The organism is Streptomyces sp. NPDC046203 (assembly GCF_040646255.1).
Taxonomy (GTDB): Bacteria; Actinomycetota; Actinomycetes; order Streptomycetales; family Streptomycetaceae; genus Streptomyces.
Genome location: NZ_JBEYZX010000036.1, coordinates 1 through 57671, shown reverse-complemented (window position 1 = coordinate 57671; position 57671 = coordinate 1). Strand labels below are relative to the sequence as shown.

General features: G+C 72.2%; 40 protein-coding genes (1 of these 40 running past the window's edge). 16 read left to right on the top strand and 24 right to left on the bottom strand.

Going from position 1 to position 57671, the window contains the following annotated elements:
• Positions 1-544, bottom strand: partial view of a GNAT family N-acetyltransferase gene (locus ABZ990_RS23200; protein ID WP_361234663.1) — the 5' portion only. The gene continues 260 nt to the left of window position 1, outside the view; 544 of the gene's 804 nt are visible here — the first part of the coding sequence; it begins with the start codon at positions 542-544; its stop codon lies off the left edge, out of view.
• 824 nt (positions 545-1368) lie between these two features.
• Between ABZ990_RS23200 and kdpF the strand changes: the two genes are divergently transcribed.
• The 4 genes from kdpF to ABZ990_RS23180 all read left to right on the top strand — a co-directional run bounded on the left by kdpF (position 1369) and on the right by ABZ990_RS23180 (position 6121).
• Positions 1369-1458 (top strand): K(+)-transporting ATPase subunit F, encoded by a 90-nt coding sequence (gene kdpF / locus ABZ990_RS23195; protein WP_361234660.1) that lies wholly within the window; start codon positions 1369-1371, stop codon positions 1456-1458.
• A gap of 8 nt (positions 1459-1466) precedes the next feature.
• Positions 1467-3131 carry a potassium-transporting ATPase subunit KdpA gene (gene kdpA / locus ABZ990_RS23190; protein ID WP_361234657.1) on the top strand — a complete coding sequence of 555 codons (1665 nt, stop codon included), beginning with the start codon at positions 1467-1469 and terminating at the stop codon, positions 3129-3131.
• A 209-nt stretch (positions 3132-3340) separates the two neighbouring features.
• Positions 3341-5443, top strand: a complete 2103-nt coding sequence (gene kdpB, locus ABZ990_RS23185) for a potassium-transporting ATPase subunit KdpB (protein ID WP_361234654.1) — start codon at positions 3341-3343, stop codon at positions 5441-5443.
• Positions 5444-5449: 6 nt separating this feature from the next.
• Entirely contained in the window at positions 5450-6121 is a 672-nt protein-coding gene (locus ABZ990_RS23180) for a potassium-transporting ATPase subunit C (RefSeq protein ID WP_361234652.1), read from the top strand.
• Between the two features lie 173 nt (positions 6122-6294).
• On the opposite strand, the gene ABZ990_RS23175 is transcribed toward ABZ990_RS23180, so the two are convergent.
• Positions 6295-7056, bottom strand: coding sequence for a methyltransferase domain-containing protein (locus tag ABZ990_RS23175; RefSeq protein ID WP_361234649.1), 762 nt, complete (start codon positions 7054-7056; stop codon positions 6295-6297).
• 151 nt (positions 7057-7207) lie between these two features.
• Positions 7208-8056: a serine protease gene (locus ABZ990_RS23170; RefSeq protein WP_361234646.1), complete on the bottom strand. Its 849-nt coding sequence runs from the start codon at positions 8054-8056 to the stop codon at positions 7208-7210.
• Between the two features lie 498 nt (positions 8057-8554).
• Between ABZ990_RS23170 and ABZ990_RS23165 the strand changes: the two genes are divergently transcribed.
• The 6 genes from ABZ990_RS23165 to ABZ990_RS23140 all read left to right on the top strand — a co-directional run bounded on the left by ABZ990_RS23165 (position 8555) and on the right by ABZ990_RS23140 (position 16622).
• Positions 8555-10777, top strand: a complete 2223-nt coding sequence (locus ABZ990_RS23165) for a tetratricopeptide repeat protein (protein WP_361234644.1) — start codon at positions 8555-8557, stop codon at positions 10775-10777.
• A gap of 60 nt (positions 10778-10837) precedes the next feature.
• Positions 10838-11449: a hypothetical protein gene (locus ABZ990_RS23160; protein ID WP_361234642.1), complete on the top strand. Its 612-nt coding sequence runs from the start codon at positions 10838-10840 to the stop codon at positions 11447-11449.
• 207 nt (positions 11450-11656) lie between these two features.
• Positions 11657-13219, top strand: a complete 1563-nt coding sequence (locus ABZ990_RS23155) for an NAD(P)/FAD-dependent oxidoreductase (RefSeq protein ID WP_361234639.1) — start codon at positions 11657-11659, stop codon at positions 13217-13219.
• Positions 13220-13387: 168 nt separating this feature from the next.
• On the top strand, positions 13388-14419 hold the full coding sequence (gene tdh, locus ABZ990_RS23150) for an L-threonine 3-dehydrogenase (RefSeq protein ID WP_361234694.1): 1032 nt from the start codon (positions 13388-13390) through the stop codon (positions 14417-14419).
• 23 nt (positions 14420-14442) lie between these two features.
• On the top strand, positions 14443-15636 hold the full coding sequence (locus tag ABZ990_RS23145; protein WP_361234637.1) for a glycine C-acetyltransferase: 1194 nt from the start codon (positions 14443-14445) through the stop codon (positions 15634-15636).
• A 65-nt stretch (positions 15637-15701) separates the two neighbouring features.
• Positions 15702-16622 (top strand): LysR family transcriptional regulator, encoded by a 921-nt coding sequence (locus ABZ990_RS23140; protein ID WP_361234634.1) that lies wholly within the window; start codon positions 15702-15704, stop codon positions 16620-16622.
• 81 nt (positions 16623-16703) lie between these two features.
• On the opposite strand, the gene ABZ990_RS23135 is transcribed toward ABZ990_RS23140, so the two are convergent.
• The 4 genes from ABZ990_RS23135 to ABZ990_RS23120 all read right to left on the bottom strand — a co-directional run bounded on the left by ABZ990_RS23135 (position 16704) and on the right by ABZ990_RS23120 (position 21717).
• On the bottom strand, positions 16704-17768 hold the full coding sequence (locus tag ABZ990_RS23135) for a 2,3-butanediol dehydrogenase (protein WP_361234632.1): 1065 nt from the start codon (positions 17766-17768) through the stop codon (positions 16704-16706).
• Between the two features lie 136 nt (positions 17769-17904).
• Positions 17905-19146: an MFS transporter gene (locus tag ABZ990_RS23130; protein ID WP_361234629.1), complete on the bottom strand. Its 1242-nt coding sequence runs from the start codon at positions 19144-19146 to the stop codon at positions 17905-17907.
• A 404-nt stretch (positions 19147-19550) separates the two neighbouring features.
• Positions 19551-19763 (bottom strand): hypothetical protein, encoded by a 213-nt coding sequence (locus ABZ990_RS23125; RefSeq protein ID WP_361234626.1) that lies wholly within the window; start codon positions 19761-19763, stop codon positions 19551-19553.
• A 97-nt stretch (positions 19764-19860) separates the two neighbouring features.
• On the bottom strand, positions 19861-21717 hold the full coding sequence (locus ABZ990_RS23120) for a serine hydrolase (RefSeq protein WP_361234623.1): 1857 nt from the start codon (positions 21715-21717) through the stop codon (positions 19861-19863).
• Positions 21718-21884: 167 nt separating this feature from the next.
• On the opposite strand from ABZ990_RS23120, the gene ABZ990_RS23115 reads away from it, so the two are divergent.
• The 3 genes from ABZ990_RS23115 to ABZ990_RS23105 all read left to right on the top strand — a co-directional run bounded on the left by ABZ990_RS23115 (position 21885) and on the right by ABZ990_RS23105 (position 26143).
• Positions 21885-22994, top strand: a complete 1110-nt coding sequence (locus ABZ990_RS23115; protein ID WP_361234620.1) for a nitronate monooxygenase family protein — start codon at positions 21885-21887, stop codon at positions 22992-22994.
• A complete protein-coding gene (locus ABZ990_RS23110; protein ID WP_361234617.1) occupies positions 22991-24661 on the top strand; it encodes an acyl-CoA synthetase in 1671 nt (556 codons plus the stop codon). The genes ABZ990_RS23115 and ABZ990_RS23110 overlap by 4 nt, the downstream gene beginning before the upstream one ends.
• Positions 24662-25042: 381 nt before the next feature.
• Positions 25043-26143 carry an ionic transporter y4hA gene (locus tag ABZ990_RS23105; RefSeq protein WP_361234615.1) on the top strand — a complete coding sequence of 367 codons (1101 nt, stop codon included), beginning with the start codon at positions 25043-25045 and terminating at the stop codon, positions 26141-26143.
• A gap of 170 nt (positions 26144-26313) precedes the next feature.
• On the opposite strand, the gene ABZ990_RS23100 is transcribed toward ABZ990_RS23105, so the two are convergent.
• Positions 26314-28773 (bottom strand): penicillin acylase family protein, encoded by a 2460-nt coding sequence (locus tag ABZ990_RS23100; RefSeq protein WP_361234613.1) that lies wholly within the window; start codon positions 28771-28773, stop codon positions 26314-26316.
• A 175-nt stretch (positions 28774-28948) separates the two neighbouring features.
• On the opposite strand from ABZ990_RS23100, the gene ABZ990_RS23095 reads away from it, so the two are divergent.
• Positions 28949-30460: a fatty acyl-CoA synthetase gene (locus ABZ990_RS23095; RefSeq protein WP_361234612.1), complete on the top strand. Its 1512-nt coding sequence runs from the start codon at positions 28949-28951 to the stop codon at positions 30458-30460.
• Positions 30461-30664: 204 nt separating this feature from the next.
• Here the strand turns inward: ABZ990_RS23095 and ABZ990_RS23090 are convergent, their stop codons facing one another.
• The 10 genes from ABZ990_RS23090 to eccD all read right to left on the bottom strand — a co-directional run bounded on the left by ABZ990_RS23090 (position 30665) and on the right by eccD (position 44130).
• The gene (locus tag ABZ990_RS23090) at positions 30665-31111 is read right to left on the bottom strand and encodes a MarR family transcriptional regulator (RefSeq protein ID WP_361234610.1); all 447 of its coding nucleotides are present in this window, start codon (positions 31109-31111) and stop codon (positions 30665-30667) included.
• A gap of 79 nt (positions 31112-31190) precedes the next feature.
• Positions 31191-36101 carry a hypothetical protein gene (locus tag ABZ990_RS23085; protein WP_361234608.1) on the bottom strand — a complete coding sequence of 1637 codons (4911 nt, stop codon included), beginning with the start codon at positions 36099-36101 and terminating at the stop codon, positions 31191-31193.
• A gap of 6 nt (positions 36102-36107) precedes the next feature.
• Complete coding sequence (locus tag ABZ990_RS23080; RefSeq protein WP_361234605.1) at positions 36108-36449, bottom strand: hypothetical protein; 342 nt, start codon at positions 36447-36449, stop codon at positions 36108-36110.
• Between the two features lie 8 nt (positions 36450-36457).
• Positions 36458-36982: a YbaB/EbfC family nucleoid-associated protein gene (locus tag ABZ990_RS23075; protein WP_361234602.1), complete on the bottom strand. Its 525-nt coding sequence runs from the start codon at positions 36980-36982 to the stop codon at positions 36458-36460.
• Positions 36979-39702 (bottom strand): AAWKG family protein, encoded by a 2724-nt coding sequence (locus ABZ990_RS23070; RefSeq protein WP_361234599.1) that lies wholly within the window; start codon positions 39700-39702, stop codon positions 36979-36981. Before ABZ990_RS23070 ends, ABZ990_RS23075 begins: the two co-directional genes overlap by 4 nt.
• Positions 39703-39759: 57 nt before the next feature.
• Complete coding sequence (locus ABZ990_RS23065) at positions 39760-40215, bottom strand: type VII secretion system-associated protein (RefSeq protein WP_361234596.1); 456 nt, start codon at positions 40213-40215, stop codon at positions 39760-39762.
• 136 nt (positions 40216-40351) lie between these two features.
• Entirely contained in the window at positions 40352-40675 is a 324-nt protein-coding gene (locus ABZ990_RS23060; RefSeq protein WP_361234593.1) for a WXG100 family type VII secretion target, read from the bottom strand.
• A 65-nt stretch (positions 40676-40740) separates the two neighbouring features.
• Positions 40741-41082: a hypothetical protein gene (locus ABZ990_RS23055; RefSeq protein WP_361234590.1), complete on the bottom strand. Its 342-nt coding sequence runs from the start codon at positions 41080-41082 to the stop codon at positions 40741-40743.
• A gap of 100 nt (positions 41083-41182) precedes the next feature.
• On the bottom strand, positions 41183-42685 hold the full coding sequence (gene eccB / locus ABZ990_RS23050; protein ID WP_361234587.1) for a type VII secretion protein EccB: 1503 nt from the start codon (positions 42683-42685) through the stop codon (positions 41183-41185).
• 44 nt (positions 42686-42729) lie between these two features.
• A complete protein-coding gene (gene eccD, locus ABZ990_RS23045; protein WP_361234584.1) occupies positions 42730-44130 on the bottom strand; it encodes a type VII secretion integral membrane protein EccD in 1401 nt (466 codons plus the stop codon).
• Positions 44131-44433: 303 nt separating this feature from the next.
• Between eccD and eccCa the strand changes: the two genes are divergently transcribed.
• Positions 44434-48399, top strand: coding sequence for a type VII secretion protein EccCa (gene eccCa, locus ABZ990_RS23040; RefSeq protein ID WP_361234692.1), 3966 nt, complete (start codon positions 44434-44436; stop codon positions 48397-48399).
• Positions 48400-48475: 76 nt separating this feature from the next.
• Here eccCa and ABZ990_RS23035 read toward each other — a convergent pair whose 3' ends face one another.
• From ABZ990_RS23035 to ABZ990_RS23010, 6 genes are all read right to left on the bottom strand, one after another.
• Positions 48476-49783 carry a S8 family serine peptidase gene (locus ABZ990_RS23035; protein WP_361234581.1) on the bottom strand — a complete coding sequence of 436 codons (1308 nt, stop codon included), beginning with the start codon at positions 49781-49783 and terminating at the stop codon, positions 48476-48478.
• Positions 49780-53091, bottom strand: coding sequence for a right-handed parallel beta-helix repeat-containing protein (locus ABZ990_RS23030; RefSeq protein WP_361234578.1), 3312 nt, complete (start codon positions 53089-53091; stop codon positions 49780-49782). The genes ABZ990_RS23035 and ABZ990_RS23030 overlap by 4 nt, the downstream gene beginning before the upstream one ends.
• Positions 53092-53576: 485 nt before the next feature.
• Positions 53577-53939 (bottom strand): hypothetical protein, encoded by a 363-nt coding sequence (locus ABZ990_RS23025; RefSeq protein ID WP_361234575.1) that lies wholly within the window; start codon positions 53937-53939, stop codon positions 53577-53579.
• 142 nt (positions 53940-54081) lie between these two features.
• Positions 54082-54528 carry a hypothetical protein gene (locus tag ABZ990_RS23020; RefSeq protein WP_361234573.1) on the bottom strand — a complete coding sequence of 149 codons (447 nt, stop codon included), beginning with the start codon at positions 54526-54528 and terminating at the stop codon, positions 54082-54084.
• 440 nt (positions 54529-54968) lie between these two features.
• Positions 54969-55700 carry a DUF4232 domain-containing protein gene (locus ABZ990_RS23015; protein ID WP_361234570.1) on the bottom strand — a complete coding sequence of 244 codons (732 nt, stop codon included), beginning with the start codon at positions 55698-55700 and terminating at the stop codon, positions 54969-54971.
• A 212-nt stretch (positions 55701-55912) separates the two neighbouring features.
• On the bottom strand, positions 55913-56542 hold the full coding sequence (locus ABZ990_RS23010; RefSeq protein WP_361234567.1) for an HAD family phosphatase: 630 nt from the start codon (positions 56540-56542) through the stop codon (positions 55913-55915).
• A gap of 339 nt (positions 56543-56881) precedes the next feature.
• Here ABZ990_RS23010 and ABZ990_RS23005 point away from each other — a divergent pair, with 339 nt between their 5' ends.
• Positions 56882-57448, top strand: a complete 567-nt coding sequence (locus ABZ990_RS23005) for a CGNR zinc finger domain-containing protein (RefSeq protein ID WP_361234564.1) — start codon at positions 56882-56884, stop codon at positions 57446-57448.
• The last annotated feature ends 223 nt before the right edge of the window (positions 57449-57671 follow it).

Below are 57671 nucleotides of genomic sequence, written 5' to 3'. Positions count from 1 at the left end.
CCTCGTAGCGGCTGCCGAGGAAGCGGGTGCAGGCCAGGGCGAGGATCCGGCCCCGGCGGAAGGCGGCCCAGGCCAGGCCGGATTCGGCGAGGGCGGCGGGCCCGCCCCAGGTGTCGTGGAGCCAGGCCGCCGCCGGATCCAGGCCGGCGAGCGCGGGAGCGTCCCGGGGCGCGAGGCGGCGCACGGTCACCCCGGTGGGGACGCGCGGCGCGACGGGCTCGGCCCGGTGGACGTAGAGCATGCGTTCCCAGGGGTGGAGGTGGCCGAAGGCCGCGCCGAGGACCGGCAGGAAGCGGTCCGGCGCCTCGACGTAGTGCCCGGCGAACGGGGCCAACAGCTCCGGGGAGACGGCACCGGGGTCCCCGGTGAGCAGGGCGTATCCGCCACAGGTCACGGCCACGACGCGGGGTTCTCGCGCCCGGTCGGTCCACCACCGGCCGTGGCCGGTGGCGAGGACGTGCTCGGCGAGCGCGCCGGATCCCGGGGTGCCGGAGAGGAACACCCGGGCGGGCGCGGGAGGTTGGTGGGACGCGTGGGGGATCACGGGTACTCCTGGTGCGGCGGGGACGAGGAGGTACGGGGCGGGACGCGGAGCCGGGCGCGGTGCTGAGGGCGGTGCCGGGGGCGGGGCGAACGCGAGGTCGAACGCGGGGCGGCGCCGGCCGGCGGTTCGGCCGGTGGGCGCGGAGGAAGGCAGGGGAAGCGCGGGTACACGGGTACGGAGCAGGGGCACCGGACGGCGGGTCGCGACGCCCCGGCGGTCAGGGCACGGGGAATCCGGTCGGCCGGGCATACGGACGGGACGTCCGTCGACGCGGTCCGCCGGATGAGGGCCGTGTGCTGTGTGCGCCTCCATGGAAACCGAGCGCGCGGGACTCCCGCAAGACCGCCGGAAGGCCGCCCTTCTCTTCACGGCGCCACCTCGACGCCGTACACCAACGTCCTCGGGACGCCTTCGAGACGGCTTCGGGACACCCGGGACGCCGTGCGGTGTCCCGACATGGACGCGAAGCCGTCGCCAAGCCGCCCACATGCGCCGCCCGGGCACCCTCGCCCCGCCCGCTCGTCCACCTGCCCGTGACATCGGCGCGCACGCCGATGTCACCCTGGCCGAAACGCCCCCCGCCGTCTCCCTACGGCGTCCGCGCCCGAACCCGTAGAGGACGCGTCAAGACCGGACCCCCAGGCGTCAGAGGGGCGTCAACGGCAGCGGCGGCGTGGCTGATATGAGGTTCGCTCCTCGTGTCCGAGTATTCGATTCCCTTCCTCATTTCTCCGGGAGCTCACGATGGCCGACGTGGCCTTCGTCCTCGCCACGGTCGCGATCTTCGCGCTGGTGGCGTTCATCGCCAAGGGGGTGGCCAAGCTGTGACTGCCGAGAACATCGTCGGTCTCGTCGTGGCCGTCGCCCTGCTGGGCTATCTGATCCTCGCCCTCGTCAAGCCCGAGAGGTTCTGAGCCCCGAGATGAGTCCCGTCCTCGCTGGAGTCCTCCAGCTTCTGGCGCTGGTCGTCGCGCTCGGTCTGTCGTACCGGCCGCTCGGCGACCACATGGCGCGCGTCTACTCCTCGGAGAAGCACTACCGTCCCGAGAAGTGGATCTACAAGGCGATCGGCGCCAACCCGGACACGGAGATGCGCTGGCCGGCCTATCTGCGCGGAGTGCTCGCCTTCTCCGCCGTCAGTGTCCTCTTCCTCTATCTGCTTCAGCGGGTCCAGGGTTCGCTGCCCGGCTCGCTCGGCTTCGTGTCGATCGACCCGGACCAGGCCTTCAACACGGCCGCGTCGTTCGTCGCGAACACCAACTGGCAGTCGTACTACGGCGAGCAGGCCATGGGCCACGTGGTGCAGACCGGCGGCCTCGCGGTGCAGAACTTCGTCTCGGCGGCCGTCGGCATGGCCGTGGCGGTCGCCCTCGTCCGAGGCTTCGCCCGGTCCCGCTCCGGTGAACTGGGCAACTTCTGGGCCGACCTGGTCCGCGGCACCGTCCGCATCCTCCTGCCGATCGCGGTCGTCGGCGCGGTGGTCCTGGTGGCCTGCGGCGTCATCCAGAACTTCGCCGGCATCCACGAGGTCGGCCAGTTCGGCGGCACCCCGCAGCAGTGGAACGGCGGCGCGGTGGCCTCGCAGGAGGTCATCAAGGAGCTGGGCACCAACGGCGGCGGCTACTTCAACGCCAACTCCTCCCACCCCTTCGAGAACCCCAACGGGCTGTCGAACCTCTTCGAGATCTACCTGATACTGGTGATTCCCTTCGCGATGACGCGGACCTTCGGCCGGATGGTCGGGTCGGTCAAGCAGGGGTACGCGATCCTCGGCACGATGGCCGTCATCTGGATCGGCTTCACCGCGCTGATGATGTGGACCGAGTTCGCCCACCGCGGCCCGGCGTTCGAGCTGGCCGGCGGGGCCATGGAGGGCAAGGAGACCCGCTTCGGGATCGCCGGCTCGTCGTTGTTCGCCGTGGCCACCACACTGACCTCGACCGGCGCGGTCAACTCCTTCCACTCCTCGTACACCGGCTTCGGCGGCGGCATCGCGATGCTCGGCATGCAGCTCGGCGAGATCGCGCCCGGCGGTGTCGGCTCCGGCCTCTACGGCATGCTGATCATGGCGGTCGTCGCGGTCTTCCTCGCGGGTCTGATGGTCGGCCGTACGCCCGAGTACCTGGGGAAGAAGATCGGCACCCGCGAGATCAAGTTCGCGGCCTGCTACATCCTGATCACCCCGGCGCTGGTGCTCTGCTTCACGGCGCTCGCGATCGCGCTGCCGACGCCCCCGCACTCGATGCTCAACACGGGCGCCCACGGCTTCTCCGAGATCCTTTACGCCTACACCTCCGGCGCCAACAACAACGGATCCGCCTTCGCCGGTCTGAACGCCGACACCCAGTGGTTCAACTCGACGATCGGCATCGCGATGCTGCTCGGCCGCTTCCTGCCCATGGTGTTCGTCCTCGCCCTCGCCGGCTCGCTCGCCGAACAGACACCCGTACCGGCGACCGCCGGAACACTGCGGACCGAGAAGCCGCTGTTCGCGGGCCTGCTGGGCGGCACGATCCTGATCGTCACCGGTCTCACCTACTTCCCGGCCCTCGCTCTCGGACCGCTCGCCGAAGGGCTCGCGGCATGACACACGGCATACGGAAACCCGGCACACCGGAATCCGGCATACGGGAATCCGGCGCACCGGAACCCGGCCTGCGAAGCCACGCCCCCCAGGCCCACGCCCCCCGGACCGGCGACGCGCGGAACCACCCCGCCCGGACCCACGACCCACAGCACCCCGCCCCACACCACCCCGCCCCACACCACCCCGACGTAAAGGATCACGAGGACGCCATGTCCGCCACGCGACCGACCACCGCGCCCCACGGGGACCCCTCCGGCGGGCGGCATGCCCACGGACGGGTGGGCGGCGGTCTGTTCGACCCGAAGCAGCTGGTCACGTCCTTCCCCGACGCGCTGCGCAAGCTCGACCCGCGGGTGATGGTCAAGACGCCGGTGATGTTCGTGGTCCTGGTCGGGTCGGTCGTCACCACGGCCCTCGCGATCCAAAGCCCCTCGGACTGGTTCGGCTGGGCGATCGCCGGCTGGCTGTGGCTGACGACGGTCTTCGCCAATCTCGCCGAGGCCGTAGCCGAGGGCCGCGGCAAGGCGCAGGCCGACACCCTGCGCAAGGCCAAGACCGACACGGTCGCGCGCCGGCTGGCCGGCGGCGCCGAGGAACCGGTCCCCGGCACCGATCTGCGCGTCGGCGACCTCGTGGTCTGCGAGGCCGGCGACATCATCCCCGGCGACGGCGATGTCGTCGAGGGGGTCGCGAGCGTGGACGAGTCCGCGATCACCGGCGAGTCCGCCCCGGTCATCCGGGAGTCCGGCGGCGACCGGTGCGCGGTCACGGGCGGGACGAAGGTGCTGTCCGACCGGATCGTCGTGAAGATCACGACGAAGCCCGGCGAGACCTTCATCGACCGCATGATCAACCTGGTCGAGGGCGCGGCCCGGCAGAAGACGCCGAACGAGATCGCGCTCAACATCCTGCTGGCCTCGCTGACGATCGTCTTCCTACTGGCCGTCGTCACCCTGAAGCCCTTCGCGATCTACGCCGGGGCCGACAAGCAGACCTCCCTCATCGTCCTCACCGCGCTTCTCGTCTGCCTCATCCCGACGACGATCGGCGCCCTGCTCTCCGCGATCGGCATCGCGGGCATGGACCGGCTCGTGCAGCGCAATGTGCTCGCCATGTCCGGCCGCGCGGTCGAGGCGGCGGGCGACGTGTCGACACTGCTGCTCGACAAGACCGGCACCATCACCCTGGGCAACCGGCAGGCCGCCGAGTTCGTGCCGGTCAAGGGCGTGACGGAGGCCGAGGTCGCGGACGCCGCGCAGCTCTCCTCGCTGGCCGACGAGACCCCCGAGGGCCGCTCGATCGTCGTCCTCGCGAAGGAGAAGTACGGGCTGCGCGAACGCCACCAGGGCGAACTCGCCCAGGCGGAGTGGATCGCCTTCACCGCCCAGACCCGGATGTCGGGCGTGGACGTCGAAGGCCGGCAGACCCGCAAGGGCGCGGCCGGTTCGGTCCTCGCCTGGGTCCGCGAGCAGGGCGGCGAGGTCGCCGCCGACGCCGACACGCTGGCGGACCGGATCTCCGAGGCCGGCGGCACCCCGCTGCTCGTCGCGGTGAAGGACGACGCCGGCGCGCGGGTCCTGGGCGTCGTCCATCTGAAGGACGTCGTCAAGGAGGGCATGCGGGAACGGTTCGACGAACTGCGCCGCATGGGCATCAAGACCGTCATGATCACGGGCGACAACCCGCTGACCGCCCGCGCCATCGCCGAGGAGGCGGGAGTCGACGACTTCCTCGCCGAGGCCACCCCCGAGGACAAGATGGCCCTCATCAAGCGGGAGCAGGCAGGCGGCAAACTGGTCGCGATGACCGGCGACGGCACCAACGACGCCCCGGCCCTCGCCCAGGCCGATGTCGGCGTGGCGATGAACACGGGCACGTCGGCCGCCAAGGAGGCCGGCAACATGGTCGACCTCGACTCGAACCCGACGAAGCTCATCGAGATCGTCGAGATCGGCAAGCAGCTCCTCATCACCCGGGGCGCGCTGACCACCTTCTCCATCGCCAACGACGTGGCGAAGTACTTCGCCATCATCCCGGCCATGTTCGCGGTGGCGTATCCCTCGCTCGACAAGCTGAACATCATGGCCCTGTCGTCGCCGCGGTCAGCGATCCTCTCGGCGGTCGTCTTCAACGCGCTGATCATCATCGCCCTGGTCCCGCTTGCCCTCAAGGGCGTGCGCTACCGCCCGTCCAGCGCGGACTCGATGCTCCGGCGCAACCTCGGGATCTACGGACTCGGCGGCCTCGTCGCCCCGTTCGTGGGCATCAAGATCATCGACCTGCTCCTCTCCCTCATCCCCGGAATCGGCTGATCCACGATGAACTACTCGGTAGGAAACACGGGCCGTGTGCTCTGGGCCGGCCTGCGGGCCCTGATCGTCCTGACGGTGGTGTGCGGGGTGCTCTACCCGCTCGCCGTGACCGGGATCGCCCAGCTCGCCTTCCCCGCCAAGGCCAACGGATCGACGATCGAGGACGCGAGCGGAAAGGTCGTCGGCTCCTCGCTCATCGGGCAGCGCTACGACCTGCCACTCAAGGACGGCCAGGAGACGGCCGCCCCGGATCTGCGCTGGTTCCAGCCGCGCCCGTCCCGTGGTCTCGGCACCAACACCGTCAACACCCGATACGCACTCCTGCTCTCCGGCGCCACCAACCGCGCCGGCGACAGCTCCGAGCTGATCACCTGGGTCACCGAGGCCAAGGCGGCCGTCGTCAAGGACAACTCCGTCCCCGGCCACCCGGTGAAACCGTCCGAGGTGCCGGCCGACGCGGTGACCTCCTCCGGCTCGGGCCTGGACCCGAACATCTCCCCGGCGTACGCCGGGCTCCAGGTCCGCCGGGTCGCCGAGAGGAACCACCTCACCGTCGAGCAGGTGGAGAAACTGGTCGCCGAGCACACCGGCGGCCGGATCCTCGGCTTCATCGGAGAGCCCCGGGTCAACGTCCTCGAACTGAACACCGCACTCAGAGACTTGACCGCCAAGGGCTGAAACGCGAGCCGGAGCAGGGGCCGAGGCCCGATCACGGCGCAGAGGGAGCCGGCGGCTCCGGGATTCCTCCCGGGCCCGCCGGCTTCCGGCGTACCGGAACGTACCGGAGTGGAGCGGGCGGCGCGGGCCGTCGCGTGCCGGTCCGGCGGGGGAGCGCCCAGAGGGCGTACGGCTCACGGCCGGGTGGCCACCAGCAGATCGGCGACGTAGGTCTCCTCCACGGTCCCGTCGGGGAACAGCGCGCGCAGCCGCGCCCCCTCCTCGCGGAGGAACGCGCGCCGGACGTCCTCGGGCAGGACGAGAAAGGCCGAGCGGGTGCCGATGTTCGCGAGGTGCGTGCCGAGGGGGACCGTCCGGCTCCAGCGCATCTGATGGCGGGTGACGGGCAGGCCCGAGAGGCCCGCCCGGCGGACGGCGTCACGGTCCCCGTAGCGCACCCGGGACTGCGGTTCCACCCCGCAGACCTCGGCGATCCGCCGGTGCTGGGCGAGGATCCAGGGCACGTCGAAGGCGGTGGTGTTCCACCAGATCGCGAGCGCGCCGGCCGGCCGCAGCACCCGGAGGGCCTCCGGGACCGAACGGGCCGGATCGGTCCAGTGCCAGGACTGGCCGTAGGTGACCAGATCGTGCGAGGCGTCGGCGAGCGGGAGGGCGTTGCCGTCCCCCAGGACGACGGGCACCCCGGGGAGCAGGGCGCGCAGCCGGGCCGCCATGGCGGGGCCCGGCTCGACGCCGACGACCCGGGCCCCGCGGTCGCGCAGCAGCCGGGTGGCGATCCCGGTGCCCGCGCCGACGTCCGCGACGCGCGCACCGTTCAGGGGCCGCCCCGCGCACTCCTCGACGCGGTCGAGGAGTGCGGGCGGATACGAGGGCCGGGCGGCCGCGTAGCGATCGGCGGCCGTGTCGAACGCGCGGGCGCGAAGCGGGGAGGACACCTCCCCATCATCGGCGCCCGGCCCGCCGCCCCCGCGGGCGACCCGCGGGGCCGGCGGGCCGGCGGGCCGGATCCGGGCTTGTGTACGGCCGCTCCTACCGACCCGACCCGACCCGACCCGACCCGACACGGCCCGGCCTGGCCCGACCCGACTACGGCTTCGGCAGGGTGCAGCCGGCCCGGTTCAGATCGAACACGTTCCCGGGCCCGACGCACGGGATGATCTGGTACGTCTGCTGGGCGTAGTTGATGCCCTGGCGGACCGTCACGGCGCCGTTCGCGTCGACCTCGCACGGGTTGTTCATGGTGCAGGTGCCGCCGCTCTCGTTGCCCGTGTTGTTGACGGCGACGACCTTGCCGGTGGTCGTGTCGATCACCGGCGAGCCGGAGGTGCCGCCGATGGTGTTGCAGGACGAGGTGTAGCGGACCGAGTCCTTCCAGGTCCAGGCATCCTCCTTGAGGCGGTACGCGAACCCGTCGACGTTGCAGCTGTACGTCCGCTTCCAGTACCCGGAGACCACGGTGATCGCCGAACCCTGCGTCGGGCGCACGTCGTTGAGGGTGAGGGCGCCGATGCCGTACTGGCTCTGGATCTGGTCGTACGTCTTGGTCAGCTGGTAGACCGAGATGTCGGTGTCGGTCATCGTGGCGTACGCGATCTTGCTCGCCTGGAGCGTGGCCACCTTGGTGCCCGCCCCGTTGAGCAGGGAGAAGGTACGGGTCGACGCCCGGTCCTTGACGACCTGGCCGGCCGCCGGCATGCCGGTCTCCAGGCAGTGCCCGTTGGAGAGGACGAGCGCGGGGTCGGTCGACAGCGAGGACGGCATCCGGACGACGGAGCCGGAACAGTTGCTGAGCGCGACCGTTCCCGCGAAGTCGACGGCGGCGGGTGCGACGGCCTTGACCGGCGCGGTGTTCGCGGGCGAGGAAGCCATGGCCGGGGCCGTCGTCGCGCCTGCCAGGGCGAGCGCGATCAGCGTGCCGGCGAGAGGCTTGTTCATGTGGGGGTTCCCCTCTGGTGACGGTGCGTTCGAAGCGGTGCGAGTTGTCATGTGCATTCTTGGAACCCCGGGCCCGGCTGACAAGAGGGCGTACCGCGCCACATCCCGACCACCGCCTCCACGCCGTCCCCGCGCCTCCGCGCTCCGGCGCCGACGGCGCTCGGCCCCGCGCGCGGAGCGTCCGGCGGCGTACTGCGACTTTCGCGTACGCCCTCGGCCCCCGTGCGCCCCCACAGGGCCCCGCGTCGCCGCCCCGCACCGCCGCCGACCGGCGGCCTGGCACCCCGACCATGGCTCGCGCCCTCTTCCCGAACCGGCGGCCGGTCGTCGAAGACGCCGCTCCGGCGGCGGTTTCCGCGCACCGTACCGGACGCGCGGGGACCGGCCCGGACCGGACACCCCGCCCGTGTCGTACAGTCTGCGGACCGGTGCCGCCATACTGGGACGGGCCGGGGAGGGGCGGCACGGCGACGGGGTACTCGGGGGCGACAGCACGCGATGGCGGACACGGACACCAGGCTGATCCAGGGCCGGTACCGGCTCCAGGAAGTGATCGGCCGCGGCGGCATGGGCGAGGTGTGGCGGGCCACCGACGAGTCGCTGGAGCGGCGCGTCGCCGTCAAGTGCCTGCGACCGCTCGGCCGGCAGCGCGACCCCGACCATCTCGCCGTCCTGCGCGAGCGCTTCCGGCGCGAGGCCCGGGTCGCCGCCGCGCTCCAGCACCGGGGCATCACCGTCGTCCACGACTTCGGCGAGTCCGACGGGGTCCTCTTCCTCGTCATGGAACTCCTCGACGGGCGCAATCTGAGCCAGCTGCTCACCGACAACGACAAGCGGCCGCTGCCGGTCGCCGAGGTCCTCGACATCGCCGAACAGGTCGCCGAGGCCCTCGCCTACACCCACCGTCAGGGCGTCGTGCACCGCGACCTCAAGCCCGCCAACATCATGCGGCTCACCGACGGCACCGTGAAGATCTGCGACTTCGGCATCGCGCGGCTCGGCGCGGACATGGACTTCACCTCCCGTCTCACCGGCACCGGCATCGCCATGGGCACCCCGCACTACATGTCGCCGGAACAGATCGGCGGGGGCGGCGCCGTCGACCACCGCAGCGATCTGTACTCCCTCGGCTGTGTGCTCTACGAAGTGGCCACCGGACGGCCGCCGTTCGACATGGAGGACACCTGGGCGATCCTCATCGGACACCGCGACACCGCCCCCGCGCCGCTGCGCGGCCACCGCCCCGAACTGCCCGGCTATCTGGACCTGGCCGTCCTCGACCTGCTCGCCAAGGCACCCGGGGAGCGCCCGGCCGACGCGGCCGAACTGGGCCGGCGGCTGGTCTCCGGCCGCACCGGCACGGACCCCGCCCTCCGGCCGGCGCCGCCGGCCGTGCTGCCCGCCTGGGCCCGCACGCTGGCCGCCGGCCGCCCGGCGGCCTCCAGCCCCGCCGGCCGCCCCGCCCCGGCGCACGACCACGCCGCCGCACTCACCACCGTCTGGACCGGGACCGCCGCTTCGCACCCGCCCGCGCCTTCCGAGACCGGGCAGCCCCCCGTTTCTCCGGCCACCGAGATCGCCCCCGCCCCCGTATCCCCGGTCGGCGAGATCGCTCCCGCCCCCGTCTCCCCGGCCAACGAGATCGCCGCCGTCCTCGCCGGCCGGCACCGGGCCGGGCTCGGGCTCGGCCGGCTCGGCCGCTGGACGGAGGCCGCCGATCTGCTCCGCACGGTGGTGCGCGACCGGGTGCACGTGCTCGGCGCCGACCACCCCGACACCCTGGCCAGCGGTTACGAACTGGGCTTCGCGCTCGGCCGGCTCGGCCGTGCCACCGACGCCCTGGACCGGTTCGCGGCGGTCGCCGAGGGCCGCGCCCGCACCCTGGGCGCCGACCACCCCGACACCCTGGCGGCCCGTCAGGAGACCGCGTACGTCCTCGGCGGACTCGGCCGCCACGCCGAGGCGCACGAGGTGTACGAGACGGTCCTCGCCGCCCGGACCCGCACCATGGGCGCCGAGCACCCCGACACCCTGCGCTGCCGCCACAACCTGGCGTTCACCCTCGGCCGGATCGGCCGGGTCACGGAGGCGTACGCGACGGCCCGCGAGGTCGCCCACGTCCGCGCCCGGCTGCTCGGTGCCGAGCATCCCGACACGCTGGCGACCCGGCACGAGATCGGCCACGCGCTCGGCCGCCTCGGCCGCTGGTCGGACGCGCTCGCCCAACACCGCGAGGTCGCCGAGGCCCGGCGCGCCGTCCTCGGCGCGGACCATCCCGACACCCTCGCCACGCGCTACGAGACGGGCATCTGCCTGGGCCGCCTCGGGCGCGCCGAGGAGGCCACCGTGCTCTACCGCGACCTGGTCGGCGCCCGGACCCGGGCGAACGGCCCCGACCACCCGGAGACCCTGCGGGCCCGGCACGGCCTGGGCGTCAACCTCGGCCGCCTCGGCGACTGGGACGACGCCCTGGCCGAGGCCCGTACGGTCCGCTCCGCCCGCGCCCGCGTCCTCGGCGCCGACCACCCGGACACCCTCGCCAGCCACCGCGAGGCCGGGATCGCACTCGGCCATCTGGACCGCTGGGCGGAGGCCCTGGCCGAGTACCGCCACATCACCGCGGTCCGTACCCGGCTGCTCGGCGCCGGCCACCCGGCGACCCGCGCCGCCCTGGCCGACGAGACCCACTGCCGGCGGCGGCTGGGCGCCACCTCCGCGTAAGGCACCCCACCTGCGTAAATCTGTTCGATCGAGGCGTCGGGCCCAGGTAGACAGGGGCCGGTGGGCGCCCAGGAGCGTGAGCGCAAGGTGTACCGGCCGCTGCGGCGGGCCGGTCTCAAGGTGATTCCGGACGCCGTGCCGGCCGGCACGATCCCCTTCGTCCTCGGATACGGCGCCGAGGACGTGGCCGGCGGGTTCTCCTACCCGTACGACACCCCGAAACTCGTCGAGCGGCTGAACGAGAGCTGGTACGACCTCGCCGTCTCGGCGGGTCTGTTCGACGACCGGCGGGAGTCCCTCCTCCAACTGCCCCAGGGCGTCCGGTCGCACCAGGCGATTGTGCGCGATGGTGGCGACGGAGACCGCGGGGCGCCCGAGGCATGGACCCGGGTTCGGCTGCTCGACCGCTGGGACATCATGGGCCGGGGCGCGCAGTCGGCGTTCCTCGGCATCCACGCCGGGCACCCGGGCTTCGGCATGCCGGCCCTCGACGGCAGCGTGTACATCAGGTGCTCGACCGGTGAGCGGGGTGTCGACGTGCTGGAAGTGCGTCGCCCGGACCGCTCGGAGAGCGTCCTGCGGTTTCTGGAACGGATCGTGGCGCAGGACGAACCCTTCGGCCGGCACCGCGAGTTCAAGAAACGGATCGCCGCCTGGCTGCGGGAGCGCTGACGGCGTGCCGTCGTCCGGCCGGCCCGCGCCTCCGCGCCGTAACGTGCCGAGACACGGCGGGCCCCCCGGGTGGCCCCGGCTTACGGCGGCAGGGGTACGGGCGGGCGGCCCCGCCCGCCCGCCATCACCCCCTCGGAGCAGGGGCTTTCGCCGATCCCGTCGTGTCGGATCCCTGGTGGAAGCGCCCGGGAGGTGCTAGCAAGGGGCATGATCGATTCGCACAGCTCCTACGACGCAGTCATCGTCGGCGGTGGACACAACGGCCTGGTCGCCGCCGCCTACCTCGCCCGCGCCGGGCGCCGGGTCGTCGTTCTCGAACGACTCGGCACCACCGGTGGCGCCGCCGTCTCGACACAGCCCTTCGCCGGGGTCGACGTGCGGCTGTCCCGCTACTCGTACCTCGTCTCCCTGCTCCCCGACAAGATCGTGCGCGATCTCGGGCTGCGCTTCGCGGTGCAGAAACGTTCCGTCTCCTCGTACACCCCGTACCGCGACTCCGGTCTGCTCGTCGGCGGCGACCAGGAGCGCACCCGCGCCTCCTTCGCCGCGCTCACCGGATCCGACCGCGAGTACGCGGCATGGCAGGAGTTCTACGGCCGTACCGCGCGCGCCGCCCGGCGGATCTTCCCGACCCTCACCGAACCGCTGCCGAGCCGGGCCGCCCTGCGTGCCCGCCTCGACGACGAACCGACCTGGGACATGCTCTTCGAGCAGCCGATCGGCGCCGCCGTCGAACGGCACTTCGCCGACGACCTGGTGCGCGGCGTCGTCCTGACCGACGCCCTCATCGGCACCTTCGCCGACGCGCACGACCCCTCCCTGATCCAGAACCGCTGCTTCCTCTACCACGTCATCGGCGGCGGCACCGGCGACTGGGACGTCCCCGTCGGCGGCATGGGCGCGCTCACCACCGCCCTCGCCGACGCCGCCCGTGCCGCCGGCGCGACCCTGCTGACCGGCCACGAGGTCACCCGGATCGCCACCGACGGCAGCCGCGCCGAGATCGCGTACCGCACCGCCGACGGCGACGGCGTCATCGACGCGGAGCACGTCCTCGTCAATGCCTCGCCGCAGGCCCTCGCCGAACTCCTCGGCGACCCGGCCCCCGCCACCCCCGCCGAGGGCGCCCAGCTCAAGGTCAACATGGTGCTGAGCCGGCTGCCGAGGCTCCGCGACCGGGCCGTCGACCCGCGCGAGGCGTTCTCCGGCACCTTCCACATCGCCGAGGGATACGGCCAGTTGGCCACCGCGTACGCCGAGGCCGCCGCCGGCCGGCTGCCCACCGCCCCGCCGGCCGAGATCTACTGCCACAGCCTGACCGATCCGACGATCCTCGGCCCCGAGGCCACCGCCCGGGGCTACCAGACCCTCACCCTCTTCGGGCTGCACGCGCCCGCCCGGCTCTTCGCCGCCGACCCGGACGGCGCCCGCGAGGACCTCCTGAAGGCCACCCTCGCCCAGCTCGACGCCGTCCTCGACGAGCCGATCACCGACTGCCTCGCCCGCGACGCCGACGGCCGGCCCTGTATCGAGGCGAAGAGCCCCGTCGACCTCGAGAACGAACTGCGGCTGCCCGGCGGGCACATCTTCCACCGCGACCTCTCCTTCCCCTACGGCGACGAGGAGGCCACCGGCGCCGCCCGCTGGGGCGTCGGCACCCGCCACCCCAACGTCCTGCTCTGCGGCGCCGGTGCCGTACGCGGCGGCGGAGTGAGCGGCGTGCCCGGTCACAACGCGGCCATGGCGGTACTCGAAGGGCTCGCGGATTGACGCCCGACCCCGCCCCGCCAGCGGTGTGAAGCTGATCTGCGAGGGCGCTTAAGAAATCCTCGATGGACCACGGCCCCGACATACGAAAGATTTCGTCCGGGGAATCCGGCGCTTCAGGCTGCCTGGAACCTCCGCACCACAGGAATTCGTACGTCGGGAGCCGTGACATTGAAGGCGCTGGTCAAGCAGAAGTCGGAACCGGGACTCTGGCTCGCGGACGTCCCCGAGCCGGAGACCGGACCCGGTGACGTACTGATCAAGGTCAAGCGGACCGGAATCTGCGGCACCGATCTGCACATCCGTTCCTGGGACGGCTGGGCGCAAAAGACCATCTCGACCCCGCTCGTCCTCGGCCACGAGTTCGTCGGCGAGGTCGTCGAGACCGGCCGCGACGTCTCCGACGACATCAAGGTCGGCGACCTGGTCAGCGGCGAGGGCCACCTGGTCTGCGGCAAGTGCCGCAACTGCCTGGCGGGCCGCCGGCACCTGTGCCGCGCCACCGTCGGCCTCGGTGTCGGCCGCGACGGCGCCTTCGCCGAGTACGTGGTGCTGCCCGCCTCCAACGTGTGGGTGCACCGGGTCCCGGTCGACCTCGACGTCGCCGCGATCTTCGACCCGTTCGGCAACGCGGTGCACACCGCGCTGTCCTTCCCGCTCGTCGGCGAGGACGTCCTGGTCACCGGCGCCGGCCCGATCGGCATCATGGCGGCGGCCGTCGCCAAGCACGCCGGCGCGCGCAACGTCATGATCACCGACGTCAGCGAGGAGCGCCTCGCGCTCGCCCGCAAGACGGGTGTCTCGCTCGCGCTCAACGTCGCCGAGCAGACCATCGCCGACGGCCAGCGCACCCTCGGTCTCAAGGAGGGCTTCGACGTCGGCCTGGAGATGTCCGGCAACCCGCGCGCGATGCGCGACATGGTCGCCAACATGACCCACGGCGGCAAGATCGCCATGCTCGGCCTGCCCAGCGAGGACTTCGCCGTCGACTGGTCCCGGATCGTCACCTCGATGATCACCGTCAAGGGCATCTACGGCCGCGAGATGTTCGAGACCTGGTACGCCATGTCGGTCCTCCTGGAGGGCGGTCTCGACCTCGCCCCGGTCATCACCGGGCGCTACGACTACCGCGACTTCGAAGCGGCCTTCGACGACGCCGCGTCCGGCCAGGGCGGCAAAATCATCCTCGACTGGACCGTCTGACCACCCCTCCAGGAGCTTCAGCCATGTTCGATTCCGTACGCGACGACATCCGCACCACCCTCGACGAGATCCGCCAGGCCGGGCTGCACAAGCCCGAGCGGGTCATCGGCACCCCGCAGTCCGCGACCGTCGAGGTCACGGCCGGCGGCCGCCCCGGCGAGGTGCTCAACTTCTGCGCCAACAACTACCTCGGCCTCGCCGACCACCCCGAGGTCGTCGCCGCCGCCCACACCGCGCTGGACCGCTGGGGCTACGGCATGGCCTCGGTCCGCTTCATCTGCGGCACCCAGGAGGTGCACAAGGAGCTGGAGGCACGGCTCTCGGCCTTCCTCGGCCAGGAGGACACGATCCTCTACTCCTCCTGCTTCGACGCCAACGGCGGTGTCTTCGAGACCCTGCTCGGCGCCGAGGACGCGGTGATCTCCGACGCCCTCAACCACGCCTCCATCATCGACGGCATCCGGCTGTCCAAGGCCCGCCGCTTCCGCTACGCCAACCGCGACATGGCCGACCTGGAGCAGCAGCTCAAGGAGGCCACCGAGGGCGGCGCCCGGCGCAAGCTCATCGTCACCGACGGCGTGTTCTCCATGGACGGCTACGTCGCGCCGCTCGACGAGATCTGCGACCTGGCCGAGCGCTACGACGCCATGGTGATGGTCGACGACTCGCACGCCGTCGGCTTCGTCGGCCCCGGCGGACGCGGCACGCCCGAGCTGCACGGCGTCATGGACCGGGTCGACATCATCACCGGCACTCTCGGCAAGGCCCTCGGCGGCGCCTCCGGCGGTTACGTGGCCGCCCGCGCCGAGATCGTCGCCCTGCTGCGCCAGCGCTCCCGCCCGTACCTGTTCTCCAACACCCTCGCCCCGGTGATCGCCTCCGCCTCCCTCAAGGTCCTCGACCTGCTGGAGTCGGCCGGCGACCTGCGCGAGCGGCTGAACGCCAACACCGCGCTGTTCCGCAGCCGGATGACCGAGGAGGGCTTCGACATCCTCCCCGGCGACCACGCGATCGCCCCCGTCATGATCGGCGACGCCTCCGAGGCCGGCCGGATGGCCGAGCTGCTCCTGGAGCGCGGGGTGTACGTGATCGGCTTCTCGTACCCCGTCGTCCCGCAGGGCAAGGCCCGCATCCGGGTCCAGCTCTCCGCCGCGCACTCGGCCGAGGACGTGAACCGGGCCGTGGACGCCTTCGTCGCCGCGCGGGCCGCTCTGTAGGGCCGGTGTCACGACCCCGGTGTCCGCGCGGCGAGGCGAAGCCCGCCGTGAGGGACACTGGGGACATGATCGAAGCGCGGCGGCTGCACATTCTCCGGGCGGTGGCCGACCACCGCACCGTCACGGCGGCTGCCGCCGCGCTCTATCTCACCCCCTCGGCCGTCTCCCAGCAGCTCGCGGCGCTGGAACAGGAGACCGGCCACCGGCTCGTCGACCGCAACGCGCGCGGCACCCGGCTGACCCCGGCCGGCGAGATCCTGCTGAGCCACGCCAACGCCGTCCTGGCCCAGCTGGAGCGCGCCGAGGCCGAGCTGGCCGCGTACGGCTCGGGCGAGGCCGGGACGGTCACGGTGGCCGCGTTCGCCACCGGCATCGGCCTGGTCGTCGCCCCCGCCATCGGCGCCCTCGCGCGAAAGGCGCCCGGCATCCGGGTCCGGGTGCGCGACGCCGAGGGGGACGAGAGCCTGCTCATGGTCCTCGACCGGCAGGTGGACGTCGCCGTGGCCGTCGAGTACCGGGGCGCGCCCGGCGAGGACGACGCGCGCCTTACCCGTATGCCGCTGTACGCCGAGCCGTTCGACGCCGTACTGCCCCGGCACCACCGGCTCGCCGACGACGAGCGGACGGCGCTCGCCGATCTCGCCAAGGACCCGTGGATCGGCCAGTCCACTGGCAATCCCTGCCATGACGTGACGGTGCTGGCCTGCGAATACGCTGGATTCGAGCCCTCTCTGGAGCACATCTCGGACGACTTCCGGGCCGTCGTCGCCCTCGCCGCGGCCGGCGCGGGGGTCGCCCTCGTGCCGCGCTCGGCCCTGCGCGGCACCGACCTTGCGGATGTGGTGGTCCGGCCGGTCGACGGGGTCGCGCCCACCCGTCGTGTCTTCGCCGCCGTCCGGCGCGGCGCGGAGCAGCACCCGCTGATCCGCCCGGTGCTCGACGCCCTGCGCGAGGCCGCCGGGCCGGGTCCGGTGGACGAGCCGTAGGGCCCAGCCCGCCGCCGGAGACGGAAAAAGTGCCTCCCGGGTGCGGAAGGCACTTTTCGATGGTGGGTGAGGAGGGGCCGGTCAGCGGCGCGGGTCCACCAGGATCTTCACGGCCGTCTCGTTGTGGTGGATGAGGGTCTCGAAGCCGTCGTCCACGAGGCCGTCCAGACCGATCGTCTTGGTGATGAACGGCGACAGGTCGATCCGTCCCTCCTGGACCAGCTTGATGGTCTGCGGGTGGGAGTTGACGTAGGCGATGGTGCCGCGCAGGTCGACCTCCTTGAGGACGAGCTTCTGCATGTCGAGGCTGGCCGGCTTGCCCCAGATCGAGATGACGGTGATCACGCCACCCGGACGGACCGCGTCGAACAGGGTGTCGAGGACGGCGTTGACGGAAGTGGCCTCGAACGCGACGTCCGCGCCCTTGCCGCCGGTGAGGCGCCGCACCTCGGCGGCGACGTCGGTGGTGGCGGGGTCGATGACATGGTCGGCGACCTTGGCGTCCAGCGCCTTCTGCCGGCGCAGCGAGCTGAGCTCGCTGACCGCGACCTCCACGCCCATCGCCTTGAGCACCGCGCAGGTGAGCAGCCCGATGGGGCCCGCGCCGCCCACGAGGGCGAAGTCGCCCGCCTTCGCACCCGAGCGCTCGAAGGCGTGGTAGCCCACGGACAGCGGCTCGATGAGGGCCGCCTGGTCCAGCGGGACGTCGCCGACCGGGTGGACCCACCGGCGCTCGACGACGATCTTCTCCGCGAGACCGCCGCCTCGGCCGCCCAGCCCGATGAAGTTCATGTCGGGCGACAGATGGTAGGTCGGGTTGTTCTCGCTGGTGTCGACATCGGGGCGCACGATGTAGGGCTCGACGACGACCCGGTCGCCCGGCTTCAGATCCTCGACACCCTCGCCGACCGCGTACACCACACCGGACATCTCGTGGCCGAGCGTCACGGGCGCGGCCTCGCCGGAGATGGGGTGCGGGTGGCCGGCCGGCGGGACGAAGATCGGTCCGTCGAGGTATTCGTGCAGGTCGGTGCCGCAGATTCCGCAGTACGCGACGTCGATGCCGACGGTGCCGGGCTCGACGGCAGGCTCGGGGATGTCCTCGATACGGATGTCACCGCGGTCGTAGTAGCGCGCAGCCTTCATGAGGAAACGACTCCTTCGCTTATTGCCCGAATTAGTCTGATATTAACAATCGGCTTTTGCGGGCGATAAGGGAGGGGTTCGGTCGCGTCTCGCGTGCCGATCGCGTCTCGCGTACTGATCGCGCTGATCGTGCCGGTCACGCGCGCCGCGCCGGGGCAGGAGCGGCCGGTGCCGTCCGGGAGGTGTCGGGGTCGGGCTGTCGGCGGTGCGCCCAGCGGACGGCGCGGGGGGCCGCCAGGCCCGTGAGGGCGAACAGTGCGCCCACGACGTACCATCCGGGCCGGCCCCAGGTGATGCAGAGGGCGATGAGCAGCCCCGGGCCGAAGGCTTCGGCCAGTCCGGCACCGAGGCCGAAGACGCCGAGGTACTGGCCGGTGGCGTGCTGCGGCGCGAGGGCGAAGGACACCTCGAAGCCCGCGGCGGAGTGCCAGAGTTCGCCGACCGTGTGGATCACCATCGCGGTCATGAGCAGCGCGGCGGCGGCCCATGCGGGGATCCCCGCCGACAGGGAGGCCAGTGAGCACGAGACGAGAAAGGCCACGCCCGCCCGGCGGTAGGCGGCTCCGCCGGCCGCCGGGGAATCGATGCCGCGGCCGGCCCGCATCTGGAACGCGACGACGATGACGGTGTTGACGAGCATCGTGCCCGAGATGAGCCAGCGCGGGGCGGTGGTGGCGGTGACGAGCCAGAGCGGGACGGCCACCGTGAGCACCTTGAACTGGACGGCCATGACTCCGTCGAGGGCGGTGAGCAGAAGGTAGGGGCGGTCGCGCAGGGCGATCCAGCGGGGGCCGCCGGCGGGGGGTGCGGGCGGGGTCGGCGGCAGGAGGATCAGGATCGCCGCGGAGGCCGCGAAGGCGACCGCGTTGCCGGCGACCAGGAGCCGGTAGGCGGGGAGGGTGCCCACCGTGACGGCCCAGCCCGCCAGCAGGGCGCCGAGGGAGATGCCCACGTTGGTCACGGCGCGGAGGTAGGCGCGGAAGACCTGGGGTCGGTCCCCTCCGTAATGCCTGATGAGAGGGGCGCGTGCGGCGAGTCCGGCGGCCTTGGCGCTCATCGTCGTGCCCACCGTGACGGCGAACAGCCAGAAGCTGTCCGCCAGGACGAAGGCGGCGGTGGCCAGCGCCTGGGCGGCGAGGGTGAGCGCGTAGACGCCGCGCGCTCCGCGCCGGTCCGCCAGGTGGCCGACGCCGATGCCCACGGCCAGGGAGAGACCGCCGGCGATCCCGAGGCCGAGGCCCACTTGGGCCGCGGGGAGGTGGACGGCCTCGGTGAAGTACAGGACTCCGGCGGTCAGATAGAGGCCGCTGCCGACGGTGTAGACGAAGTTCGAGGCGGCGAGGACGCGTTGGGGTCCGGATGTCGGTAACAGAGGCATGAGGTAGCTCCGCGTCCAGGTTAGGTAAGGACTGGACTAGCTTTCTGCTTGTTACGTGCAAAAGCAAGAGAGTTGCAACAAGTGCGATGCACGGGGTGCCTCCGGGGTCGCTCGGTGGTTCCGGACCCGGAGCGGGAGTGCTTCGGCCGGCTTATGCCGGGGTGGCGGTTCCCGGAGTCGGGGCGATGTGTCGCGATCGGTGGCCGGGCGCCTGCTGTCGCGCTGCCGGATCGTGCCGCCGGGCGGCGGCGACCGCCGCCGTTACTCCGCCAGTGCCCCGCCCCGGCTCGGTCCGTGAGCGAGTGGACGCTCACGTCACAGCCACTACAGCGCCGCCTCGGCGCTGTTCGTGAGGATGGTGTCGAACGCGACGACAGCCTGCGGGGCATGACGGTGAGTCAGGTTCACCACTGCTTGAACAGCGGGAGCAGGGGCTCGGCCTCGCAGACCCCGCCGCCGACGACCACCACGCCCCACGGGCGCCCGGTCGGCGACTCGGTCAGGACGGCCTCGGCCGCTGCGTCGTACACGACCAGCGTCACGGTCGCGTCGATGCCGTGCCCGCCGAACCGGGCCGGCTCCGCGTCGAGAGCCGCGAGAAGGGCCTCCCGGTCCATGCCGGGAGTCGCGCGCGGGCCGTCACCGACGAGGAGGGCCGAAGGCGTACGGGCAAGCCACCCCGCCCCTCCCCGCCGATGAGGTGCCGGACGCGTTCTAATCCTCCGAGGCCGTCCACCCCTTCGCCTCGATCCGCGACCGGTCCGCCGGCCGGGCCTCGTCGAAGACCGGCTTGCCGGCGGTGCCGAGGAGCCGCAGACCGTCCACGTACACCCCGCGCCCGACGTAGAGCCGGTCGGTGGTGTAGCGCCACCGCAGTCGTACCGGCGCCGCCGACCAGGCCGACAGGTCGGCGGACAGATCGTGCCACGCGCGCCCCGACCAGCCGTCCACCGTCCCCGTCGGATGGTCCGTGCCGTGCGGGCGGCCGGAGCCGTGAGGGGAGGTGGTGAAGGGAACGGGCGACCAGTGCGCGCCGCCGTCGGCGGAGGCCTCCAGGGTGACGCCGTCCGCGTCCGGCTCGGTGTCCCACCACAGCGCGCACTCCATCCGCGCCGCGCCCGTGACGTCCGGCAGGGTGAGGGTGGCGGTGGTGCCGTTCGCCATCCCGGAGAACCAGGCGGTACGGCCCCGGGCCGGGCGCACCGGTACGGCGCGGGCCAGCGCGTCGGCGGTGGCGACGCGCGGCGCGGAGCCCGAGCGCCAGGAGCGCACCGGGTGCACCGAGTTGCCCAGCACGATCAGGAACGCGTCGGTCGACGGGTCGAGGACGAGGCTGGTGCCGGTGAAGCCGGTGTGCCCGGCCGTGCGCGGGGTGGCCATGGCGCCCATGTACCAGTGCTGGTAGAGCTCGAATCCGAGGCCGTGCGCGTCTCCCGGGAACGCCGTGTTGAAGTCGCGGAACATCAGCTCCACGGAGGCGGGGGAGAGGATCCGGGTCGCGCCGTACGCGCCGCCGTTGAGCAGGGTCCGGGCCAGGATCGCGAGGTCCCAGGCGCACGAGAACACCCCGGCGTGCCCGGCGACCCCGCCCATGGCGTACGCGTTCTCGTCGTGCACCTCGCCCCACACCATGCCCCGGTCGAGCCCGGACCAGGGGAGTCGTGAGTCCTCCGTCGCCGCGATGCCCGGCCGCCAGGACGGCGGCGGGTTGTAGCGGGTGCGCTCCATCCCGAGCGGGCCGGTGATCTCGGTGCGCAGGAGTTCGTCGAGGGGGCGGCCGGTGAGCTTCTCCAGGATCAGCTGGAGGGTGATCAGATTGAGGTCGGAGTAGAGGTAGACCGTGCCCGGCGGGTTGGCCGGCACCTCGTTCCACAGCAGCCGCAGCCGTCCTTCCCGGGTCGGCTCCTTGAAGAGCGGGATCCACGCCCGGAACCCGGAGGTGTGCGTGAGCAGCTGACGTACCGTGACATCCTGCTTGCCGCCGCCCCCGAACTCCGGCAGATACGCCGTGACCCGCTCCTCCAGTTCCAGCGCGCCGCGCTCGATCTGCCGTACCGCCAGGATCGAGGTGAACAGCTTGGAGACGGACGCCAGGTCGAAGACGGTGTCCTCGCGCATCGGGACCTGTTCGTCCGGCGGCAGCTCGACACCGGTGTCGGTCTTCTCGTCGTACGCGGAGTAGCGCGCCGCCATGCCGATCGGCCGGTGCAGGGCGACGGTCCCGCCACGCCCGGCGAGCAGCACCGCGCCGGCGTACCAGGGGTGCGTGGGGGAGGGGCGCAGGAAGGACTCGGCGGTGGTGACCAGCCGGTCCAGGTGCTCGGGCAGCAGTCCCGCCCGCGCGGCCGAGCCGCGCCGCAGGGTGGTTCGGCGGCCGCTGCCGAAGCCCGGATCCGGAGCCCTTCCCGCAGCCGTGCCACCCGCCTTGGCCGCGGATCCAGGTCCGGGCTCGGCTCCGGCCGCCGCCGGTACCGCACCGATCATCAGCGCACCTCCCAGGGCCAGGACCCCGCCGCCGAAGGCCCGTCGGCTCGGCCCCCGGCTCTCTGTTCCCGCTCGTCCTGCGGGCATCGTGGTTCCCGTGGTTCCCGTGGTTCCCGTCGTCCTCGTCGTGCTCGGCTCTCTCACCGGTTCCGTCATGCTCATGCTCTCCCACCCACCGCACCGCGCCGAAACAATCTGACACCGCATCAGGAAATCTCTTCCCTCGGCACACCGGCTGCGGCACCATGCCGCCCATGCAGACGGAGCTGAGCCGCACCCTGGGGATCGAGCACGCTCTCTTCGGCTTCACGCCGTTCCCCGCGGTGGCCGCGGCGATCACCAGAGCCGGCGGGCTCGGCGTCCTCGGCGCGGTCCGCTACACCGACCCCGGCGACCTGGCCCGGGATCTCGACTGGATGCAGGCGCACACCGGCGGACTGCCCTACGGTCTCGACGTCGTCATGCCCGCGAAGAAGGTCGACGGGGTGACCGAGGCCGAGGTCGAGGCGATGATCCCCGAGGGCCACCGCGCGTTCGTCCGCGACACGCTCGCCCGGCACGGCGTCCCCGAACTGCCCGAGGGGAAGACGTCCGGCTGGCGCATCACCGGCTGGATGGAGCAGGTCGCCCGCGCCCAGCTCGACGTCGCCTTCGACTACCCCGTCAAACTCCTCGCCAACGCCCTCGGCTCGCCACCCCCCGACGTCGTCGCCCGCGCCCACGACCACGGCATCCTGGTCGCGGCCCTGGCCGGCAGCGCCCGGCACGCCCGCCGCCACGCCGAGGCGGGCATCGACATCGTCGTCGCCCAGGGCTACGAGGCCGGCGGCCACACCGGCGAGATCGCCACCATGGTGCTCACCCCCGAGGTCGTCGAGGCCGTCGGCCCGCTGCCCGTCCTCGCCGCCGGCGGCATCGGCAGCGGCGAACAGATCGCGGCCGGTCTCGCCCTCGGCGCCCAGGGCGTCTGGCTCGGCTCGCTCTGGCTCACCACCACCGAAGCCGCACTCGGTTCCCGCGCCCTCACCGCCAAGCTCCTCGCCGCCGGGTCCGGCGACACCGTCCGCTCCCGGGCCCTGACCGGCAAACCGGCCCGCCAGCTGCGCACCGCGTGGACCGACGCCTGGGACGACCCGGCCGGCCCCGGCCCGCTGCCCATGCCGCTCCAGGGCCTGCTCGTCGCCGAGGCCGTCTCCCGGATCCAGACGTACGAGGTCGCCCCGCTGCTCGGCACCCCGGTCGGCCAGATCGTCGGCCGGATGACCTCCGAGCGCACCGTCCGGCAGGTCGTCGACGAGCTCACCCGGGGCTTCGAGCGGGCCGTCGACCGGATCGAGCGCATCGCCGGAAGGAGCGCGCGGTGAGCGAGGGACCGTTTCGAGGGGAGGGTGGGGGATCGGTTCACGGGGAGGGCGGGGGATCGGTTCGCGGACAGGGCGAGGGGCCGGCGCGCCGGGAGGGCGAGGCACCCCGCGGTTTCTGGGCCGAGGCCGCGGCCGACCCGGACCGCGTCGTCCTCGTCGCGCCCGACGGTACGGAGTGGACCGCGGGCCGGCTGCTCGGCGACGCCAACCGGCTCGTGCACGGACTGCGCGCGGCCGGACTGGACCGAGGCGACGTCCTCGCCGTCGTGCTGCCCAACGGCCCCGAACTCCTCACCGCCTATCTCGCCGCCGTCCAGGCCGGGCTCTATCTGGTGCCGGTCAACCACCATCTGGTCGGCTCCGAGATCGCCTGGATCGTCGCCGACTCCGGCGCCCGGCTGCTGCTCGCCCACGAACGGTTCGCCGGGGCCGCCGCCCACGCCGCCGACGAGGCGGGCCTCGCCCCCGCCGGGCGGTTCGCGGTCGGCCGGATCGCCGGGTTCCGCCCGTACGGCGCACTCCTCGACGGGCAGTCGGCGGCGGCCCCCGCCGGCCGCACCCTCGGCTGGGTCATGAACTACACCTCCGGCACCACCGGCCGCCCCCGCGGGATCCGGCGCCCGCTGCCCGGGGTGCTTCCCGAGGAGACCCACCTGGGCGGATTCCTCGGCATCTTCGGCATACGGCCCTTCGACGGCAACGTCCATCTGGTCTGCTCGCCGCTCTACCACACCGCCGTGCTCCAGTTCGCGGCCGCCGCCCTGCACCTCGGCCATCCGCTCGTCGTCATGGACAAGTGGAGCCCCGAGGAGATGCTGCGGCTCGTCGAGACCCACCGCTGCACCCACACCCACATGGTGCCCACCCAGTTCCACCGGCTGCTCGCGCTGCCCGAGGAGACCCGGGGCCGCTACGACGTCTCCTCGATGCGGCACGCCCTGCACGGCGCCGCGCCCTGCCCCGAGCACGTCAAGCGCGCCATGATCGAGTGGTGGGGCCCCTGCGTGGAGGAGTACTACGCGGCGAGCGAGGGCGGCGGGACCTTCGCCACCGCCGAGGACTGGCTGAAGAAGCCCGGCACCGTCGGCCGGGCCTGGCCCATCAGCGAACTCGCCGTCTTCGACGACGACGGCAACCGGCTGCCGCCGGGCCGGCTCGGCACCGTCTACATGAAGATGCGCACCGGCGGATTCCGCTACCACAAGGACGAGGCCAAGACCGCGCGCGGCCGGATCGGCGACTTCTTCACCGTCGGCGACCTCGGCGTCCTCGACGAGGACGGCGACCTCTTCCTGCGCGACCGGAAGATCGACATGATCATCTCCGGCGGCGTCAACATCTACCCGGCCGAGATCGAGGCCGCGCTCCTGGCCCATCCCGCCGTCGCCGACGCCGCCGTCTTCGGCGTCCCGAACCCCGACTGGGGCGAGGAGGTCAAGGCCGTGGTCGAACCGGCCGAGGGGCACCTGCCCGGCCCGGAACTCGCCGCCGCGCTCCTCGACCACTGCACGGGCCGGCTGGCCTCGTACAAACACCCGCGATCCGTCGACTTCATCGCCGCCATGCCCCGCGATCCCAACGGCAAGCTGTACAAGCGACATCTGCGGGCGACGTACGGGGAACACGGGGAACACAAAAGAGACGAGGAAAACAGGCAAGGCGGGTAACACGGGGAACACAGGGAAAACGAGGAGAACAGGCCGGGCGGCAAGGCGGGGAAGGCCACGCCAAACCGCGCTGACCAACTCCCGCGAGGGACCGGAAACGGCTGCGCGAACGTCTCCGGAACAACGGAGAAGCGGTCCCGCGCATGCCTCCGGAACGGATCCGGGATCGCCACTGGCGGTCCCGCACGACCAAGGGCGCACCTCGCCGCGGTCCCCTCGAACGTACCTGAGAAATATGCCTCGCGTCGAACGCCCGTCCGATGAAAGAAAAGGTGAAGGTCCCGTGATCCCTTGCCTGGCAACGTAATTGAGTGAGCGTCATATTCGGCGCGCACACTTCAAACGGAGGGTTAGGCTCCCCTTTGTGGCAGGATTCAGGCCATGAGTTCGACTACCGCAGGACTGACACGACAGTGGACCACCTGGGGACCGGTCGTCGCGGCCATCGGCCTAGCCTTCGGATGGGGGCGCGACCACCTTCCCGGTTTCGCCGTGGCCCTCATCGTGCTCTGCCTCTTCGCCGCCGTCCTCGCGGCCGTCCACCACGCCGAGGTCATCGCCCTGCGTGTCGGCGAGCCCTACGGCTCGCTCGTGCTGGCGGTGGCCGTCACCGTCATCGAGGTCGGGCTGATCGTCACCCTGATGATCGGCGGCGGCGACAAAGCCACCAGTTACGCCCGGGACACCGTCTTCGCCGCCGTGATGATCACGTGCAACGGCATCGTCGGTCTCGCCCTCCTGGTCGCCGCGCTACGCAATCGGACAGCGGTCTTCAACGCGGAGGGCAGCGGCGGCGAACTCGCCGTCGTCTGCACCCTCACCACGATGACCCTGGTCCTGCCGGCCTTCACCACCAGCCACCCCGGCCCCCAGTTCTCCGCCGCCCAGCTGGGCTTCGCGGCCGTCGCCTCACTCTTGCTGTACGGCGTGTTCGTCGGCGTCCAGACCGTCCGGCACCGCGACTACTTCCTGCCGGTGACCCGGCCGGGCCAGCAGGCCGACGACGAGCACGCCGCGCCGCCGAGCGCCAAGCTGGCGTGGATCAGCCTCGGCCTGCTCCTGGTCGCCCTCGTCGCCGTCGTCGGCAACGCCAAGCTCGTCTCGCCCACCATCGAAGACGCCGTCGCCACGGCCGGACTGCCCAAAGCGGTCGTCGGTGTCGTCATCGCCATGATGGTGCTGCTCCCCGAGACCCTCGCCGCCGTGCGGGCCGCCCGCCGCGACCGCATGCAGACCAGCATGAATCTGGCGTACGGCTCCGCCATCGCCAGCATCGGCCTCACCATTCCCACGATCGCGCTGGCCTCGATCTGGCTGGAGGGACCGCTGATCCTGGGGCTGGACCCGCTCCACATGGTGCTGTTCGTGCTCACGGCCGTGGTGAGCGCCCTGACGGTGGTGCCCGGGCGGGCCACCCTGCTCCAGGGCAGCGTCCATCTCTCCCTCTTCGCGGCCTTCGTGTTCCTGTCCTTCAGCCCGTGACCCGGTCCGTGACCCGGTCCGTGACCGGGATGTGAGCGGGCGCGGGCCATGAAACCGGGCGGGAGCGGATCACACGATCCGCTCCCGCCCGGTCGTCGTATCAGCGGTCAGGCCACACCAGGCCACACCCCGGTCCGGCCACTTGCCCCGGCCCGCTCACGTCCTCGCGCTCAGTTCCTCACGGTCACGACCTTGAGCGCGGGCGAGCGCAGGATGTCCTTCTCGCAGTAGCGGGAGGTCACCCACTGCTCCTTGGAGAACAGCCGCGTCTGGTCGCTGTAGTGCGCCGAGCCCGTGTTCTCGGACTGGGAGTACGTCAGCAGGGTCCGGGCCACCGGGCACCGGCTCCCGTCCCAGCCGACCGCCTGGACATGGCTCGTCCCGTGCACGACCTCGGTGTAGCCGCCGCCCGCCGCGTTCCACACGGACTCCGTCTTGTTCCAGACGCCCAGCCCCTCGGTGCCGCCGCCCACCGGGATCCGCTCCCCGCCGCGCACCACGAACTGGTGCCGGCCCAGCGGCGCGTCCAGGGCGATCCCGGCCGCCCGCAGCTCGGCCACCGTGTCCTTCAGCGCCTTGGCGAACGCGGGGGAGTCCGTCGCGAGGACGCGCGGAGTGCCCACCGGATCGGCCGCCGAGAACGGCACCTTCCACTGCTCGGCCGGCGGAATCTGTGCCGTGAACTTCCGCCAGAAGCGGTCGAAGAGCAGCGCGCCCCGGCTGTCCGTGTCCACCGTGCGGTCCCAGGCGGCGATCACCCGGCACGGCTCCGGGTCGTCGGCGAGCACCGCCGTACAGGCCCGCGCCGTGTCCGCCGCCGCCAGGTCGCCGATCGGCACCCGGTCGGCGAACTGCTGCCGCTGGAGATCCCGTACGGTCAGCCGGCCGCGCGCGGCCATCGCCGACACGTCCTCGATCGCGCCTCGGGTGCGCGGGGAGCGCGCGGTGCCGATGGTGCCGAAGACCCGCTCGTAACCGGTGACGGGCTGCTCGGCGTTGGCCAGCCAGGCGCTGTCGTTGGAGTTCTCCACATACGGGGCGTCCCGCAGTACCGGCATGCGCGCCGGACCGAAGATCCCGCTCTGCACGGCGTCCCGGTCCGTGCCCGGGGCGCAGTCGGCGCGCGAGCCGTCGAGCACCGCGAGTCCGGAGGAGGGATAGGTGGCCTGGCCGAGCGCCGTCGAGCAGCGCCCGGCCAGCTCGTCGGTGACCCTCGGCAGCACCTGGGCCTGGGTGAACAGGGTGTGCCCCGCCGCGTCGGCGGCGACGGTGTTCACCCAGGGCAGGCCCTGGGTGCGGCGCAGCGACGTCTCGATGTCGCGGGTGGAGCGGGCCTTGGCGAAGCCCAGTTCGGTGTCGGACATCCGCAGGTTGGCGGCGTTCGGGTCGCCGAGCGCGTAGGCGGTCGTCGCCGTCCACGGCAGCGGCAGCGCGGGGCCGAGACTGCTGACCACCGGTCCGTACCGGGTCCACCACTGCGTCCGGGTGACCGAGGCGCCGCCGCCGACCGCGACCGTCACCGGGCGCCGGGTCATCTTCTCCCGCCGGCCGTCCACCAGGTACGCGGTCGGGTCGGCCGGGTCGAGGGTGAGCTGGTGCAGGGTCATCGGCACGCCGGTGGCGACGGTGTGGCTCCAGGCCACCTTGTCGTTGAAGCCGATGTTGACGACGGGGCTGCCCACCAGGGAGGCGCCGGAGACGTTCAGCTCGCCCGGGATGGTCTGCTGGGACTGCCAGAAGCGCCGGCCGCCCTGCCAGGGGTAGTGCGGATTGCCGAGCAGCAGCCCGCGTCCGTCCGAGGTCGTCGAACCCCGGAACGCGACCGCGTTGGACCCCATGGTCGCGTTCGCGGCCGAGAACAGTTCCTTCGCCGCGGCGGCGGTACGGCCCGGATCGGGGCCCGGATCCGGAGCCGGGTCACGGCGCGTGCTTCCGGCCGGCGCCGGACCGGTGGCGGTGGCGGTGGCGGTGGAGGAGGGTGGCTGGGCGCCGGTGATCCCGTCCACGGCGCGGCCCTGACCGCCGATCACCGCCAGGGCCCAGCTGCGGCGTGCCACGTCGAGGTCGGTGATCGGCCGTACCCAGCCGGCGCCCGCGCAGACCGGGTCGGTGATCCGGTTCTGGCGCAGCCAGGCGTTGTAGCCGGCCGCGTAGCCGCGCGTCAGTTCCTCGACCTGATCGCTCGGTCCGGCCGGCGCGGGCTTGGCGAGCAGCGCCTCGACCGTCCCCGCGTCCTTGACACCGCGGAAGAACAGGTCGCTGGAGAGGTTCTTGGTGACCGAGGACATCGCGCCGTCGGTCACGGCGTCGGGGCCGAACCAGCGGGAGCGTTCGCCGTCCACCGTCACGAACCCGTCGGCCAGCGTGCATATCTGATCGGCGGCCTGCGCCCAGCCGGTGCCGAAGCCCAGGTTCGCGTAGTCCTTGGCCACGATGTGCGGGATGCCGTACTCGGTGTAGCGGATGACCGCCGACAGACCGCGGTCCGACGGCCGGTGCGTCCGGTCGCCCGGGCCGGTGGCCGCCGCTGCGGGCAGCGAGGCGGTGACGGTGGCGAGGGCCGCGCCGAGGAGCGCGAGGCGTTTCAGCCGGCCGGGAACGAGACCGGGAATGAGAGTGCGCGGATGCAACGTTTCTCCCAACGGACGAGGAACAACGGGCATGAGTCGAACTCGGGAGCCCATCCAGACAGGCGGGCGCCCGCCCTGTCAACCGCCGATCCCGGGCGCGGGCGCTCCCGGGATCCGTACAACCGGCTCGTTCCCGGTACTTGACCAGGTGTCCACTCCCGCCCAAGATCCAGCCATGGAACGAGAGCTGCTGTCCCGCACCGTCGACGGCGTGCTGCGCCGCAGCGCCCAGCGCGTCCCCGACCGGATCGCCGTCCGCTACGGCGACCGGACCTGGACGTACGCCGAGCTGGACGCCGCCGTCTCCACCGGGGCGTCGCTGCTGTACGAGGCCGGGCAGTGGACCGGGCTCCAGGAGGGCGACCGGGTCGCGACCTACGCGCACAACTCCGACGCCTACCTGATCGCGTTCCTCGCCTGCGCCCGCGCCGGTCTCGTCCATGTGCCGGTCAACCACCACCTGACCGGTGACGATCTCGACTACGTCCTCCGCCAGTCGGGCAGCGCGCTGGTCCTCGCCGATCCGGACCTCGTCGGCCGGATCCCCGACGACATCCCCGTACGGGCCCTGCGGGACACCGCGGACTCCTTCCTCACGGCGCTCGCCGAGCCGGACGCGTACCAGCCGGAGCGCGACACCCGCGATCTCGTCCAGCTGCTCTACACCTCGGGCACCACCGCCCTGCCCAAGGGCGCGATGATGACCCACCGTGCCCTGGTGCATGAGTACGCGAGCGCGATCGACGCCCTCGACCTGCACGAGGACGACCGGCCCGTGCACGCGCTGCCGCTCTACCACTCGGCGCAGCTGCATGTCTTCCTGCTGCCGTACCTCGCGGTCGGCGCGGAGAACGTCATCGTCGACGGGCCCGACCCGGCCGTCCTGCTGGATCTCGTCGCCTCCGGGCGCTGCGACAGCCTGTTCGCGCCGCCGACGGTGTGGATCGGTCTGTCCCGGCACCCGGAGTTCGCCACCCGCGATCTGTCGGCGCTGCGCAAGGCGTACTACGGGGCCTCGATCATGCCGGTCCCGGTCCTGGAGCAGCTGCGGGGCCGGCTGCCCGGGCTGCGTTTCTACAACTGCTTCGGCCAGTCGGAGATCGGGCCCCTGGCCACCGTCCTCGGGCCCGACGAGCACGAGGGACGGCTGGACTCCTGCGGGCGGCCGGTGCGTCATGTCGAGGCGAAGGTCGTCGACGAGCAGGGCAGGGAAGTCCCCGACGGCACGACCGGCGAGGTCGTCTACCGCAGCCCGCAGCTGTGCGCCGGATACTGGGACAAGCCGGGGGAGACCAGGGAGGCGTTCCGGGGCGGCTGGTTCCGCTCCGGCGACCTCGCCGTCCGGGACGCCGACGGCTATTTCACCATCGTCGACCGGGTCAAGGACGTCATCAACTCCGGCGGCGTGCTGGTCGCCTCCCGTCAGGTCGAGGACGCCCTCTACACCCATCCGGCGGTCGCCGAGACGGCCGTCGTCGGACTGCCCGACGAGCGCTGGATCGAGGCCGTCACCGCCTTCGTCGTCCCGTGCGCCGAGGTCACCGAGGCCGAACTCCTCGCCCACGCAAAGGAGAAGCTCTCCGGCTTCAAGGCCCCGAAGCGGGTGATCCTCGTCGACGCGCTGCCGCGCAACGCGAGCGGCAAGATCCTCAAGCGCGAGCTGCGGGAGCGGTTCGCCGACCGCTGACGGCGATCGCCGCGCGTGCGGGAGTGACGCCGAGGGGCGGGGTGCGGGCGTCGGCGGCCTGCGATCGTACGTTCCGCTCCCTCGGTGAACCGCCCCCCGGTGAGGGGAAGAGCCCGCGCGGACGGCCCGCGGCCGCTGTCGCGTGTGGTCGGCGGCGGCCGCGGGCCGTTCTCGCCTGTCGTCCCGTAGGGGATTTTTGCCGGGTCAGCCGGCGGGCGGGGGAGTGAAGACCCTCTCCAGGAGTGCGTGCAGACGGGCCCGGTCCTCGTCGCCGAGCCGGTCCAGACCTTCCCGGGTGGTGCCCATCCCCGCGCGGATCGCGTCGGCGACACGCTCGCCCTCGGCGGTGAGGACGACGTTCTTGACGCGCCGGTCCGAGGCGTCGGCCTCGCGGCGCACCAGGCCGCGCTTCTCCAGCCGGTCGACGATCCCCGTCACGTTGGAGGCGTCGCAGGTCATGTGCCCGGCCAGGGCGCGCATCGAGGCGGGGCCCCGGCGCAGCGTGGCCAGGGTCTTGGCCTGGCTCACCGTGAGGTTCTCGTGCGCCGCCGCGACGGTGAAGTCGCCGTAGAAGACGCCGAGGGACACCGAGAGCAGCTCCATGAGCCGGGCCGTGTCGGCGGGCGCGTGCGTGCGGGGAGCTTCTGTCATGGCGCCACTCTACCGGGGGAAACTTGACTATCTCAAATATCAAGTTCTACCTTCTTTTATTGCATGAAGTTCTCAAGCATCAAGGTTCCTCCGGCACGCCGGGCGCGATGGCGGTCAGGCCCCGGAGGTGGTCGGCCGGCAGGTCGGCGAGCACGGCCTCGATCCGGCCCAGGGCGGAGTGGCTGAAGTGGACGTTCGGACGGGTCGGCGAAGGACCGATGGCCACGTGGTAGCGGGCGCTGAGGGCCTTCTCGCGTTCGGCGACTCCGTGGTTCCACAGCAGGCCGGGGAGCCCGTAGCCGCCGGATCCGAGCCGGGCCATCCTGACCGGAAGCCAGCTGCTGCGGCTTTGCTGGGGCGCGGAGACGGCCCTGTCGGTCGTGTGGGGCGCGTTCTGCTGATCGTGCTGGTCGCTCTGACCGGTCTGGTCGCTCTGGCCGGAGTGCTCGGGAGAGGACTGCGTGGGCTGCTGGTTGGACCTGAGCGACAGCAGGCGGCGCATGCCACCGCGCAGACCGGGCTGTTCGGCGAAACGCGGGTCGGTCTCGGCGAGCAGCCGGCGCTCCTCCGCGACGGCGGCGGCCACGGCGTGTGCGGCGGAGTCGTCGGAAGAGCCGGGGGTGTCCGAAGTACCGGAGGTGCCGCGGGTGTCGTGCGGGCCGTCGGCCGGGGACGGGTCGGGGCCGAGGGCCTCGGCCACCCGGGTGATCCAGCCGTCCTGCACCTCACGGAAGGCGACCGTGTCCGGGTCGGTGCCGAGGGCCGGCCGAGGGTGCACCTGATGCTCCGCCAGGATCTCGATCGCCCGGCGCGTCCGGGGCGGGAGCCCGTCGGAGACCAGGTCGCCGGTCCGGCTGGGACCGGCCACCGGACCGTCCGCGGGCGGCACGGGGCCCTCGCTCGCCGGGTCCGGTCCGGCCCCGGCGGGCAGGCCCGTGGTCCGGCGCGTCCCGTACTGCCGGGCCAGTTCGAGGGAACGCGCCCTGGCGCCGTCCGTCCCGCCCGTGAGCACGCTGTGGCTCAGCAGCGTGACGAACGCCCCGATCAGCTCGCGCCGTTCGACCGCTCCCGGGCGGTCCATGTCGAGGAACCAGACGTGGTCGGCCGACACCTGGGCGCGTGCCCACTGCTCCGCCTGCGCCATCCGTTGCGGGGGTACCCGGCTCAGGTACGCCTCGGCCCGCTCCAGCGCCGCCCGGTCCTCGGTCGTGAGGGGAGCGGCCGTCAGGGGTGCGGCCGGTGCGGGCGCGGCCAGTGCGGGCGCGGCCAGTGCGGGCCGGCCGTCGTCCGGGAAACCCGACGGACCGGGCTCCTCGGTTCCGGTGAAGGTGAAACCCGCGGCGAACGCGTCCTCCACCGCCGCTTCGACGTCGTCCGGGTCGCCCTCCAGCATCTGGTGGGCGACGGCCACGACGTGCCGGTCCGCCGGGGAAAGGCCGTAGAGGTCGTCGGCATGCGCGTCGAGCCGCGCGACCAGCTGCGGCACCCCGGCCGGAGCGCCGCCCAGACGCGCGAACGCGTCCGTCACCGCGGTGAGCGCCGGGCCGGGCAGCCCCCGGCCTGCGGGGCTCTTGCCCCAGTGCCGTGCGAACGAGCGCAGCGGATCGGCGTACACGTAGTCGTCGCTGTCGCTGCTGTCGCTACCGCTGTCACTGGTGCCGTGTTCGTCACTGTCACTGCTATCACTGCTGTCGCCACGGTCGTCCCGGTACACGAGGGACGGGACGGCGGCAACCTGCTGTGGCGGCGCGAGAGGCGCGCCGGGTTCCGACCATTCGACGGTCCGCGTCGCCGCGTTCCACCGTCCTCTCCGGTCGGTTTCCCTGTCGTACACGGAGACGACGGCCTCGGCGGGTATGCCCCCGACGAAGGCGACTTCCTTCTCGTCGTCCCGGTACACCGTCAGCTGCGGCATGTCGTCTTCGAGCGACGGGTCTTCCGCGAGCAGGCTGTCCAGGGTCATGGGAACGTCGACACCCGAGTCCGTGCTCCGGATCTCGTACTGGTAGCGCCGGTCGGTGTACTTCAGCAGCTTCTCGTCGCGCGTGGTCGAGACGAACTGGGCCCCCTCCTCGGGCGGCGCGGTGACCCACTGGACGATGTCCAGGACGTTCGAGGGATTGCGCGCCCGGAAACCGTCGCGAAAGACGTCGCCGGGTTCCTCGCCCGTGTTCCGCCATACGGTCCGGCCCGGAGCGCTCCACGACACGAAGTCCTCATCGGCCTCGTGGATGTACCGCATGCGAGGGACCGCGCCCTGCGACGAGCCCGTCATCATGCGCACCGTCAGGTCCTGGGCGGCGACCGTGCCCAGGGGGTGCGGCTTGCCTCCGGCGGGAGCGGTGAGCGAGTCGATCCAGCTCCGCACCTTCTCCCTGGTCCACTCCGACCGGTCGGGGTCGGGCCCGGCCGGCTTCTTCGGGCCGGCCGTCGGCTTCAGGTCGGCGGCGGAGGCGACGAGGGTGTCGCCGGAGTCCGACGCGCTGTCGACGACCGTGTCCGTGTCGTCGAGCGGGGCATCGTGTCCGGGGTCGGCGGAGAAGTCGGATTCGGTCGCGAGGACGGTATCGGCAGTGCCGGTGTCCAGAACGGCGGACGGGGCGGTGTCGGTCGCGGACAGGGTGGCCATCGGTACGGGGGCGGCGAGGTCGTCCTCCCATGCGCCGGTCTCGTCCGGAACCTCCGTGGCCTCGGGGCTCGCGGGGGTCTCCTGTACGTCGTCGGCGGAGCGCGGGCGGTCGGCGCCCCGGCCGTCCGTGGCGGGCCACGGACGGGATGTCGGCGCGGCCGAGACCGTGCCGACCGGAGTGATCGGGGTGATCGGCCCCCCGCCGTTGTCCTGACCGTCCACGGTGACCGGGTCTGTCGTCGTGACGGGGCCGGAGGTGACCGGCGGGGCGGGGCGGACCGTGGTGTCCGGTTCCGTCGTCGGGGTCGTGAGGATGTCGGGCGTGGCGGCGTCCGCCCCGTTCCGTTCCTGGTGGGAGCCCTGCTTCGTCCGGTCCGGGTCGCCCTGCGCGGGAGTGTGCGGCGTCGTTCCCGTGCCGGGGCCCGTGGTGCCATCGGTCTTCGCCACCGGGGTCGCCGGTGCGACCGGTGCGGCCGGTCCGGCTGGTGGCGGGCTCGGCGTTCCTGCCGGAGCCGGAACCGGAGCGGTTACGGGTCCGGTAGCGCCCACGGGGCTCGCGGGCACGTCCGGTCCCGTGGGCGCCGATGTCACCGGCCCCGTACCGGTCGTCCCCACCGGGCCGCCGGTTCCTGCGTTCTCGGAGAGCTGCCGGGCAGGGGCCGCCTCCTCATGGTCGCCCGTGGGATTCCGTACGGCCGGGCCGTCGTCGCCGACCGGGCCGGGGCCCGGCTGCGCGGAACTGCCGGGGCCGGTGGACGCGAGAAGGCCCGCGGCCGGCCGGATGTCGTTGTCCGCCGCCCCGGTGACGGGCGGCACGGTCGCCGCATCGCCGTCACCGTCGACATCGGCGGGTGCCGTGGGCGGGGTCGTACCGGCGGCAAGGTGTTCCGCCCCGTCCGCCGTGTTCCGCGCGGGTGTGGGCCCGCCGCCTGACACCGTCGCCGGACCCGCTCCGCCCGACGTGGCCCCGGGTGTGCCGTCAGCCGTACCGTGGGCCGTGTCCTGAGGTGTGCCCTGGGGTGTGCCCCGGGACGGGTCCGTGGCCGCCGGTGAGACGGAGCCTTGGGACGGGGCCGGGGCGTCGGTCTGCGAGAGCGTCGCGACCGGTGCCGGTGGAGCCACCACGGGATCCACGGGCCCGTGCGCCGCCGGGGCCGGAACGGCCGTACCCGCGGCGGGAATCCGTACGCCGCCGCCCGGTCCCGTGTGGACCGCGGGCCTCTCGCCGCTCGGTACGCCGCTCTTCTCGTCCATGGCCCGCGCGGGGGCCTCGGATGAACCGGCCGAGGTGTTCGGCAGGGTGGAGTTCACGTTCCCGGAGAGTGTGAGGTCGCGCAGCCCGTGGCTGAACTTCTCGGTTCCCGCGAAGACCAGTTGGGTGTTCAGGCCGCTGACGAAGGAGCCGTGGAAGGTCGCCAGTTCCCAGGAGCCGTAGAGCGCGCCCTCGGTGACGGTCTCCGCACCGGCCGAGAGGGTGGCGTCGAAGCCTTCCTCGGCGGTCTTGCCGCCGATCTTCGCGCCGTGGGAGAGCGGTCCGCCGGATGCCGGGGTCTTCGTCCCGGGCAGAGCGGTACTCCGGACCGGGGTGGTGTTCAGTCCGGGCATCCGGTCCGCGTCGGCGAACTTCATGCCGAGGCCGGGCCCCTTGTCGAACGTGTCCTTGAAGAACCCCTTGAAGAGACTCTTGCCGCCGTGGAAGACATGCTCGAAGAGCGAGTTGACGGCTCCGGTCGCTCCGCTCATGAGGATGTTCTTCAGATCGAAGCCGTGCGGCTTGCGGCCGGGGTCGGCCGTGATGATCAGGGCGAGACGCGCCGCGAACGTGCTGAATGCCTCCTCCAGTGCCTCGCTCAGGGTCGGCATGAGGTGGCTGCGCCTGACCAGCGTCTGCATGATCAGCAGCATCCTGGCCCGCGAACGGGCCTTGGCGATCGCGGTCTTGCCGGCCGTGGCACCGCCGCTGAAGAAGGTCATGACCGCGAGGACCGCCAGCTCGATCAGCAGGATGACCGCCTCGATCACCAGCTGGATCTTGGACTCCGCGATGTCCATCGAGGTCTTCACACGGCCCTCGGCGATGTCCTCCAACTGCTGGGCGAACGCGACGAGATGGTTTGTCCCTCCGTCGTCGGTCAGCGACTTCACCGCGCCGACGTACTGCTCGGCGACCCCGGGCGGCAGGACCCGGCGGGCGAGATGGACGGACTCCTCCAGGAGGTCCGACAGCTTGTACATCGCGTCCGCGAGATACCGGAACGGCCTGCGGCTCAGATAGGCGAGATCTTCACTGGCCTGGAAGATCTTCTCGCCCAGAAGTCCGTAGAACAGGTTGTTGAGTTCCTCCGAGACCGCGATCGCCATGACGGATCAGTGCCTTCCGGAGCCGGTCTTGGAGGCGTGCTCGTCGATCAGCTCCAGCGCGTCGTTCTGGGCCCCCTGGATGACGATCGCGTTGATGTTCAGCAGCTCGGCCGAGTTGGCCACGCCCCGCGCGAGGGCCTCGCAGGCCCCTTCCACGTCCGCGCGGTCCTTGACATCCCGGGGGTACAGCTCGCTCCACATCCGGTCGTCCCGGCCGGCCCAGCCGGCGGATTCACGGACGAGCGCGCTGAATTCACCGGTCAGCCTCGCGACGGTGTCGCCGATCTCGGCGTGCAGCCGCGCCGCCGCGTTGATGGCCGAGGTGTCGGCCGAGAAGACGTTCGCCACTGTTTCCTCTACTCCTCTGTGTCTTCGTGGATCTCGTCCCGCAACCGGGTCCGGCCGGTGCGGACCCGGGAGGTGTCCGGCTCCTCGAGGACACCGGAGCCGAAGATGTCCGCCCAGTCGAGGTCGAGACCCTTCATTCCGGGCAGCCCCGGGCGCGCCGAGGTGAACGGCGTCATCGTCCGCATCACCTGCCGGGACATCGCGTCGCGGGCCTCCGCCGCCGCCCCGAGGACCGAGGAGGCCAGTTCGGCCGCGGTCATCGTGCGGTGCCGGCCGTCGAGGAACCTCAGCCCGGTCAACTGCCCCTGGGAGCCGACGGTGACCTCCACCGCCCGGTCCCGGGAGCGCACCGTGTACGAGGCCTGGCGCAGCTCGGCCTCGGCCGCGGCCACACCGGCCGTGACCGCCTCCAGGTCGGCGAGCGCCTCGGCCAGGCGGTCGCCGATCGACTCGGCGAGGGGGTTCGCCCCGGCCGTGGCGTCCGGATCCGTCCGGCCGTCGTCCGCGGTGCCGTCGTACGTGCGCGCGTTCATCCGATCACCGCCGGTGCTCCGCCTTCCTCGGTTCCCCATACGTCCTCGTCCTCGTCCACCCAGTGGGCGCGCTGCCGTTCGCCGCTCTCCGTGGCCTGGCCGCCCTGCATGCCGCCCATCGGGGCGCCGCCCATGGGCATGCCCGAGCTGGTGGTCTGGGTCCCGCTCCCCCGGAAGGGCAGGGCGTCCGTGTCGAGCGAGGCGCCGGCGGTGCCCGGGCGGCGTGGTACGGACAGGTTGGCCGGGTCGTTGAGGACGTTGCGCATCCGCTCCGCGTTCGTCCCGCCCGCCCCGGCTCCCGCGCCCGCGCCCGCGCCGAAGCCGGGGTTGAGCGGTGTGCCGCCGCCCTGCTGCGCCCCGTCGGACAGAGCGGACCGCACGCCCCCGTATCCGTCGGCGGTGCCGCCCAGTCGGCCCCCGGTGAACGGGGTGCTGTCGTAGTCGGCGTAGTCGGTGTGGTCGGTGTGGTGTGCGCCGCTGAGGATGTCGCGGACGGGGAACGGGGTGTTCAGCGGGGAGGAGCCGCCGTGCGACAGCCCCGAGAGCCCGGACGGATCCGGGAGATGCGGGAGATCCGGCATGCCGGCCCGGTCGGGCAGCTCGATGGGGTCGTTCAGCCGGGTCGTGGTGTGGGTGCCGTCCGGCCGGGTGGTCCGCACGGTGCCGTCGGACGGGTCGAACACCTGCTTGCTGCCGTCGGAGAACTCCGTCGTGAGGGTGCCGTCCGCGTTGAGCCGGAGGTGACTCCCGTCCGGGTTGGTGAGGACCTTGCCGGGTTCCAACTTGGTAGTGCTCGTACTGCCGTCCGGACGGGTCGTCACCAACTCCCCGGTGCCGGGCCGGAACTCCGTCTTCGTGCCGTCCGGATACGTCTGCACCAGGTTGCCGTCGGCGTCGAGGCGGGGTCCGTTCGTCCGGATCGCCCCCGGGTTGAGGGGGACGGAACCGCCGGTGGACGAGCGCGGGGGCAAGGAAGTCAGGGAGGACAGGGAAGAAGGCAGGTTGAGGGGAACACTCCCGCCCGTGTTGAGAGCGATCCCACCCGGGTTCAGCGGGACGGAACCGCCCGTGTCGAGCGGAACGCCGCCCGGGCGGGTGTCTCCCAGGCCGGCGACCAGGTCGCCCAGTCCGCCGTTCAGGGGCACCGTCGTGCCGGCGCCGGCACCGTTGCCGTCGAGGCGCATCCCGTCCTTGAGGCTGTCGCCGAGACCGTCCGGGTTCAGGCTCCGGGTGAGGTTGTCGCCGATGCCGCTGAGGCCGTTGCCGAGACTGTCACCGAGCCCGCTCAAACCGGTGTTCAGAAGCTTCTGATTGTTGTTCAGGCCGTCGAAGAGGTCCTTGTTGCTCGCGCCCACGTCGGAGAGATTCTGGTTGAGGCTCTCCCACGCCTCCTTGTTCTTCTTGTCGGCATCGCCGAGCGCCTTCTCCGCCTTCTCCTTCTCTGCTTTCGCCTCCTCCTTCTCGTACGTGGCCGACAGGCTCCTGGTGCTCTTGGTCTCCACCGGCTGCTCCAGGTCGTGGGCGTTCTCGGCCCAGACCTTGCCGAGGGTGGAGAGGGATTGCCGGGCGACCGACACGAGATAGTGGTCGATGTAGGTGTTCCAGCGCTCGACCGCCCGCTCGCCGATCCTCTTCCAGGTGTCGATGTCGTCCAGCAGGCCGAGTCCGGGAATCTCCTCGGTGAAGCCGGGCTCGGTGTCGAACTTCTTCGTCGTCGTGTAGATGAGGTCCTCGTCGTTGTCCTTCCAGGTGGCGGGCCGCGCGTCCTCTCTGTACACGGTGACGTAGGGGACGTTGTTCGCGATGATCCAGGCGGTCACCGCGTCCAGTTCCTCCAGCAGCGCGCGGTGCGGATCGTGCTCGGCGGTGTCGGCCCAGTTCGCCCAGGCCTGCTGGAGCAGCCGCGCCTCCCAGTGGAGATTCCACTGGGCCTGGAACAGCATCTCCGCGTACGCGGAGGTGGGCTCGTGCCCGCCCAGCATGACGTGGCCGAATTTCTTCTCCGGGCCGCCCATCTGCTCCACGTAACCCTCGTAGTTCTTGTGGAGCGTCTCGACGAGTCCGCGTACGACGTCCGCCGACTGCCCTTTCCAGGCGGCCTTGTCGCTGCCCAGGCTGTCCTTCCAGGCGGACAGGGTGCGGAACTGGTCGCTGAAGAACTTCGCCGTCCGGTCGAACGAGGCGGCGGTCCGGTCGAACGAGGTGAGGTCGACGGCGCCGGCGTCCTCGACACTCGCTCCCCCGTAGGAGAAGTTCGTCGTCTTGTAGTCGTTCACCAGGGCGTCGAGGACGAATTTCGGGGCGGACACGTAACGCCACAGATCCGCGTCGTCCCATTCGTCGCCGTACTTTCCCTTGAAGGCGCCGCCCTCCCGGGTCGTACCGCCCTCCGACAGATGGCTCTTCCCCTCGCTGTCGGCGAGGGTCCCGATGAAGATGATGTCGGCCGTGTAGAGCCGTACGAGATCCTTCTGGCCGTGGTGCACGTAGAAGGCGATGCGGTAGTCCTCGCCGTGGGACGCCTGCCAGCCGGAGGAGGCCGCGTAGTCGTTCTTGTCCACGGCCCTGGTCAGGTGTTCCACCAGGTTCACCCGCATCAGCGGGATCCCCTCCCGGCTCTTCAGCTTGTCGAAGAGCGCGTTCCGGCTCGGCATCGGGTAGCCGGTGTAGAGCCTGACGGCCTGGGCCCAGTAGTCGTCTGTGTCGGCGTTGGATGCCATGAACGAGCTCCGCTGTGGTGAGGTACGAGGATGTCGGCCGCCGCCCGGCGGATGAGGTCAGGTGTTCAGGTTCCTGCTCCCGTCGGCGCCGCTCAGATCGCCGTCGACGTCCTCGAAGATGTCGAGCATCTTCTGGCCGTCGATCTCGGTGAGGCTGTCGCTCTGGGTGTTCCCGATGACCTTGAGGGTCTGCCGGAAGTCCCTGTCGATGTCCCTGAACAGCCTTTCCTGGTCCGCGAGGATCTTGTCGATGGAGGTGGCCGACTTGGTCACCCCTTCGACGAGGGACTTCCCGTGGGTGAGGTCGTCGGCGGTCATCGGGCCGATCGCCAGGAACTGGTTCTGCTGAAGGGTCTCCGGAGTGGTCTGGTTCTCGACGAGGCTCTTCAGGGCCCTTCCGGCGCCGGCGGGGTCGTCCTGCCGGATGTTCTGCGTCGCGGTCACGAAGTCGTGCAGCTCGGTGTCGATGAACGTCTGCAACGACTTCCCGTCGAAGTGGGACAGTCCTCCCATGGGAACCTTCCGAAGGTAGAGGGTCGGCCGGGCGTCCGGCGCCGGTGTCCGGTGCGGATCCGCCCGATCGGCAGCCAGGGACCGGACACCTGGAGGCCGAACGCCAGACGCCGAACACCGAGCGCCGGACGAGGAATCAGCGGCCGATCTTCACGTCCGACCACATCTGGCTGAGCGAGTTCTCGGTGTACTTGTAGTTGCCGGAGACGTCGGTGAGGACGTCGGCGTTCTGCTTCAGGAGAAGCTTCATGTTGTCGACCGCCGTGTTCCAGGCGTCCTGCTTCCCGATGTACACCTTGGCGTCGTCACCTCCCCAGGAGTCCATCAGCACCTGGAGTTCGGCGTTGAGGTTCGTGATCGTCTGCGCGATCGCCTTGGTCTGGTGGACCATGTCGTCCGCGGCGTTCTGCATATGGTTGTAGTCGACGTGGATGTAGCCGTCGCTGAAGTTGTCGCCCATGGGGTGCTCGATTCGTCTCGAAGTGGTTCGGTCGCGCCCGAGGAGGAAGAGGATCCGCCGGGACCTCAGCCGCCCGTCAGCTGGTCGAAGATCGCTTCGGACTGGTGATACGCCTGGTTGATGGCCTCGTTGGACGAGCCCTGGTTCTGCTGCATCGAGCTCAGCGTGTGGTTGAGGGTGCCGATCATCTCGTCGAGGTTCCGGAGGATCGTGTCGGCGTGACCCTCCCACTTCTCGATGAGTCCGGTGTAACTGTGGCCGTCGCTGCCCTGGTAACCCGTACTCAGGTTGTTCCGCATGGCCTCCACGTCCTGACGGGACCTCAGGATCCCGGTGAAGGCGGACTCCAGGGCCATGATGCCGTTGCGGGTCGCCGGTATGTCCGCGGTACGGACTTCGCCTGCCATGCCATGCCTTTCGGTCGTCACTGCTTCGAGGTGTGAGACACGGTCCCACACATACGTTACTCGCCACGCACACCTTGGAGCGCCCGACACATGTGAATACTCACATCTTTCCCTTCGCCGGCGTGCTCCGCGCGCCGCAGTGCGCCGGTGTGGTGGAGGGCCGCACCGCGCCGGCGGCCGCGTCCGGGTCCAGGTCCGGACCGGCGGGCAGCATCGCGAGCAGCGGGGCGGGCAGGGCGGAGGTCTGCTCCTCGGCGTACCCGAGGGCGCCGAGCGCTTTCGCCGTCGGTACGCGGTACTTGGTGCCGGTGTCGTCCACCAGGTAGGTGGTGGTGCCCAGGGCGGTGCCGCCGGCGCCCAGGACGCGTACCAGTGCCGCGTGTCCCGGACGTACCACCACGGCGTCCACCCGCAGACAGGCCGGTGCGGCCTCGGCGAGCGGCTGGGTGACGGGCGACAGGTCCCCGGTGGCCGCGAGCAGGGTGGTGACCTTCGTGCCGTGCTCGCCGGGTTCCACGCCCGCGCACACGGACCGGTCCGGGGCGATCACCGCCGCCCTCGGCGGTGCGGCCGGCAGTCCCTTCGCGTCGGGGGCGCGGCCCTCGGCGCCCGGGGCCAGATGCCGTTTCAGCGCGTCCGCGCCCAGTGGCAGGGCGCGCGGCGGCTTTCCGCCGTACGCCCCGTCCCGGGTGTGCGGGTCGCCGAGTGCGAGGGCCGCCTCGGTGTCGGTCAGCGGCACCAGGCCCTCGGCGCGCAGGAGGTAGTAGGGGTGGGCGGCCGATCCGGGCACCCGGGTCTGGAACACCTGGCCGACGGTGCTCGGCGTGCCGTCGAGGGCGGGTCCGGCGCCGCCGCGTCCCGGGGTGCCCGGTGCCGTCAGGTCGGGGCCCGCCACCAGGGCGTTCAGGAAGGCGGCGGACACCTGTCGCGGCGTCACGGATCCGTAGCCGAGCGACACGGCGGCTCCGGTCCCCGGGTCCAGGCGGAGCCGGCTGCCCTGCCAGACGAGGTAGGCCGTCCCGTCGGGGGCCTTCGCCACGATGCCCTGGTCGGCGCCCAGTCCGCGGCCGGGTACGGGCGCGCCGGCCACCAGGGTGGTGTGCGGGGCGGGGGTCCCGGGGGCCGTGGCGGCCGTGGTGGACTCGGTGGAGCACACCAGCCAGGCGCCCCGGTCCAGGGAGTTCGCCGGGGGTACCGACTCGGGGGCGCCGGGGATGCCGACGGGGGCGCCGACCGGGGTTCCCTGGAGCGACGCGGTGGCGACGGTCGAGGCGGTGAGGTCCTTGCCGGCGATCAGCCGGGCGGAGGCGTAGTTGCGGACCGGTCTGAGCCGCCCGTCGATGTACAAGTAGCGGGCGCCCGTCTCCTTGTTGACGACGAGGGTGCCGGTGGTCTTCCACGAGGTCTTGCCGCCGGGCGAGATCAGGCCGAGGACCACGGCGCCGGCTGCGATGAGCACGGCGACGAGGACGCCGATGCTCACTCCTCTGGTGGTGCGGGCCAGCGGGGTGTCGGGGGCGTCGGGTTCGGCGAGGAGCATGCCGGCGGCGAGCCGGCTCATCAGGAATCCGTGTGCCTGGACCTGGTCGCGTTTGGACTGCATGGTGTGTCACCTGGGGGCTTTCGTCGGGGTCGGCAGGGGCGCGGTCACCCGGAGACGGCGCGCAGGAGCCCGAACACGCCGACGGCCCAGAGCGCGAGCGGGAGCAGGCTGATGGCGAGCGCGGACTGCAGGAGTTCGGCGGCCCGGCCCCAGTAGGGCAGCATCCGGCGGCCCGGGACGGTCCAGGTGACGACGGCGAGGACGGCGGCCAGGGCGAGCAGGCCCGCCGCCAGGACGGGCCGGTCGCCGGGGTCCAGCCGCGCTCCGGCGCCCACGAGCAGGGTCGCGGCGCCCAGCGCGCCGGGGATCACCAGGGCCAGCCGCTGTCCGGTGTGGACCATGCCTCGGCCGTGCATGAGCAGGATCAGCGACAGGACGGCCGCGACCAGCGCCTCCGGCAGGTCGGGGTGGTGGGCCAGGAGCAGCAGGCAGCCCGTGGCGACGACGCCCGTGGAGGCGTACAGCGCGGTCATCCAGCCGGCGGCGAGTTCGGTGCGGGTGGCGACGTCGCGTCCCTCGTACGGCTCGATGCCTTCCTGGAGTTGGCCGGGGTCGCCGGGCAGCGGCGGCATCCGCAGACCGGCCAGTTTGAACGAGAGCGCGGGGACGAAGCCGCCGAACACCACCACGCAGGCGGCGATGCCGCAGGCCGCCTGGTCCACGGGGACGTCGAGGACGCTCGTGGTCGCGCCGCAGACGGCGGCGACCACGCAGACCAGCGCTCCGGAAAGGAAGAGCGGCGGGTAGACGGCGACGCAGGCGAGGGCCAGGACGGCGGCGCCCGCTCCCGCCGCACCGGCGGCCAGCAGCCGGGCGCCGAGGACGTGGTGGGCGTCGGGCCCCGCCGTGTCCCCCGCGGGCAGCAGCCATCCGGCCAAGGCCAGGGCGGGCATCGCCATGATGCCGAGGGTGGCGCTCGTGGGCGCGTCGCCGACCGCGCGGGACGCGGTGGCGGCACCCGCGAGCAGGAGCAGCCCGGCGGCGCCGGCCGTGGCCACGCGGGGGGCGACCGGGCCGCCGGGCCAGGCCAGCAGGCCCAGGCCGAGGAGGAGGACGCCGGCGACGAAGCCGCGCAGCAGGCGTCGGCTCGTCTCCTCGGTCCAGGCGTGGAGCCGTTCGCGGGTGATGTCGGCGATGCCGTCGACGAGGTCGTCCAGGCGTACTTCGGGCATCGCGTCGGCGCGCGGGCGCAGATGGAGCACGTCGCCGTCGCCGAGGCCGAGGGTCTCCAGGGTGGCTTCCTCGTCGAGGGGGCGGTCGCCGAGCCGCTGGAGGACCCAGCCGCCGTGGTCGAGTCCCTCCTCCTCCAGGTCGTCGCCGCAGTAGCGCAGGACGGTGGGCAGGAGGTCCGCCACCGGGACGTCCGCGGGGACCGCCAGGTCGATGGTTCCGGCCGGGGCCCGAACGGTGAGGCGGCACAGGCTGGCCACCGAGGTGTCGCTCATGGTCGGCACATTCGCTTTCGCGGAAGGTGATCGGGTGGGTCGGGAAGGTGTGCAGGGATGCCTTGTGCCGTCCGGATGTCCGGACGACACATAGGTGTGTGTTCCCATGGTCGGATGTGTGAGCCCGTGACGGAGGACATCCGTCTAAGGTGTGTGTGCAGAGTACCCCTGCCGCCGTGCCGGGTCCGCCGCGTTCACATCCCGCCGCCGGGCCGGGTGTCTTTCCGGCCGCCGCCGCTCGAAGGAGCCGATGCGTTGAGTTCCGTGCTTTTCCGCCGCCCCGCGCGCCGCCGTGGACCGGACATGCCCCAGGGGGAGTTGAGCCTTCAGGAGCCACCGGTGCTCGCGGAGGCGGTACCCGACAGTTCGGCGGTGTGGACGTATCTGCCGATGGCGATGATGTCCGTCTCCATGATGCTGATCTTCCTGCGCCCGGGCGGGTCGAACGGGGTCTTCGTCTATCTGTCGCTGGGGCTGATGGTGCTGGCCTCCGCCGCCATGATGGTCGGTCAGTTCATGCGCCGAGGCGCCGAACGCAAGCAGCGGCTGCGCGGTGAGCGGCGCGACTATCTGAGGTATCTCAGTCAGATCCGCGGACAGGTCCGGCGGGCGGTGGCGCAGCAGCAGTCGGCCCTCGCGTGGCGGCATCCCGAGCCCGCCGCCCTGCGTTCCCTGGTGCGCACCACCCGGCTGTGGGAACGGCGGCCCGCCGACGAGGACTTCGCCGAGGTGCGCGTGGCCGTCGGCGACCAGCAGCTGGCGATGAAGCTGACGCCGCTGTCCACCAAGCCCGTGGAGGATCTGGATCCGCTCTCGGCACATGCGCTGCGCCGGTTCATACGTGCCTACAGCACGGTGCCCGGTCAGCCGGTGGCGGTGTATCTGCGGTCGTGGGCACGTGTGCTGCTGCGCGGCGACGAGACGGCGCGGCGCGACCTGGTCCGGGCGATGGTGGCGCAGCTCGCGGTCTTCCACGCGCCGGAGGATCTGTGGATCGCGGTCTGCGCGGGTGACGGACGGCGGGCCGACTGGGAGTGGGTGAAGTGGCTGCCGCACGGCCTGCACCCGCAGGAGGAGGACGGAGCGGGGCCGGCCCGGATGGTGACCTCCGACTTCGGGGAGCTGGAGGATCTGCTGGGGGCGGAGTTCGGCGAGCGGCCGGCCTTCGACCCGGAGGTGCCGCCCGGCCGCGAGGAGCCGTACACCGTCATCGTGCTGGACGGGGTGACCGTGCCCTCGGGGCACCGGATGGACGGTCCCGGTTTCCGCAACGCGGTCGTGCTGGACCTGGCCGACGCGCTGCGCTGGCGGCCGGGGCGGGCCACGCTGCGGCTCGACGTACGACCCGACCGCGTCCGGCTGGTACGGACCGACCGGGCCCGCAAGGAGCAGACCACGCCGCTCGGCCGGCCCGACGCCCTGGGTCCGGCCGGGGCGCTGGCCCTGTCGCGGCTGATCGCGCCGTACCGGATGCGGCTGGCCGCCACCGCGGCCGAGCCGCTGGCCGCGGACACCGAACTCACCGCGCTGCTCGGCATCCCCGATCTGTACCGGCACGAACCGGCGGCGCTCTGGGGCCGGTTCGGCGGGGCGGGGCGGCTGCGGGTGCCGATCGCGGTGGGCGGCGACGGTCTGCCGGTCGAGCTGGACATCAAGGAGTCCGCGCAGGGCGGCATGGGGCCGCACGGCATGCTGATCGGGGCCACCGGGTCGGGCAAGAGCGAGTTGCTGCGGACCCTGGTCCTGGGGCTCGCGCTGACCAACTCGTCCGAGACGCTCAATTTCGTCCTGGTCGACTTCAAGGGCGGGGCCACCTTCCTCGGTCTGGACGAACTCCCGCACACCTCGGCGGTGATCACCAATCTCTCGGACGAGGTCGCGCTCGTCGCGCGGATGCAGGACGCCCTGCACGGCGAGCTGATCAGGCGCCAGGAGCTGCTGCGGGCCGCGGGCAACTACACCTCGGCGCTGGAGTACGAGAAGGCCCGGGCGGCCGGAGCGCCGCTGGATCCGCTGCCGAGCCTGTTCGTCGTGGTCGACGAGTTCAGTGAACTTCTCGCCGCGCACCGGGAGTTCATGGAGCTGTTCGTGATGATCGGACGCCTCGGCCGGTCGCTGGGAGTGCATCTGCTGCTGGCGTCGCAGCGTCTGGACGAGGGCCGCATGCACCAGTTGGAGGGCCATCTGTCCTATCGGATCGGACTGCGTACCTTCTCGGCGATGGAGAGCCGGGGCGTGCTGGGCGTCCCGGACGCCTACCAGCTGCCCTCGCAGCCCGGCAGCGGCTATCTGAAGAGCGGTGTGGAGGCGCTGACCCGGTTCCGCGCGGCCTATGTGTCGGGCGGCTACCGCCGGCGCGGCGGGGCGGTCGCCCGGGCCCGGGTGGCCCGTCAGGTGGTTCCCTGGACGTCGGCGTACGTGGTGCCGCGGGCGCCGGCCGGGCCCGCCGTGCCGCCGCCGGCCGAGGAGGAGCGGGAGTCGGGCGACACCGTGCTGTCGGTGGCGCTGGACCGGCTGCGCGGATCAGGGCCGGCGGCGCACGAGGTGTGGCTGCCGCCGCTCGGTCTGCCGTCGCCGCTCGACGCGCTGCTCGAAGGCCTCGGGGTGGACGCGGAACGGGGGTTCACCGCGTCGGGGTGGGCCGGGAACGGCCGGCTGAGGGTGCCGGTGGGTCTGGTCGACATGCCGTTCGAGCAGCGCCGTGCCCCGCTCGTGGTGGACCTGTCCGGCGCGGAGGGGCACGTCGGCATCGCGGGTGGTTCGCAGAGCGGCAAGTCGACGCTGCTGCGGACCCTCCTCGCGGCGCTCGCGCTCACCCACACCCCGCGCGAGGTGCAGTTCTACTGTCTGGACTTCGGCGGCGGCACGCTGTCGGGGCTGTCCGGGCTGCCGCACACGAGCGGGGTGGCCTCACGACTGGACGGCGAGCGCATCAGCCGTACGGTCGCCGAGGTGTCCGCGGTGCTCAACCAGCGGGAACAGTTCTTCCTGGACCACCACATCGACTCGATGGCCACCTATCGGCGGCGCCGGGCGGCCGGCGAGTTCGCCGACCAGCCGCACGGCGACGTCTTCCTGGTGGTGGACGGCTGGGCGACGCTGCGCCAGGACTTCGACGCCTTGGTGCCCACGTTCCACCAGTTCGCGGCGCGGGGCCTGAACTACGGCGTCCACCTGGTCGTCACGGCGTCGCGCTGGATGGAGATGTCGACGCAGGTGCGCGACCAGATCGCCACCCGGCTGGAGCTGAAGCTCGGCGACAACATGGACTCGGTGATCGACGTACGCCGGGCGGCGCTGGTGCCCCGGGTGCCGGGCCGCGGGCTCACCGTGGACGGGAAGCTGCACTTCCTTTCGGCCCTGCCGCGCGTCGACGGGAGCTCCGCCGCCGAGGACCTCACCGACGGGGTGGCCGCGCTGGTGGAGCGGATCGCGGACGCGTGGACCGGGGCCGCCGCGCCGCGGGTCAGGATGCTGCCGCATCTGCTTCCTTCCACTGAACTTCCCCCGGCCGGGGGCGCGGAGGGGCTGCGGATGCCCCTGGGCATCGACGAGGAGACCCTGTCCCCGGTCTGGCACGACTTCGCCCGCACCCCGCATCTGATGGCGATCGGCGACACCGAGAGCGGCAAGACCAATCTGCTGCGGCTGGTGACGGCGGCGATCACCGAGCGGTTCACGCCGAAGGAGGCGCGCATCCTCGTGGTCGACTACCGCAGGGAGCTGGTGGAGGCGATCCCCGAGGAGTACCGCCTCGGACACGCGGTGTCCCTCGGCTCGCTGCAGGAGATGGTGGGCGGCTCCCAGCGGGCGCTGACGACCCGGCTGCCGGGTGCGGACATCAGTCCGGCGCGGATGCGGCAGGCGGACTGGTGGAAGGGGCCTCGGCTGTTCGTGCTCGTCGACGACTACGACATGCTGGGCGGCAGCAACGCCTTCGACCATCCGTTCGCGCCGTTGTTCGAGTTCCTGGCGCTCGGACACGAGGTGGGGCTGCATCTGGTGGTCGCGCGGTCCGCGACCGGGGCCGGCCGGGGCTTCGGCGACCAGTTGCTGCGCCGCCTCGGCGAGGTCAACACGCCGGGCCTGCTGCTGTCCTGCCCGCCGAGCGAGGGGTACGTGTTCGGCAACACCAAGCCCCGCAATCTTCCGCCGGGCCGGGCCCGGTACATCGCCCGGAACAAGGCGACGCTGCTGCAGACGGCGCTGACCGGCCGGGACGGATCCGAAGGACCCACCGGCCCCGGCGAGTCCGGCGTGCCCGGGTGACGGCCGGCCGGACGACGTGAGAGGGGGTCGGGTGGGAGCACGCTCCCGCCCCGACCCCCTCTCGTGTCTCCGCCGGTCAGCGGCGGGCCGGCCGCCAGCCGCGGGCCCGGCCGCGCGGCACCGCCAGGGCTGCCCAGCCGGCGAGCAGGACGACTCCGGCGCCGGTGGCCGAGACCAGTACGGCGGTCCGGGTGGCCCGTTCCCCGTGCGACCGGTCCGGCAGCCGTACGGCCCCGGCGTGCGCGCCGAGCCCGCCCCCGGTCGCCCCGGTGTCCCCCGCCACGGAGGCGACCGCCGCGTACACGTCCAGCCTCGGTACGTCGTCGGGGTAGGCGGTGGACGTCAGCCGCCGGGCCGTCTCGACCGCCGAGAGGTCCGGCTGGGCCGACCGTACGAGGGCCGCGGCGCCCGCCGCGTACCCGGCGGCCAGCGAGGCGCCGGAGCCCACGAAGTGCCCGGCGCCGCGCGGCCCGATCCCGACCACCGCGTCACCGGGCGCGGCCAGGTCGGCGTGGGCGGGAAGCCACGCGCCGTCCGGGCGGCCGCCCCGGACGTCCACGTCCAGGACACCCAGCACTCCGGGGGCCGCGGCGGGCCAGTAGTCCCTCGGGGGCGGCGGGGACGTTCGCACCGTGGTGGTCCTCGGGGCGTCGGGCACCGCGGCGGCCACGAGGAGGACGTCGTGCCGTGCGGCGTAGGCGACGGCGGCGTCGAGGGCGCTCGACCGGTCGGTGAGGGCCGCCGACACCGTGACGACCCGGGCGCCGGCGTCCACGGCGCCCCGGATGCCCGCCGCCACCGAGGCCGGCGTCGGCGCTCCGCGCTCCGTGGTGCCCCGGGCGGCGACGATGCGCGCGCGGGGGGCGACGCCGTGGAAGGCGGTGCCCTCCGCCGGTGCGGCGGCGATCAGACCGGCCACGAAGGTGCCGTGGCCCACACAGTCGCCGCCGGCCGGGCCGAGGGCCCGGACCCGGCCCGCCAGGGTGGGCGCCCCGGTGGACACACCCGTGTCGACGACGCCGACCGTGACTCCGGCGCCCTCGGAGATCCGCGCGGCCCGGGGCAGTTCCAGGCTCAGGTGCTCCCAGGGGGTGTCGGTCGCGGTGGTGGCGGACCGCCCGGTGCAGGCGGCGCCCGGGGCCGGCTCGGTCGGCAGGACGGGCAGCCGGACGGCGGGTCCGCCCTCGGCGAGGGCCGGGGGCGCGAACGCGAGCAGAGCCGCCGTCAGCCCGGTCGCCAGACCGGCCGTCAGACCGGCCGTCAGCGTCGCCGTCAGTGCCGCCGGGGTACGCGGCCGGGTCCGCGAGGCACGGGGGCGGGTGGGCGTGCTCTTCGGGGCGGGCGGGCCCGATCGGGCGGGCCGGCCGTCCGGGGCACGGTTCATGCGGGCAGTTCCTCCCGGTGGGGCGTGTCCTGGGGCAGCAGGAGTCTGAGGTCGTCGAGGCCGGGGGCGGCCATCCGGCTGATCCGTCCGGCCTGGCGCGTCATCATGCCTTCGAGGACCTGGCGGGCCAGGCGCGCGTTGCCGAAGGAGCGGTCGCGCGGCAGGGTGTCGAAGTGCTCCCGCAGCATCTGCCCGGTGCCCGGGCCGCACTCGTAGCCCGCGCTCGCCGCGTGGGCCCGGACGATCGTCACCAGTTCGTCGGAGCTGTAGTCGGCGAACTCGATCCGCCGGGAGAACCGCGAGGACAGGCCGGGGTTGGAGGCCAGGAAGCCGGCGATCTCCTCGGTGTATCCGGCGGCGATCACGACGACTTCGTCACGGTGGTCCTCCATCAGCTTCAGCAGCGTGTCCACGGCCTCGCGGCCGAAGTCGGAGGCGGAGGCGCCCTCGGGGGTCAGGGTGTACGCCTCGTCGATGAACAGCACTCCACCGACGGCCCGTTGGAACACCTCTCGGGTCAGCTGCGCGGTGTGGCCGACGTACCGGCCCACCAGATCGGCGCGGGAGACCTCGACCAGCTGGCCTCGGGGCAACACGCCGAGCGAGGCGAGGAGTTCGCCGTACAGCCGTGCCACGGTCGTCTTGCCGGTGCCGGGCGGTCCGGTGAAGACGAGGTGGTGGCTGATCCGGGGCACGGGCAGGCCCGCGGCCTCCCGCCGGCGGGCGGTGGACAGCAGGTTGACGAGGTCGGTGACGTCCCGCTTGACGGCGGCGAGCCCCACCAACTCCCCGAGCCGGGCCAGCGGGTCGGTGCCGTCGTCCGGGTCCTCGCCGAGGACGGCCGCGGCGGCGTCCGCACCGACGTCGTCGGGGAGGAGGAGCTGGAGGTCGTTCTCGGAGATGTCGGCGAGCGCGGCCAGGCGGGTGGCCTGGCGGTCCACCATCTCCTCGAACACCCGGCGGGCCTCGCGGCCGTTGCCGAACGCGGCGTCCTTGGGCATGCGCTCGAAGCGTACGGCCAGGGCCCTCGGCGTCGACTCGTCCAGCCGGTACTGGTGGCCCTGGCACATGGTCTCGACGATGGCCACCAGTTCGGGCACCGAGTAGTTCTCGAACTCGACGGTCCGGGAGAACCGGGAGGCGAGACCGGGGTTGGAGGCCAGGAAGTCGACCATCTGGGCGGAGTATCCGGCGGCGACGACCACCACGTCGTCGCGGTGGTCCTCCATCAGCTTCAGCAGCGTGTCGACGGCCTCTCGGCCGAAGTCGGCGCCGGAGCCCTGCCCGTCCGACAGCAGGGTGTACGCCTCGTCGATGAACAGCACACCGCCGAGGGCCCGTTGGAACGCCTCGGTGGTCTTGATCGCGGTGCCGCCGACGATCTGGGCGACCAGATCCGCCCGGGAGACCTCGACCAGGTGCCCGGAGCGCAAGGTGCCGAGCCCGGCGAGGATGGTGCCGTAGAGCCTCGCCACGGTGGTCTTGCCGGTGCCGGGCGGTCCGGCGAAGACCAGATGGCGGCTCATCGGCGGGGCCGGCATGCCAAGGCTCGCCCGGCGCTGGGCGAGCCGGGTCAGATTGACCAGCGTACGGACCTGTTCCTTGACGTTGTCCAGGCCGATCAGGGCGTCGAGCGCGGCCGACGCGGAGTCGTCGCCGTCGGCCCTGGTCGAGGGCGCGGCGGCCGGATCGGTGCCCTCGGCGTCTCCGGCGCCCCAGGCGTCCCGCTTGCCGTTGCCGGTGCTGTTCAGGCCCTCCACCACCACGCGGTCGCCCGCTCTGGCGTGGACGAGGCCGCCGCCCGCGTTGTCCCGGACCGCGCAGTTCACCACGGAGACCGGTGCCTCGGACTCGATGCGTACGCCGTCCCGGCCGCCGGCGCTCGCCTCGCAGGCGGTCAGGGACGCCCGGCCGCCCTCGGCGATCAGCACCCCGTGCTCCGCGCTCTCCCGGGCCGTCACCCGGGTGGCGGTGAGGTCGCCGTGCGCCTCGACGAGGACGCCGTGCCGTCCCGCCCGGGTGACCGCGCAGTCCCGTACGGTCAGGGTGCCGGCGCCGCCGACGAGGAGCCCGGTGTCCCCGGGGTCCTCCACCGCTCCCCCGCCGACGTAGGCGTTCCCGTCATCGTCCACCCGGATGCCCGCGCCCCCGGGCCGCCGGATCACACAGTCCTCCAGCCGGCCCCGGCCGTCCCGGGTCACCTCGACGCCGTGCCCCGCCGGGGCGATGATCCGCGCCCTGCGGACCAGCGGGTGGGCGCCGGAGCGGATCGTGAGGCCGGCGCCCTTGGCGTCCACGACCTCCAGCCGGTCCAGTTCGGCGGCGGACTCCTCCTCCAGCAGCAGCCCGGTCGCGGCGCAGTCCCGTACCGTCAGGCCGACGAAGACCGGCGAGGACGACCCGGCCACCCGGACCGCGGGCGCCTCGCAGGCGTCCGCCCAGCAGTCCTCGAAGGTGCCCCGGGAGCGGTCCGCGACGAGCACTCCGTGGCCCTTCGTCCGGGTCACCCGGCAGCGGCGCAGCAGCGGATCGCTGCCCCGGCCCACGGCGATGCCGACGCCGGAGGTGCCGGTCACCCGTACGTCCTCGACGACGGTGCGCGACTCGCTCGCGAGGTGCAGGCCGGTGGTCGTGTCGTGCACCACCGTACGCAGCACGCTGACCGTGCTGCGGCCCTCCAGGGCCACCGCGGGTTTGTCGGTGGAGGAGATGTCGCATTCCTCCAGGGAACCGTGGGCCTCGCCGTTGGCCAGGACGCCGTTGCCGCGCGCGTCGCGGATCACGCAGCCGCGTACCGTGATCCGGCCCTGCTCGCCGATCACGACGCCGGTGGTGCCGAGGTGTTCGAGGGTGGAGGATTCCACGGAGCTCTCCGCGGCCGAGGTGACCACCACGCCGGCTCCCGTGCCGTTGGTCACCCGGCAGTCGCGCAGGGCCAGTGAACCGGTGCCCCGGGCCAGCAGGGCGGTCCACGAGGAGGCGGTGATCTCGCAGCCGTCCATGGCCACTTGGCCGCGCGGGGCGTCGACGGCCGGAAGCTCCTCGTCACGGCCGCGCAGCACCAGGTCGGTGAGCATGACGGCATCCGCCTTGAGCGTCAGGGCGGTGCCCCGGCGCGGGGCGATCTCCACGGTGCCGCGCGCCTGGGCGGCGACGATGGTGACGGGCGTGGTGATCGTCAGATTCTCCGGGTAGGTGCCGGGAAGGACGCTGAGCACCGCGCCGCTGCGCGCTCTGGCCAGCGCCTCTCCGATCGTCGACAAGCCGTCGGCACTGTCCGGGCCGACGGTGAGCACCTGGCGAGACACGCGTGGTTCCTCCTCAGACGAAGACACCCCCGGCGACCGTGGTCCGGGGTGCCCTGCGCGGGTGGCGACCGGGGTGTCGGTTGCCGGGTCGCCGCGGCGGGTGGCGGTCGGGGCGGACATGTGGGGAAACATGTGGCGGAAATCCGTCGTTCCCACGGCCTTCACCGGCACATGTGCGCGATGTCCCGTGCCCCGTCAGGCCGCCCCGGGGACCAGAGTAGTTGAGGACGGCGGGCGGGGTGTCACCTGTGTGCACATGTCCGTCGTACGTTGTCGGGTGCGAGGAGTTCCGGTCCGCCTCAGGTGTCCTGGGTGCTCCGGGTGTCCTGGGCACGCGGCGACCCGGGCGTTCCGGGCGTCCGGGGTGTCGCGGGGCGGCGCGGGGTGGCGGACCTCCTCGTGACGCGAGCCGGGCCCCGCGGTCCCGAGGACGCGCAGGGCCCGGCTCGGAACGCCGGTTTCAGGGAGCGGAGTTCCGCCGAGGGTTACGGCTGTCGCACCCGGTAACTCGTCATGGTCCACGGGAGGTCCTGCTGGGCCAGTGAGCCGGTGGCCCAGGCGGTACCGGTGCAGTCGGCTCCGCGATAGAGCTCCAGGGCGGCGGTCCCGGAGACGACCTGGACCGATGCCGCCGGACGCGACAACGTGTGGCACGTACCAAAGTCGTCGGTGTCGACGGTCGTCATATGACCCGTCCCGGTCGTTCCGGTGTACAGATAGGCGCCGTCACGCAGCGGCGGCCAGCCTGCGGCGTCCGCCGTACCGGCCCCGAGTCCGAGTCCGAGCAGGGCCGCCGCCGCGGTCAGGGCGGCGGCCGTACGGCGGTACTTCACTCCGTTGTGGGACATGTTTCTCCGTCCTCCTTCCCCCTCCGGTACGAGGGGTGGGGTGGTGCCGCCCTCGGCCGGTCGACACCTCGGACCAAAGATGTTTACATGTTCAACCACATAGAGGTGAGAGCAATTCTCGCCATCGGCCCATGGACATGTGTCAGGAAGCGTCGCCTTGGACGTCTCGTTCCCCGGCAGGGTTCGCGGCGACGGCGGCCGCGTACTGTTCACGGAGACCGGCACCGGCGCCGGTGCTCGGGTCGAGTCTGCCGAAGACCCAGTCGACGGGACGGCATTCCCGTGCGCCGGGCAGCCGCACGACGAGCGGGACGACGGCGAGTACGTCCGTCGTACGGTGCCAGGTGCCGCCGGCGTGACGGGCCAGGATCTCGCCGACGTAGCAGCCGAACGCGACCAGCGACTCGGCCATCTCCTCGCAGGTGACACCGTCGGTCCGGAAGCCGGCGAGGATTCCTTCCACCAGGTCGACACTGGCGGGACTGTAGTCCAGCTCGACCCCGCTGATGTCCGCCGCGGCCTCGACGATGACGGCCGCGAACCGAGGCGCGCTGTCGGGCTCCAGAGGGTGTTTCAGATGCAGCTGCATGGTCGTCCTCGGACTGTCGCCGTCATGGTCGTCGCGGCCGGCCGAGGAACCCCCGGCCGGGCGTGCCCACCCGCGCGGACCCGGGTCACGGACATGAGTCATGGACATGGGGTCACCGACGTGCCGTACACGCACCGCACACCATACGGGGTGTCCCGCGACATGTTCAGGAGGGCCGCACGCGGGCCGGGTCACGCAGGTGTCTCCCGGCCCGCTCCGGATCGACTGACATGCCTCCCGTGTCACACACCGGAGCACACATCCCCCTGGAGCACCGCCATGAAGCAGCTGCCGCGGACGGAACACACCCCGCTGGTCCGGACACCCCGCTTCGGCACGCGGTCGGTCCGGGGTCAACGGCTCGATTCGCGCCTGCGGCGCATCGATCGACGGGACACCCGGACCAACCGCCGGCAACCGACTGATCCGAACGAAACTGCCTAACGGACCGAGAAGGCACCGAGCTTGAAGGAGTCGGCGCAGAGGCTGAAGACACCGCCCGGGGAGCCGTCCGCCTTCATCACGTTCACCGTGGTGCCCGCGTCCTTCGGCAGCGCGACCTTGACCATGGACGACTCCGTCCGGCAGGAGAAGCGCGCGGTGCCCTCGGTGTTCACGTCGTTGTACAGCACGTCGGCCGTCGCCGTGCCGCCCGCCGGGATGTCGACCGCGTCCGAGCCTTCCTCGGAGTTGTCCGCGGAGACCGGCCCACCGCGCTTCGCGTCATCGGAGACGGTCACGACCGTGGGACCGACGATGGTGCAGGCGGCGCCGGAGGAGTTGGTGATCCTCAGCGAACCGGCGGCCGCCTGCGACTCACTGGCGTGGTTCCCGCTCTGACGGAACTGCGCCGAGGTGTTCCGGGTGGTACAGGCCACGGTGGCGCCGCCGTCGTTCGAGCTGCCCCCGCCGGTCGAACCGCCGCCGCCGGTCGAACCGTTGCCGCCGGTCGAGCCACTCCCGGAGGAGCTGCCGCCACCGGACGAGCCGTTCCCGGACGACGCCTCAGCCGAAGCAGAGGCCGAAGCCGAGGCCGTGGTCGAGGCCGACGAACCGGCGGCGGCGCCGGCATCGCCGCCACCGTTGTCATCGTTGCAACCGGTGAGCGCGAGCGCGGACAGGGCAACGAGTGTGCCGGCAGCGGCTATACGGGTACGGGCACGAGTGCGCATGAACTTCCTTCTTCTCCATCAAACGATCCAAGAGCGAACTGAGAAAAAGGATGATCCTCAAAGAAGCACTGGTTTCATCCGACGGCACGCCCTCACCAAGTCCGCACGAACTCCGCCCAAGATCATTGCCGCTCCCCACACCGTCCACGCGACCCTCGGCCCCTCGGCCCGCCGGTGTGACACCGGTGGACCGAGGGGCGGTTCCCCGCCGGTCAGTCCTTCGCCGTCAGCGGCACTCCGAGAAGTTCCTCCAGCGCGGCCACGGTCCGCCGGGGCTCCTCGGCGTGCACCGTGACGAACCCCAACTCCCGGGCGGGCGGCAGAAACGCCTCCGTGTCGTCGACGAACACGCACGCGTCGGCGGGCAGGCCGAGGCCGTCGAGGACGAGCCGGAAGATCTCGGGTTCCGGCTTCCGCAGTCCGTGGTCTCCGGATATCACCACGGCGTCGAAACGATTCTCCAGATCGTGCCCCGCGTAGAGGTCCCACGAGCCGACGCCGACCGAGTTCGACAGGATGCCGACCTTGATTCCGGCCCGGCGGGCGGCGTCGGCGGCTTCGAGCAGCATCGTCTCCGGACGCAGGTCGGCGAAGATACGGCCCAGCAGGTCGTCGGACGGGAGGCCGGTGCGTTCGGCGGCGGCCGCGTTCCACTGGGCCTGGGTGAGCACACCGCGCTCCAGGTCCTCGGTGCGCCGGACCATCTCCTCGTCCAGATAGAGGGAATGGAGCAGTGTGCCCTCGGGCAGGCCCTCCCGGCGCTCGAAGGCGAGCGCGGCCGGGAGCAGGGGGGTGGTGAGCACTCCACCGAAGTCGAGGACGAGTCCTGTGCGGTTGGTCATGGCCCGCATGCTAGATCGTTTCGACTCGGGACGGGCAGGCCGGGCCCGGACAGCGGCATCACACATGTGGCGTCGCCCGGGCGGTCGCCGGGTGTGTCCCCTCGTCCTTATCCCGGCGACGGCGGCGGACGGCTGCTCCCCCAGCATCCGCCCGACCGATCGCCGGCACGGCCCCGGGACAGGAGGTCAGGCCCTACTCCGCACCTGGACCGGCGCACGGCAACGAGGCACCAGATGGCCGGAGTTCTCCGTCGGGCCCGCGTCACCGCGATGGTGCGCCGAGGAAGTCCTGGCGGGCGCCGCCTTGTACGGACCCACATAACCCGCCAAGCTGGTTACATGACGATGCACCGACATGTTTTCGCTTGCGGTGACCCCGCACTCGACTTCATCGCGACGCTCCGCGCCCGTCGCTCCGCCAGAATCGACGTACTCACGGCACCGGGCCGCCTCGATGCGTGGTACCTGGAGTCCGGACTCGTCGACTCCGTCAGCCCCGGCGCGGACGCCGATCTCGCGCGGGCCCGGTCCGTACGGGAGGCGGTCTACCGGCTGGTGACGGACCGGCGGCAGGGCAGACCGTACGACGAGTCGGCACTCGCCGTCGTGAACGACGCCGCGCGCCGGCCCGCCGCCCGGCCCCAGCTCGCCCCGCCCGGCCGGCGGACGACGGCCACCCCGCAGGAGGCCCTGTCCACGGTGGCCCGCAGAGCGGTCGAACTGCTCGGCGGGCCCGAGTCCCGTCTCCTGAAGGAGTGCGGAAACCCGGAATGCACCGATGTCTACGTCGATCGCTCGCGGGGCGCGAGACGGCAGTGGTGCGGCATGAAGTCCTGCGGGAACCGGTTCAAGGCCGCCGCCTACCGCGCCCGTAAGCGCAACGCGCTTGTCCCGGCAGGTCGTTGATCGTGGGCGGCGGTGCCTCCGCACCTCGTACGTCCGCGCCGTACGACATACGGAACGGCGGACCCGGCCTGCCCGGTTCGGGGACACACCTCAGGGGCATGCCGTTCCGAGAGACCACCATGTCGCATGGGGTGTCATGTGCCGCCCGCACCCTCCCGCACCGAAAGTCCGATGTGGGTACCATGCGCAACGTCATCCATTACGAGGGAGTGAACGGTTGTGA

Excerpts from the sequence above, each read along its gene's own strand:
- kdpB (WP_361234654.1), top strand. The coding sequence starts at position 3,341 with ATGTCCGCCACGCGACCGACCACCGCGCCCCACGGGGACCCCTCCGGC.
- ABZ990_RS23020 (WP_361234573.1), bottom strand. The coding sequence starts at position 54,528 with ATGCAGCTGCATCTGAAACACCCTCTGGAGCCCGACAGCGCGCCTCGG.
- kdpA (WP_361234657.1), top strand. The coding sequence starts at position 1,467 with ATGAGTCCCGTCCTCGCTGGAGTCCTCCAGCTTCTGGCGCTGGTCGTC.
- ABZ990_RS23090 (WP_361234610.1), bottom strand. The coding sequence starts at position 31,111 with ATGACAGAAGCTCCCCGCACGCACGCGCCCGCCGACACGGCCCGGCTC.
- ABZ990_RS23055 (WP_361234590.1), bottom strand. The coding sequence starts at position 41,082 with ATGGCAGGCGAAGTCCGTACCGCGGACATACCGGCGACCCGCAACGGC.
- ABZ990_RS23015 (WP_361234570.1), bottom strand. The coding sequence starts at position 55,700 with ATGCGCACTCGTGCCCGTACCCGTATAGCCGCTGCCGGCACACTCGTT.
- ABZ990_RS23140 (WP_361234634.1), top strand. The coding sequence starts at position 15,702 with ATGATCGAAGCGCGGCGGCTGCACATTCTCCGGGCGGTGGCCGACCAC.
- ABZ990_RS23005 (WP_361234564.1), top strand. The coding sequence starts at position 56,882 with ATGACGATGCACCGACATGTTTTCGCTTGCGGTGACCCCGCACTCGAC.
- ABZ990_RS23010 (WP_361234567.1), bottom strand. The coding sequence starts at position 56,542 with ATGACCAACCGCACAGGACTCGTCCTCGACTTCGGTGGAGTGCTCACC.
- ABZ990_RS23145 (WP_361234637.1), top strand. The coding sequence starts at position 14,443 with ATGTTCGATTCCGTACGCGACGACATCCGCACCACCCTCGACGAGATC.
- ABZ990_RS23170 (WP_361234646.1), bottom strand. The coding sequence starts at position 8,056 with ATGAACAAGCCTCTCGCCGGCACGCTGATCGCGCTCGCCCTGGCAGGC.
- ABZ990_RS23025 (WP_361234575.1), bottom strand. The coding sequence starts at position 53,939 with ATGTCCCACAACGGAGTGAAGTACCGCCGTACGGCCGCCGCCCTGACC.
- ABZ990_RS23070 (WP_361234599.1), bottom strand. The coding sequence starts at position 39,702 with ATGGCATCCAACGCCGACACAGACGACTACTGGGCCCAGGCCGTCAGG.
- ABZ990_RS23060 (WP_361234593.1), bottom strand. The coding sequence starts at position 40,675 with ATGGGCGACAACTTCAGCGACGGCTACATCCACGTCGACTACAACCAT.
- ABZ990_RS23065 (WP_361234596.1), bottom strand. The coding sequence starts at position 40,215 with ATGGGAGGACTGTCCCACTTCGACGGGAAGTCGTTGCAGACGTTCATC.
- ABZ990_RS23135 (WP_361234632.1), bottom strand. The coding sequence starts at position 17,768 with ATGAAGGCTGCGCGCTACTACGACCGCGGTGACATCCGTATCGAGGAC.
- eccB (WP_361234587.1), bottom strand. The coding sequence starts at position 42,685 with ATGCAGTCCAAACGCGACCAGGTCCAGGCACACGGATTCCTGATGAGC.
- ABZ990_RS23120 (WP_361234623.1), bottom strand. The coding sequence starts at position 21,717 with ATGCCCGCAGGACGAGCGGGAACAGAGAGCCGGGGGCCGAGCCGACGG.
- ABZ990_RS23115 (WP_361234620.1), top strand. The coding sequence starts at position 21,885 with ATGCAGACGGAGCTGAGCCGCACCCTGGGGATCGAGCACGCTCTCTTC.
- ABZ990_RS23095 (WP_361234612.1), top strand. The coding sequence starts at position 28,949 with ATGGAACGAGAGCTGCTGTCCCGCACCGTCGACGGCGTGCTGCGCCGC.
- ABZ990_RS23035 (WP_361234581.1), bottom strand. The coding sequence starts at position 49,783 with ATGAACCGTGCCCCGGACGGCCGGCCCGCCCGATCGGGCCCGCCCGCC.
- ABZ990_RS23130 (WP_361234629.1), bottom strand. The coding sequence starts at position 19,146 with ATGCCTCTGTTACCGACATCCGGACCCCAACGCGTCCTCGCCGCCTCG.
- ABZ990_RS23165 (WP_361234644.1), top strand. The coding sequence starts at position 8,555 with ATGGCGGACACGGACACCAGGCTGATCCAGGGCCGGTACCGGCTCCAG.
- eccD (WP_361234584.1), bottom strand. The coding sequence starts at position 44,130 with ATGAGCGACACCTCGGTGGCCAGCCTGTGCCGCCTCACCGTTCGGGCC.
- ABZ990_RS23180 (WP_361234652.1), top strand. The coding sequence starts at position 5,450 with ATGAACTACTCGGTAGGAAACACGGGCCGTGTGCTCTGGGCCGGCCTG.
- ABZ990_RS23155 (WP_361234639.1), top strand. The coding sequence starts at position 11,657 with ATGATCGATTCGCACAGCTCCTACGACGCAGTCATCGTCGGCGGTGGA.
- ABZ990_RS23125 (WP_361234626.1), bottom strand. The coding sequence starts at position 19,763 with ATGGACCGGGAGGCCCTTCTCGCGGCTCTCGACGCGGAGCCGGCCCGG.
- ABZ990_RS23085 (WP_361234608.1), bottom strand. The coding sequence starts at position 36,101 with ATGGCGATCGCGGTCTCGGAGGAACTCAACAACCTGTTCTACGGACTT.
- ABZ990_RS23105 (WP_361234615.1), top strand. The coding sequence starts at position 25,043 with ATGAGTTCGACTACCGCAGGACTGACACGACAGTGGACCACCTGGGGA.
- ABZ990_RS23075 (WP_361234602.1), bottom strand. The coding sequence starts at position 36,982 with ATGAACGCGCGCACGTACGACGGCACCGCGGACGACGGCCGGACGGAT.
- eccCa (WP_361234692.1), top strand. The coding sequence starts at position 44,434 with ATGCCCCAGGGGGAGTTGAGCCTTCAGGAGCCACCGGTGCTCGCGGAG.